Here is a 57,671-nt window from a genome sequence, read left to right as displayed (position 1 = left end):
CACATAGCTCGGGCGCATCAGCACCGGGTATCCGATCCGCCGGGCGACGGCGAGCGCCTCCTCCTTGGAGCGCGCAATGCCATTATCGGGCTGCTTGAGGCCGAGCTTCGAGACAAGCGCCGCGAAGCGCTCCCGATCCTCGGCCAGATCGATGGCGTCGGGCGATGTGCCGAGGATCGGGATGCCCGCATCCTCGAGCGCCTGCGCCAGCTTCAGCGGCGTCTGGCCGCCAAACTGGACGATCACACCGACAAGCTCGCCCTTCGATTGCTCGACGGCAAGAATCTCGAGCACATCCTCGGCGGTCAGCGGCTCGAAATAGAGGCGATCCGAGGTGTCGTAATCGGTCGACACCGTTTCCGGGTTGCAGTTGATCATGATAGTTTCGTAGCCCTGCTCTTCCAGCGCGAAACAGGCGTGGCAGCAGCAATAGTCGAACTCGATCCCCTGCCCGATCCGGTTCGGTCCGCCGCCCAGGATCACGACCTTTTTCCGGTCGCTCGGCATCGCCTCGCATTCGGGCTCACCGAAGACGGGTGCTTCATAGGTCGAATACATATAGGGTGTCTTCGCCTCGAACTCGGCCGCGCATGTGTCGATCCGCTTGAAGACCGGGCGCACGCCGAGCTTGTGGCGCAGTTCGCGGACCTGCGTCTCGGTCACCGCGCCGGCCATCGCCTGCATCGCCTCGCCGATCAGGCCGGGGCTGTAAGCGGCCTTTTCCATGCCGTCGGCAACATGGACGGAAGCCAGGGCAAGGCGCGCCAGCCGATTGTCCGAAAAGCCCATGGCCTTCAGCTTGCGCAGCCCCACGGCATCGTTGGGCAGGCCATTGTCGATCACCTCGCGCTCCGCAGCGACGATCTCGGCCAGCCTTTCCAGGAACCAGGGATCATATTTGGTGATCGCGTGAACATCCTCGACGCTGAAACCCTCGCGCAGGGCCTGGGCGATCACCAACAGCCTTTCGGGCGAAACCTCGGAAAGCGCTGCCTCGATCCGCGCGCGCGGCGCGTCATGAAGCTCATCGACCCAGTTGAGCCCGACAAGTCCCGTCTCGAGCCCGCGCAATGCCTTTTGCAAACTCTCGTGGAAGTTGCGGCCGATCGCCATGACCTCGCCGACCGATTTCATCGCCGTGCCCAGCACCGCTTCGGCGCCCTTGAACTTCTCGAAAGCGAAGCGCGGGATTTTCGTCACGACATAGTCGATGGTCGGCTCGAAGCTCGCCGGCGTGACGCCGGTGATATCGTTGTCGATCTCGTCGAGCGTGTAGCCGACCGCCAGTTTCGCAGCGACCTTGGCGATGGGAAAGCCCGTCGCCTTGGAGGCCAGCGCCGAGGAGCGCGAGACCCGCGGGTTCATCTCGATCACCACCAGCCGGCCGTCTTCCGGGTTCACCGCAAACTGGACGTTCGATCCGCCGGTCTCCACCCCGATCTCGCGCAGCACCGCGATACTCGCGTTGCGCATGATCTGGAATTCCTTGTCCGTCAGCGTCAGCGCGGGCGCGACGGTGATGCTGTCGCCGGTATGCACACCCATCGGGTCTATATTCTCGATGCTGCAGATGATGATGGCATTGTCGTTCTTGTCGCGAACGACCTCCATCTCATATTCTTTCCAGCCGAGCAGGCTTTCGTCGATCAGGATCTGCGCAACCGGCGAAGCATCGATGCCGGTGCGGGCATAATATTCAAATTCCTCACGGTTATAGGCAACGCCGCCGCCGGTGCCGCCCAGGGTAAAGGCCGGGCGGATGATCGCGGGCAGCCCGATATCGTCCATCAGCTGCACGGCATTGGCAAAGCCCTGGGCGCGATCATAGCCGGTGATCTTGCCGGCATCGTCCTTGATCGGCGGCGCGGCGGCGATGGCCGAGCGCGGGCTTTCCAGTCCGATCCGCTCCATCGCCGCGATAAAGCGCTCGCGATCCTCGGCCTTGTCGATGGCATCGGCATCCGCGCCGATCAACTCGACGCCGTATTTTTCCAGCGTGCCGTCGGCGTCCAGCGCCAGCGCCGTATTGAGCGCCGTCTGCCCGCCCATCGTCGGCAGCACGACAAGCTTGTCGTCGGGCCGTTCGGCGCGCTCCTTGGCGATGATCTTGGCGACGATCTCGGGCGTGATCGGCTCGACATAGGTCGCGTCGGCGAGGTCGGGATCGGTCATGATCGTCGCCGGGTTCGAATTGACGAGGACGATGCGATAGCCCTCCTCCTTCAACGCCTTCACGGCCTGCGTCCCCGAATAATCGAACTCGCACGCCTGGCCGATGATGATCGGGCCCGCGCCGATGATGAGGATGGAGGAGATGTCGGTACGTTTGGGCATTTATCGTTCTATTCCGTCAGCGGGCGGCGCCTCGTTCCCGACGAAACCCAAATTGTAAATTTGTGCGTCGCGCAATCCAGCCAACACACAGTCTACCTCTTCGTAAGTGCCATCTGGGGACGGCCTTACCTCAACAGCTCCCCCCTCCCGAACGATCAACCACTCGGTGGGCGTGCCGCAGTCAGCCGAAATGCGGTCCAATTTGGCATGCATGGAATTTCCGCCTTGTTCGGCTCGCGCGGAACCCGAACATCCGATGATCGACGAAAACCCGATAAGAAGGCCGAAAGAGATGCCCGTGCGCTTGAACATCATCTGAGCCGATCCACGAACTTCCCGAACAGATAGGTGCTGTCCTGCGGCCCCGGGCTCGCCTCGGGATGATATTGCACGCTGAACGCCGGATAGTCCTCCAGCTCCAGCCCGCAGAGCGAGCCGTCGAACAGGCTGACATGCGTCGCCTTCACGCCGTCGGGCAGGCTGTCGATATCGACCGCGAAGCCGTGGTTCATGCTGGTGATCTCGACGCGGCCGTCGGCGAGGCGTTTCACCGGATGGTTCGCGCCGCGATGGCCCTGGTGCATCTTGATCGTCTTCGCGCCCATGGCGAGGCCGAGCATCTGGTGGCCGAGACAGATGCCGAAGAGCGGCTTGCCGGTATCGAGCATCGCCCGGATCACGGGCACCGCATAATCGCCGGTCGCCGCGGGATCGCCAGGGCCGTTGGCGAGGAAATAGCCGTCGGCATCGTGGTGCATCACGTCTTCGGTTGAAGCGGTACCCGGCAGCACCGTCACCCGCGCACCGGCGGCGACGAGATTGCGCAGGATATTGCGCTTTGCGCCATAGTCGATTGCGACAACATGCGGGCGGGCAGCATCGTCGCCCTCGCCCAGCGCATAGCCCTGCCCGAGCTGCCAGAGGCCGTCGCGCCAATCATATAGCTGCGCGGTCGTGACGTCCTTGGCGAGGTCCATGCCCACCAGCCCCGGCCACTCCGACGCCTTCTTCGCCAGCGCCGCGATATCGAATTCGCCCGTCTTGCTGTGCGCGATCACGCCGTTGGGCGCGCCTTTCGCGCGGATCATCCGGGTCAGCGCGCGCGTATCGACACCGGCCAGCCCGATCCGGCCGTTCGCCGCAAGCCATTGATCGAAGCGCTGGGTGGAGCGGAAATTGGACGGGTCTGTCACATCCTCGCGCACGATACAGCCGAGCGCATGGGCGTTGGTCGCCTCGATATCCTCGGGGTTCGCGCCGACATTGCCGATATGGGGAAAGGTGAAGGTGATGATCTGTCCGGCATAGGAGGGATCGGTCATGATCTCCTGATAGCCGGTCATCGATGTGTTGAAGCAGACCTCGCCGGTCGCATCGCCTTCCGCGCCGAAGCCCCTGCCCCAGACGCATGTCCCGTCCGCCAGAACCAATACGCCCGTCGCTCCTTCGGGCGTGTGGGCGGGTTTGGCGTCAGCCATGGGATGTTACCTTGCTCTATAAAGTTTGCCGGGCGCGCAAACGGTTGTCAGCTAGGCAGCCCGCCCCGCCGGGTCAATGCCTGTTCTTTCGCTTTATCCCCAGCTAGGGTTTTCCGCCCAAATGCCCGCGCCGCTGGCAGCGCAACAGACAAGGAAAAAGCAGATGATCCGCGACGATATCAAGGCCGCCCAGGTCGCCGCGATGAAGGCCGGGGACAAGGACAAGCTCGCCGCCGTCCGCCTTATTCTTTCAAAGATCAAGGATCGCGATATCGAATTGCGCACCGAGAGCGGCGCCAAGGACGACGACGCGATGGTGAGCGAGGTGCTGCAGAAGATGGTCAAGCAGCGCCGCGAATCGATTGCGATGTACGAGACCGGCGGCCGCCAGGAGCTCGCCGACGCGGAAAAGGCCGAAGTTACGGTAATAGAGGAATTCCTTCCCGCGATGATGGACGAGGCGGAAATGGCCGCCGCCATCGACGCGATCATCGCCGATACGGGCGCGCAAGGTGTTCAGGACATGGGAAAAGTCATGGGCCAACTGAAAGCGAAGCATGCCGGGGAAATGGACATGGGGCTGGCGAGCGGCATGGTGAAGGCGAAGCTCGCGGGCTGACCCCGGGTTGACGCGAGGCGTTCGGGTACCGACATTTGTCGTCTGCTTCCCCACGATTCAGGAATGTTCATGCGCTTTGCCGCCTTTTTACCGCTTTCCCTTGCGCTGATCCTCCCCCTGGCCGCTTGCCAGTCGCCGGCCGATGCGCCGGCCGATCCGGTTGAAGACGCCACGCTCGCCGAATCCCGAGACATGATCGCGCCGACCGATTTCGCGGCGTTGGAACTGGGCGGCATTATCCAGGGCCCGCTCGGCCCGGAAGTCGAAGCGTCGCTGGTCGCCGCCGGGGTCGCGCTGGGCGATATCGCCAGCCGCGTCCAGTGCCCGGGAGACTTGGACCCATGCGATCCGGGCACCGCTCCCGAAGGCACGATCTACACTTATATCTACGAAGTGCGGCCCGGCTTCGACGGCCCCAACGATCCGCCGTTCGAAATGCCGGAAGAGCTGCGTCCGGTGGAACGCGCGACGAGTTTCGCGCTCACCTTCCCCGCTTATGGCTTTACCGGTGTCGCCGGCTATTCGGTATATGACGCGGAATCGGTGCTTGCCGACGGCTTTACCGCCACGATCAGCTGCGTCGATAATCGAATCGTCTGGACGATCCCGGAGGAATCGGAATGGGGAACGGGTGAAACGATCACCTTTTTCTGGCAATCGACCCAGCCACCGAGCGGCCCGACCGGCGAATATCGATTCACTGCCGACGGCGCGGAAGCGACGGGTATGGGCCCGATGCCGAGCGAGGGCGGGGCTATCGCGGCGGTGTGCGAATAGGCTTTGCCCGCCCCCGGACCGGGTCCGGCGATACAAATGTCACTTATCCCCGCAGATGGATTGAAAATCGCCGCTTTTGGCGCTATTCGGCGTTATAATAGGGTTATGTCCCTTTCCCCTGCTTTCCTTGACGAGCTGCGCATGCGGACGACGCTGTCCGGTGTCATCGGGCGGCATACCAAGCTCCAGAAAGCCGGCCGCGAATGGAAGGCCTGCTGCCCCTTCCACAAGGAAAAGACGCCCTCCTTCACGGTCAACGACGAAAAGGGCTTCTATCACTGCTTCGGCTGCGGCGCGCATGGCGATGCCATAAGCTACGTCACGGAGACGCGCGGCCTTCCCTTCATGGATGCGGTGAAAGAGCTGGCGGAAGCCGCCGGCATGCAAATGCCCGCGCCCGATCCGCAAGCCCGCGAACGCCAGGAACGGTCTTCAACCCTTCGTGACGTCATGACCGCTGCGGCGGACTGGTATGTGGAGCAACTCCATGGACCGGCCGGCGCGGAAGCGCGCGCCTATCTGGAGCAGCGCGGCCTCGATGCGGCCACGCAAAAGGCATTCGGCCTCGGCTTTGCGCCGGATGCGCGCGGCAAGCTGGAAGAGGCGCTGAAGGAATTCGGGCGCGACAAGCTGATCGAGGCGGGCCTGATCGCCATTCCAGAGGATCGGGGCCGCTCCCCCTATGACCGGTTCCGGTCCCGCCTGATGTTCCCGATCCGCGACCAGCGCGGCCGGGTGATCGCGTTCAGCGGGCGGATCATCGGCGATGGGAAACCCAAATATCTGAATTCGCCCGATACGCCGCTCTTTGACAAGGGACGGACGATCTACAATTTCGACCTAGCCTCGCCGGCGTCGCGCGACGCCAAACGGATTATCGTCGTCGAGGGCCAGATGGACGTGATCGCGCTCCACCAGGCCGGCTTCCCCGAGGCCGTCGCCCCGCTCGGCACCGCGCTCACCGAAGAACAGCTGACCATGCTCTGGCGCGTCGACGAAGCGCCGATCCTCTGCTTCGACGGCGATGCCGCCGGCCAGAAAGCCGCGATGCGCGCCGTCGAGCGCGCGCTGCCGGCAATCAAGCCCGAACGCACGCTCGCCTTCGTCTCGCTGCCGCCGGGGCAGGATCCGGACGATGTGATCAAGGCCGGGGGCACCGCCGATCTCAAACGGCAATTCGCAAACCCGCTCAGCCTTGACGCATTTCTGTGGAATTACGAATCCACGCAAATCGACGCGCGCAGCCCGACAGCGCGCGCCAAGCTCAAGAAACGGCTGGCCGACATCGCCCAGGGGATCGGCGATCCGGCGATGCGCGACGAGTTCGGTCGCGAATTTCGCGATCGTTTCTGGCAGGCCTATGGCTGGAAAAAGAAGGAAGTCGAATTCGTCCGCGGCGCGATTGCGGCGACATCCGGTCGCGATCGACTGCAGGGCCTCGATCTTTATATTCGGGCGATCCTGCTCGGTCTGTCGCGCTATCCGGTGGTCGTGAAGACCCGCGCCGACCAAATCCAGTCGCTCAGCGTCGACGAGAGCCTGCTCGCCAAATGGCGTGACCTGCTCGTTGCCGCGGCTTTCGAGCGGCCGGACCTTGATGCTGACATGATCGAAACCATATTGGCAGATGCGGACATAGAAGTGGCGGAGAACCGCCATTTGTGGCGCGATCTTGGCTTTTCTTTCTTTTATCGCCGGTCGGACCCGGAGGTCGCGATCAGGGATCTGGAGGCCGCGATCGACACGATCGCCCGCAGCCAGGAGCTCGAGGCCAATCTCGAAAGCGTCCGTGCCGCGCTCGAACACGCGGCGGATTCGGACGATTTCGAAGGCGTCTGGAACAGGGAATCGGAACGGCGGCGTCAGCTGATGGCGGAAAAGCAACGCTTGCACGATGAATTGGAATTGCTAGGGGAAGCCGCAGCTTAGCGGCGTCAAACGCAGGATAACATATGTCAAAAGCAAACACCGCGCCCAAGGACGAGGGCGACGCACCGGTCATCGACCTGAACCAGGCGTCGATCAAGAAGCTCATCGCCAAGGCGAAGAAGCGCGGTTACCTCACCTATGACGAGCTGAACGAGGCACTGCCGCAGGATCAGATGGCCTCCGAACAGATCGAGGACATCATGTCGGCGCTGTCCGAGATGGGCGTCAACATCGTCGAGAATGAGGACGCCGGCGAGGAAGAGGCCGCCGAAGCCAAGGACGTTCCGAGCGCGGTGGATGGCTCGGAAGACGAACCGGAAGAGAAAAAACTGGTCGAAGCGCCCAAGGCCAAGACCACGGGCGACCGCACCGACGATCCGGTGCGCATGTATCTGCGCGAAATGGGCGCGGTCGAACTGCTGAGCCGCGAAGGCGAAATCGCCATCGCCAAGCGTATCGAAGCGGGCCGCGACATGATGATCATGGGGCTGTGCGAAAGCCCGATCACCTTCCACGCGATCATCGAATGGTCGGACGCGCTGAACGATGAGGAAATGCAGCTGCGCGAAATTCTCGATCTCGAGGCGATGCTGACCAAGGGGCCGACCGCGGAAGACGTCGAGAATGACGACGACAGCGGCGAAATCTCTGAAAAAACCGCCGGCGTCTCGATCAAGGAAGACGAGGACGATTTCGACGAGGAGGAAAGCGCCGACAAGGACGAGGAAGACGACGACAGCACGGACGACGAAGACGCTGCGGCGGCGCGTCGCCGCGAGGCCGAGGAAGACGAAGACGACAACCAGCTCTCGCTCGCCCAGATGGAAGAGGCCCTCAAGCCCGACGCGCTGGAGCGGTTCGCCAAGATCACGAAGCTCTACAAGACCTTCTCCAAGGTCCAGGAGCGGCGGCTGGAAGCGCTCGGCAGCGGGGAGGAATTCCCCAAGGCGCAGGAAACGCGCTACCACAATCTGCGCGAAGAGCTGACCGCCGAGGTCGAAAGCGTCCAGTTCCATGCGACCAAGATCGAATATCTGGTCGACCAGCTCTATTCCTATAATCGCCGCCTCACCGCGCTGGGCGGCCAGATGCTGCGGCTTGCCGAGCGCCACAAGGTGCCGCGCCGTTCGTTCCTCGAAGAATATATGGGTAACGAACTCGAAGACGGCTGGCTGAAGAAAGTCTCCAAGATCGACGCGAAATGGGAGAAGTTCGCCGACAAGGAAGCCGAAGCCGTCGAACGCATCCGCACCGAAATCGGCGAGATCAGTCAGGCGACCGGCACGTCGCTCAACGAGTTCCGCCGCATCGTCAACATGGTTCAGAAGGCCGAGCGCGAAGCGCGGATCGCCAAGAAGGAAATGGTGGAAGCCAATCTCCGTCTCGTGATTTCGATTGCCAAGAAATACACCAATCGCGGCCTTCAGTTCCTGGACCTGATCCAGGAAGGCAATATCGGGCTGATGAAGGCGGTCGATAAGTTTGAGTATCGCCGCGGCTACAAGTTCAGCACCTACGCGACCTGGTGGATTCGTCAGGCGATCACCCGCTCCATCGCCGATCAGGCGCGCACCATCCGTATCCCGGTGCACATGATCGAGACGATCAATAAGCTGGTTCGCACCTCGCGCCAGTTCCTGCACGAGCAGGGCCGCGAGGCGACGCCGGAAGAAATGGCCGAGCGGCTGTCGATGCCGCTCGAAAAGGTCCGCAAGGTGATGAAGATCGCCAAGGAACCGATTTCCCTCGAAACGCCGATCGGCGACGAGGAGGATTCGCATCTCGGCGACTTCATCGAGGACAAGAATGCGATCATCCCGGTGGACGCCGCGATCCAGTCCAACCTCAAGGAAACGGTGACCCGCGTGCTCGCCAGCCTCACCCCGCGCGAAGAACGTGTGCTGCGCATGCGCTTCGGCATCGGCATGAACACCGATCACACGCTCGAAGAGGTCGGCCAGCAATTCTCGGTGACCCGCGAACGCATTCGGCAGATCGAAGCCAAGGCGCTGCGGAAACTCAAGCATCCGAGCCGCAGCCGGAAAATGCGGAGCTTCCTCGACCAGTAGCCGGCCGGAAAGATTCAGCCTTTCAGCGGTTCCAGCCCTTTAAAAAAGGCGTCCGAGACGTTTACCGGATCGTGCGCCTCGCGGAATGCTGCGAAGTCGATCGTGCTGGATCGGTGCTCGAAACCCGCCAGTGCCCGGGCGAGCGCATGCTCGCCGGTGTCCGCATATAGCGTAACATTGAACCGCTCCAGCGCGGCAAAGGCTTGGGCCCGCGGCGCGATAATTGGGCAATCGAACGACAGCGCCAGCATCGCCGCGCCGGAATTGAGCTGCTCGCCGCTATAGGGAAGGACGGCGGCATCCGCGGCGCGGAAATAACGCTGGATCTCGTCGTCCGGCACCTTGTACGGGAGGAAGCGCACCGCGTTGACGCCCGCCACCGCATCGCCGACTTCTGCCACATAATCCGCGTCGCTCGGAATACCGGTGATCACGAGGCGCAGATCGGGCCGAGTCTTCGATGCCTCCGCAAAGGCGGCGATCAGCCGGTTGAGGCCCTTGTAGCGCTGGATCGATCCGAAAAAGAGCAGCAACGTCGCTCCCGGATCGATGCCCAGCGTCTCGCGCGCTTCGGATCGTTCGAGATGATCGGCATGGGCGGGATCGTAGTGCGGGTGACGCGCCACAAACGCGTGCCTGGGGCCAAGGCCGAAGGCTTCTTCCAGCAACGCGGCATGGCTTTCGTCCATGAAATGGACAGCATCGAAGTCCGCGATGATGCGGCGGCGCAATTCGGTATCGACCTCGGGATAGCGCGATCCATGGGGAATCGTGTTGTGCGCGGTCCAGACGAACTTCGCGCCGGTCCGGCGGCGCAGCGCATCGAAGGATTGCAGCGCATTCTCGACGACCTGGCGGTATTCCGACTCGGTCTCGACCTTGTTGGCGAGCGGCCCGAACCAGTGCGCGTGAAAGATGACGGGCCCCGGCCAATATATCTCATCCAGCTCCTCCAGCTTCACGATCCGCTCGACGGCGAAGCCATGCGTTTCGGCCCGCCGATAGAGCAGCGACTGGAACTTGTTGGCGCGCGCCGTCGGCCAGCAGATCAGCAGTCCCGGCAGCTGCCCGGTTCCCAGCGCGGCGAGCTCGCTATATTTGCGGGCCAGCGCTTCCGATCGGCCGCAAGGCACGATAGCCGGGGCCTCGCCCGGTTTCATCGTTCGCTTCCCTTGCGTTTCGCGTGGTGCGTGCGCGCTGCCGCATAAACCTGTTCATAGCGTGCGACGCTCTGCGGCCAGAGCCTCGTATCTTCCACCCATTTGCGCGCCGCTTCGGCGCGGCTGGCGCGCCGGGCGGGATCGGCGAGCGCCTGCTGGATCGCGCGCGCGAGGTCCGCGGGATTGCCGGTTTCGAAATACAGGCCGCGCTCCTCCTCGCCGATCAGTTCGCGCGATACGGGGCGGTCGGACATGATCAAGGGCCGCCGCAGCGCCATCGCCTCGACAGGTTTCATCGGCGTTACATAATCCGACGCATAATCGGGAAGGCGCGGTACGACGAAAATATCGATCGCCGCATAGGCCGCCGCTATCTCGGCATGATCGATTTGCCCCGTGAAGATCGTCGAATCCGCTATGCCGAGCACGGCGGCGCGCTGCTCTATCTCTTCGCGATAATTGCCATCGCCGACGATAAGCAGCTGGAGGCCGGGATTGCTGGCGGCCAGGCGGGCGAACCCCTCGCATAATATCTCATGTCCTTCGCGCCGCGAGATATTGGACACATAGCCGATGACCGCCTTGCCCATCAGCCCCCATTTGGCGCGAAAGGCTTCGCAGGTATCGCGATCCGGCTCTTCCAGAAAATGCTCTTCCACCGAGTTGGGAACGATGAAGAGCCGCGTTTTCACGGCCCCGCGCCTGTGAAGCTGTTCGGCCATCGCTTCGGATATCGTCACCACCGCATCGGCAGCCGCCATGCAGCGGTCCTCCTGGGCCATGCGCAAGCGCGTGTGTTCGGTATCCTCGATCCCGTTGAAACGCGGGCCCCAGGTATGTTCGTGGAAGGAGCGGACTTCGTAGACGAACGGCAGATTGCGCGCCTGCGCCAGCGCCAGGCCCTTGAGCGCATTGTCATACCCGCGAAAGCCCGACGCCGCGTGGATGATCGAGGGCCAGACGGTGCCGCAAATCTCGTCGAGAAGATGCGCCTCGAACCCGAGCACCACATCCTTCGGCATCTCCGTCTGATCCTGCGCCGTGAAATGGCAATAGTGGATCGGCACCCCTTCGCTCTCCACGACGAAGGGCCCGTCGCGCCCGCCGTTGGCCTCGACGAGAGTCTCAGGCAGGTTTCCGGGCGCCACCGCAGCAACCGGATTCCAGCCACGGGCCTTTTGCTGCTTCACGATCGACCAGTTGCGCACCGCGCCGCCGGTCGATTCCACCGGGTAGATCGTCTTGAAGAGGTGCAGCACGGTCTTATCGCCGCCATCGGCGATCGGCCGCTTCGGCAGCAGCGGCAGCCAGCCGGTATCGAGTTCCGCGCACAATCCGCGCTTGCGCCGCAGCACGAGCGCCGCCGCGATATTGCGCTCCCTGAGCCAGATCGCTTCGGCGGTGCGAACCTGTAGCGCCAGCTCTCCGCGGTTCGTGGCTTCCCGGAGGAGCCCGCGCAGTTTCTTCGTTTCAAGCCCGCTCAACGCATCTACCGACATCTGCCGGGCGATCTCCCGGGTAATCGGGCTGTCCTCAAGCGGTTCAGCCTCGACTCCGTCGAGAGCGTCCCCCGCTACCGTCGTCGCCTCATCCGCCTTGGATGCGCGGAAGGCGCGCCATTGGCGAAAGATCGAAAACGGCAGCAGCGGCAAGCGCAATGGATTGCGGATCGCTCGCAGCACTGCCTCGCCAAAACGATAGGAAAGCTGCGAGCGGACGCTTTCCCGCGCGGCGTCCAGCTCGGGCGCGAGCGCCTTCGACCGGTTCTGCTCGTATCGGCGAATGGTCCGCCGGGCCTCGGTCAGTTCGCTTTCGAGCGATTCGGCACGTTCGACGAGCGCGCGGCCAATATCGGCAGGCCCGGCACGCCGATGATCGTCGATGTCGTGGAAAGCTTTTCCGCTCATGCCGGCCCCGGCGCTCGGGGATGGCCGGGCTTTTGTCAAGAACCCGCGCGTTCCTGATGGTTAACTTCCGTCAATTCTAGACTAATGGGCTGTAAACCGGGTCTTTACACGCACCCACTATCAGGAGCGCGTGGGTGGGGAGTAAAGGCGGCATCGACCGCCATTGTGGAGACCGGAAATGACGCACGGCGCGGCGCAGGCAATCGACGAATCCGGAATCGGTGCGACATTGAGCGCCATGGCCGATACCGATGGTTCGGCCTCCCATCGTTACGTTTCGAGCACCGAACTCAACAGCGACAAGGAAGCGGCGCGCAATCTTGCCGACGCCGCGCATTTCCTTGGCATTCTTCATGGCCAGCAGCCCGGCGTCGTCGAACTCGCCGCCGTCAAAACCGCCATTCCCGAAGCCCGCAGCTGGTTGGAGCAAGCCGAACTGGGTTTTGCCCGCGAACGCGCCTTCCTCACCAACCTTACCGTGGCCGCCGGCCCTCTCCCTTCGACGCCCGGCCACGCAGAAAGCGAGTCGGCGGTCCTCTCGCAGCGCCATGCGATCGAGACGCTCGCCCGGTCCGAGCGCGCCGGTTGCGCGCTTGGCGCAGCCATAGCGCTCGTCATGGACTGGAAGGCCATCCGCCGCGTACTGATCGCGGCCGCCGAGAAATTGGAAGTCGAAGCGCCCCTCTCCGCCCTTCCCGATGGCGCCGATGCCGTTGCGGTCGCCGATGTCGCCGGAGAATCGCCTGCCGTACGCCGCGCGCTAGCCTTTGGGGGCGAACAGATCCTTGCCCAGCATCGCGGCCTGTGGAACCTGCTCGAGGCCCGTGAGGCCGCCCGCGACATGTGGTAGGGTGATCGCCCTTCACGCCACCTCCCCGCTGCACTCTCTTCCGCTACGCCATGGTTGCAACGCGCACCCCTTCCGCCTATTCGTCGGCAGTTGACGTTAACGGAAGCCAAGGGAGAATAGCCGCGTGCGTTTCGACGGAACCAAGGATTATGTCGCCACCGACGATTTGAAAGTCGCCGTGAACGCTGCGGTGACGCTGCGCCGGCCGCTGCTCGTCAAGGGCGAGCCCGGCACCGGCAAGACCGTTCTCGCGCACGAAATCTCCAAGGCCATCGGCGCGCCCCTGATCGAATGGCACGTCAAATCGACCACCAAAGCGCAGCAGGGCCTGTATGAATATGATGCCGTCGCCCGGTTGCGCGACGGCCAACTTGGCGATGAGCGCGTCCACGACATCACCAACTATATCCGGCGCGGCAAGCTGTGGGAGGCTTTCACCTCAGAAGACCTGCCCGTCCTGCTGATCGACGAGATCGACAAGGCGGACATCGAATTTCCGAACGATCTCCTCCAGGAACTCGATCGCATGTCGTTCGATGTCTACGAGACGAAAGAGACGATCACCGCGAAAGAACGCCCGATCGTCGTCATCACCTCGAACAACGAAAAGGAGCTGCCCGACGCCTTCCTGCGCCGCTGCTTCTTCCACTATATCAAATTCCCCGATCGCGAAACGATGCAGGAAATCATCGACGTCCATTTCCCGGACATCCAGAAGATGCTCGTTTCGAAAGCCATGGATATTTTCTACGAGGTTCGCGACGTGCCGGGGCTGAAGAAAAAGCCGAGCACCAGCGAGCTGCTCGACTGGCTAAAACTGCTTCTCCACGAAGACATGCCGCTCGAGGTTCTCCAGAATCGCGATCCCAACAGCGCGATTCCTCCGCTCCACGGCGCGCTGCTCAAGAACGAGCAGGACGTGATGCTGTTCGAACGGCTGGCCTTTATGAGCCGGCGCCAGGGGAACTAACCGCAAATGGGCGTCGCCGAAAACAAGGCGGTTCTCCAACAGGCTTTCGCCGAGACTGCCAGGGGCAATGGCCGCCCGTTCGTCGATATGATGGCGGACGATGTTCGCTGGTCGATCATCGGCAGCACGGCCTGGTCGCGAGTCTACGAAGGCAAGGCGGACGTGTTAGCCAATCTGCTCGGCCCGCTCGCCACGAATTTCAACGGACCGAACACGGTCACCGCCGAACGTTTCATCGGCGAAGGCGATCTCGTCGCGGTCGAAGGCCGCAACCACAGCGTTACCCATGACGGAATGGCCTATGCGAACCGCTATTGCTGGGTATTCACCTTCCGCGGCGGAAAGGTCGCCGAGATCGTCGAATATTGCGACACGGACCTCATCAACCGCGCGCTGACACCCCCGGCGTAAACCCGGCCCTCGCCGCTAGACCTAGTCCTCCGGCGGCCGCCGCATTTCATGCGGCACCTCTGCATACATTTTCTTGCACGCCGGGCGCTCGTTGATCTGCGCGATCCAGCGCAGCAAATGCGGCGTATCGCTTTCGTTCACGAGTTCGGAAAAGCCGTGCTGCATGCCGTTCGCGATTGCGAAATTGCAGATATCGGCGAGCGAATACATGTCCGCGGCCAGCCATTCGTGATCGGCAAGGTGATCGTCGAGACGCCGCACGGAAATGCCGATCTTGCGCATTTCATCGTCCAGCATGTCCTGCGGAAAGCCTTCGCGCGCGCGGCGCCACTTCACCTGCTGTTCGGGGATCGGGATACGCTCGACCTTGGCCTCGAATTCCTCGTCGGTCAGGTCCTTGACCATCTGGCTGACCATCCGGCTCCAGCCGATCGTAGAGACGCACCAGCAGAAATATTCGTCGACCCATTTGGTCCACACCCGCATTTCCGCTTTTCCATAGCTGTCGTCGGGACGCAGCTTCACCGCGGTCGGATGTTCGTCTTCCAGATATTCGCAGATCACCGTGGATTCGGTGATGATATGGCCGCCATCGGCCAGCGCAGGCACCTGGCCGCGCGGATTGATCTTCTTGAACCAGTCCTCGTGATGCTCGAACTTGGCCGGGTTGAGCTGCTTGATCTCGAACTCGAGCCCCTTCTCGTAAAGCGTGAGCATGGGCTTGAGCGAATTCGCGCCGGGACCGAAACTATATAATGTTATCATTGCTAACTATCCTCTCCCCTGTGTCTTTAGCCTCGCCCCGCGACCGGCTACAAGACCCTCGGGACGGAAAATCCATGGGGTGAAACGGCATGCCAAGTGCGGGGCTGACGAAGGATCGCAAGCGCTGGCTCATTGGCCTGGCGACGCTGGGCGCGCTGGCAATCTGTGCCGCGGCGTCGGCCGTGCCGGGCAGCTTCGAAGATCGGCTGAGCCTCGCCACCCGGCTGACGGCGCGTTGGTCCTTCCTCTGGTTCCTCGCCGCCTTCGCCGCGCGGCCGCTGCACCAAATGTTCGGCGGCATCTGGACGGCGCTGCTGCGCCAACGCCGTTATGTCGGGCTCGGTTTCGCTTCCGCGCACACCATCCACGCAATGTGCTTCATCTGGCTGATCGCCGCGACGCCGGTCAGCCGACCGCCTTATGTCTATTTTATCGGCGGCACCGGCTATGTCCTGATGTGGCTGATGGCCGCGACCTCCAGCGACGCAGCGATGCGCGCGCTGGGTCGCAACTGGAAGCGGCTGCATATCACCGGCATCTGGCTGCTCTGGTTCATCTTCTTCGCGAGCTATGGCGGGCGCATTTTCCGGGCGGAAACACTCCTGCTTGGAAGCGTGACGACAGCGCTGCTGGTGGCCGCGGCTCTGATCCGCATCCCGCTCGTCCGGACAGCGTTCGGCCCCCGCCGGCCTCGCTCGATTGACCTTGGCGCTGCCGACCGTCGATAGTGCGCGCAACCGGGAGGGGAGAAACGCCGATGATTCGATCCGCCATATTGGCTCTGGCGCTGGTTGCGACGCCCGCCATCGCGCAGGAAATGGCGGCATCTCCGACCGCCAACGCTGAAACCTGGCGCGGCGCCTTCGATACCATCATCCTGCCCCGCACGATCGCTGGCTATGATCTCGTCGAGGAACGCCCGCTGACCGACGACGGAACCGACACCATCCTGCAATATCGCCACGAAGAGTCAGGCGATGCCGTAACCTTCTACGTTTACCGCGCCAGCGAACCCAACGCGATGCTGTGGTTTCGCCAGGCCATGATGGCAATCGCCCAAAGGCCCAATATCTCGGGTCTGGTTCCGGCGGACGAGATGCAAATGCTCCGAGCCGGAGGTTCCGCTTCTCCCAACGCCGTAAGCCAGTCGATGCGTCTCAACTTCGATGCATTCCGGACGGCGGGGCTCACCATCGTCCAGCTTGGCGAATGGATCGTGAAAATCCGAGTCAGCCGCCCGAGCGAAGATGTGGCGGCCATGACGGCGCTTCTCGCCGAACTCGCGGCCGCTATTTCCTATGAAGGCGAGCCTTTTACGGCCCACCCTCTGGTCTATCCCGGCGCGTGCAACGACCGGACGGATTTCGATGGAAATCCACTGTCGATCGTCCCGGCGCAGCGCGGCATTATCGTCACGGAAGGGCTGATCGAATATTCCGATGCTCGCGGCGGCGGCGGGATCTCCGTCGATCCTTCGGCCTATTGTGACATGACGCCGGACGATATGCGGACCTACACCAGCCTGTTCCGTGAACGCGAAGCCGATCACGGCGGCTGGACCATGCTGATCGCCGATGCCGGCTGGAGCCTCGTCACCCGTCCTCTCGCCTCCACCGAAAACGGCGAATTCGGCCTCTTTGCCAACCGCCCCAACGGGACCTATGCGATCGGCCTGTTCGACAGGGCGCCGGCACCCGGCATGGCAATCGGCATGGCTGTGCCGGTCTTCAGGCTCCAGAATGAGGGGCTCGGCAGAATTTCGAGCTATCCCAACGACGAACCGGCCGAATAAGCGGGAGCGACCGGGCGTGCTCGCCCCACTGGAAGGCGCGACCCGCTTCGCCCGCATCCGCGAGAAGCTGGAAAGGCTCGATTTTCCGAAGCGCTGGCAGCGCTGGCTCTACGAATTCCTGCTCTTTGGCTTCAAACAGGGCTGGGCCTGCCTGTTCGGCGGTGCGATGTTGGCGTTGCTGCTCGCCACCCATCTTTTCTATCCCGACAATGCACCGCTCGCCCGCTACGATTTTCTGACGCTCGCCGCCGTTGCGATCCAGGCTGCGATGTTGGCACTTCGACTGGAAAGCTGGGCCGAAGCCAAGGTGATCCTGATCTTCCATATCGTCGGCACGATCATGGAACTGTTCAAGACCGCAAACGGGTCTTGGATTTATCCCGAGGCAAGCCTGCTCAGGATAGGCGATGTCCCGCTTTTCTCCGGCTTCATGTACGCGGCGGTCGGTAGCTATATCGCGCGCGTCTGGCGGATATTCGACTTCCGCTATTCGCACTATCCCCCGCGCTGGGCGACCCTGGCGCTCGCGGCCGCCATCTACATCAACTTCTTCGCGCATCACTGGCTGCCGGATATCCGCTGGCTGCTGTTCGGGGCGACCGCCCTGCTCTTCTGGCGAACATGGGTGTATTACACGCCCTGGCGCGTGCCGCGCCGGATGCCGCTTCTGATCGGCTTCTTCCTCGTCGCACTGTTCATCTGGTTCGCCGAAAATATCGGCACCTTCGCGCGCGCCTGGACCTATCCGGGGCAGGAAGCGGTCTGGGAGCCGGTATCGCTCGCCAAGCTCGGCAGCTGGTACCTCTTGATGATCATCAGTTTCGTCCTCGTTTCGCTTATCCATCGTCCGTGCGCAGCTTCCCAACCGCGCGGCGATCTGGCATGACGTTAACGGAAACCACGAACCATATGGGCTGATCGATGTTCTTTTCCTTTGTCGACGAACTGCGTGTTGCGGGCATCCAGGCCAGCCTGAAAGAACATCTCACCTTGCTCGACGCGCTCGACAAGGATGTGATCGAGCGCTCCCCGGAAGAATTTTATTACCTCGCCCGCGCCACCTTCGTGAAGGACGAGGGGCTGCTTGACCGGTTCGACCAGGTGTTCGCCAAGGTCTTCAAAGGCATCGAAACCGATTATGGGCAGGAAGCGATGGCGCTGCCCGAAGACTGGCTGCGCTCGGTCGCCGAGAAATATCTGACCGAAGAGGAAATGGCGGAGATCGAGAAGCTGGGTTCCTGGGAAGAGATCATGGAGACGCTGAAAGAACGGCTTGAGGAACAGCAGGAGCGCCATGAGGGCGGCAACAAGTGGATCGGCACCGGCGGCACCTCGCCGTACGGGAATTCGGGCTATAATCCCGAAGGCGTGCGGATCGGCGGCGAAAGCAAGCACAAGAAAGCGGTGAAAGTCTGGAACAAGCGGGAGTTTCGCAATCTCGACAGCACCAAGGAACTTGGCACCCGCAACATCAAGGTCGCGCTGCGCCGCCTGCGCCGTTTCGCACGCGAAGGCGCGGCTGAGGAACTGGACCTCAAAAGCACGATCGACGGCACCGCGAAGCAGGGCTGGCTCGATATCCATATGCGCGCCGAAAAGCGCAACGCGATCAAGGTGCTGCTGATGCTCGATATCGGCGGTTCGATGGATCCGCATATCAAGCTGTGCGAGGAGCTGTTTTCCGCGGCGACATCCGAGTTCAAGAATCTGGAATTCTTCTATTTCCATAACTGCCCTTATGAGGGCCTGTGGAAGGACAACCGCCGCCGCTTCGCGGAGCGCACGCCGACCTGGGACGTGCTTCACAAATTCGGCCACGACTATAAATTGATCTTCGTCGGCGATGCGTCGATGAGCCCCTATGAAATTACCCATCCGGGCGGTTCGGTCGAGCATTTCAACGAGGAGGCCGGCGCGGTGTGGATGCACCGGCTGACCAACACCTATCCCGCCGCCGCCTGGCTGAACCCGGTACCAGAACAGCATTGGGGCTATTCGCAAAGTGTGAAGGTGATCCGTGAGTTGATGAATGATCGCATGTACGGCCTGACCCTGGATGGTCTCGACGATGCGATGCGGGAACTGACGCGGAAAAATTGAGCATGAGCCGCCTGCATGTCGAAAAGCATCAAGTCGGGCGTATCGGTCAGCTGCGCGCCGCCGTGCTCGGCGCCAATGACGGAATCGTTTCGACCGCCAGCCTGATCGTCGGAGTTGCCTCGGCTTCGGCAGGCCGGCCCGAGATATTGGTCGCGGGGCTTGCCGGGCTCGTCGCCGGGGCGATGTCGATGGCGGCGGGTGAATATGTCTCGGTCAGCTCGCAGTCCGACACTGAAAAGGCGGATCTCGCGAAGGAGCGCTGGGAGCTCGAAACCGCTCCCCATGCCGAGCATGCCGAGTTGGCCAGCATTTACCGGCACCGCGGTCTCGACAAGGCAACCGCAGAGCAGGTCGCGACCCAATTGATGGACAAGGATGCTCTCGGCGCGCACGCCCGGGACGAACTCGGCATATCTGAAATCAGCACCGCGCGGCCGGTTCAGGCGGCGATAACTTCTGCAGTCACGTTTACGCTGGGCGCCGCGATACCGCTGGTCGTCGCGCTACTTGTACCGGAAACCTCCAGTGTTCCAGCCGTTGCCGGTGCTTCGCTCGTCGCGTTGGGCGCGCTTGGAGCCATCGGTGCCCGCGTCGGCGGCGCCCATCCGTTGCGGCCAACGGCCCGCGTCCTTTTCTGGGGCGCATTGGCGATGGCGGTGACGGCGGGAATCGGCAGACTGGTAGGAACCGCAGTCTAGCAGGCGGTCAATAATGAACGCCGGGATCGAGGATATAGCCGAGCGGAACATTATCGAACTCGGTGCGCTGGAGCGACAAGGCGAGCATGCCGCCAGACCCCAGCGGAATCAGCGTAGAGGCGCGCACATCGAAATAACCATGCGTGCCTATCCCGATGCTGAGTTCGGACTGCATCCGACGCGCGGGTTCTTCGTCCCCGTGCCGCTCGAGCAATGCGACCTGATCGGGCGACAGGGACGGTCTTGCTTCGATTTCCGCGATTTCCTCGTCGCTTAACCGATGGACATTCTGTGCCGCAGCGGCTGATGCGAGAGTCAGGAGCGGCAACAGCGCAAAAACGGAAAACAGTTTGATCATCGGTACCTTTTGCCGATCGCTTGATTACGCCGGCCTGAATGGAAAGACTTTGCTGGATGCGGCTCTCAGCCGCCCCCGGTCGCAAAGGAGAAAGGTCGCACCGGCAAAGTGAGATTGGCGCCGGTAACCGTCAGAAAATCCCCGTCAACCATGTTCTCGACACAGGCTGCGCCTGCATAGCTCAGCAGCGCCTTTTCGAAGGGGCGTTCGGCAGAGAGCACGATGCGCCCCTCTGCGTGCGTGGACAGTTCCGCGATGGCAATCTCCCCGATCTCGTCAACAAGCCGCCAGCCCGTCGTTCGATCGTTCGCATCCAGCCGCTGGCCCGGCACCATATCCAATCCGATTTCGATTCTGCCCTGAGCATCGCTCGAGCCGGACACAGGCAAGGGCGAGCGTTCGCCGGTCGCGATCGCAACCGCCATGCGGTCTGCAGCGATGCAATAGCCTTCCGTTGTAAGGTGAATTCCGTCGCGAGTCGGCAAATCGAAGCTGGCGCTGGCAATCTCGATTGCCGGACAGGCCGCCGCCACTTCACGCTGCGCGCGCCGAACCCGTTCAATCCCGCATTTGCCCCGCGTACCGGTGCAGGTCCAATGGCCGAGTTCCTGCACCAGCACACGCTCGCAATTCGCCTTTTCGCGGAGAGCCAGCAGAACGTCTGACAGCGCCGCACAGTAGCGATCAAAATCTGCTTCCCGCAGATTTATCGCGTCGGACTCGCCTTGCGCCCAGATGATTTCATCGAAACGGGTCGATTGCGCTCGCCACGCACCGATTTTGCGTTGCGCCAACGCAAAGGCCGGACCGAAACTCTTGCTCTCCCCTTCACACCAGTAGTTTTGCCGGATTCGCGCCTTGATCGCATCGTCGCCGGGGTCACTCTCTGCGTTGGCCCTCGCGAAATCGTGCAGAAGCGCAGTGCCGCCCCGCGCAACGCTGAAAAACTGCACCGAGCTTGACGCAGGACTAAGCGCGAGAAATTTGCGCCGGAAACTTTCGAGAGCGGCCCCGCCATCGGCCGTCACCCATTCGGCGATGTTGGATTGCCCGGCCAGGAGAAAATTCGCGCCGCCGCGCGGTGGCTTCCTTTCGAGAAAAGGCACGAGGCTGTGCACGAGGTGACGGAATCTTCCAGGTATTCCGCGGCTTGTGCGGTCAGCCTTCATAGATCAGCGAAGCGCCGCGGCGATCGCGCCAAGCCTCTTCGTCGCTTCGGGTCATCGCCACCAAATCACCTGGTTCGGCGCCGCTATCGTCAACCCATTCCCGCAGCAGCGGGCTGCCGTTGATGACGTCGATGGCGAAAACGTCGTCAGTATATTCATATTTGAAATCCTTGCCGCGCCATAGCTCGTAATCCGGACAGAGCCGCCGGATCGCCTTGAACGCCAGAGCTTGCAGCCGCCAGGGCTTGAACGCGCCGTGATCATAAGCCGGCCCTTCGGGGTGAATCTGGATACCGCTGCACAGCTGGCCGACATGTTTGTGAAAGGTCGGTTCGAACCAGATTTCGCGGAGCAGGCAGCCTGCCAGCCAATTGGGCGCAAGCCGTTCCATCTCTGCCAACACCCTGCCCGCCTCGATATCGGGTGCCCCGAACAGCTCCAGCGGGCGGGTCGTTCCCCTGCCCTCGCTCAGCGTTGTGCCTTCCAGCATGACCGTTCCGGCATAGGCGCGCGCCATCCAGAGATTGGCGGCGTTGGGGCTGGGATTGACCCAGATGCGCTCGCCGAGCGGCCAGCCATGGCCCGGCGCTTCGTCGGGCGCCCAACCTTCCATGGCGATCACGCGATACTCGACATCGAGGCCCAGCGTTTCGATGAACCAATGGCCGAGTTCGCCCATGGTGAGCCCGTGCCGCATCGGCATCGGCCCGGCACCGACAAAGCTCTCCCAGCCTTCGCGCAGGGTCAGCCCCTCGATGGGCCGTCCGGCGGGATTGGGACGGTCGAGCACCCAGACGGCCTTGCCGTGCTCGGCTGCCGCTTCGAGAATGTACCGCAAGGTGGTGATGAAGGTGTAGATCCGGCAGCCCAGATCCTGCAGGTCGATCAGGATCGTATCGAAGGTTTCCATCGACGCAGCGGTGGGGCGACGGACTTCGCCATAGAGGCTGAAGACCGGGATGCCGTGGACCGGATCACTCTCGTCGGCCGTCTCGACCATGTTATCCTGCTTGTCGCCCTTGATCCCGTGCTGCGGGCCGAAGGCCGCGGTGACGTTGACGCCGGCGGCGATCAGCGCGTCGAGCGAATGGGTCAGGTCAGCCGTTACGGAAGCAGGATGAGCGAGCAGCGCGACACGCTGCCCCTCGAGCGGGGCGCGCGATGCAGCGTCTTCTATCAGGCGATCGATACCGAATTTCATGACGCGCTTGCTGCCGGGAGTTCGAGCGCAAAGCAATCCTTGTGGTGGAAATCGGGCTTACCGAGCGGATGCGCGAGCGCCCAATAGGAATGCGTACCGTCCACCTGCTCTATCACCGCGGAAAGACCGAACAGGTCGTGCGCCTCGGTTAGACCGGCGAGAGCGACCGCCAACTGAAGGTCGCACGCCGAGGCATCGACATCGATCTCAGGCGGCACCAGTGGGGGGATCGCCGCCATGCCGCTGCGATAATCGTCGAACCGATAGGCGGCCCATTGGCTCGAAGGCGAAAAGTTGAACTCATGATAGGCCGTAGCCTCGCTGCTGCCCGCAAAGGCCTCGAAGCAACTATGTTTCCAGAGCCCGTCGGCAAAGCCCGGATCGGCCGCAGCCGGCACCGCGATAGAAGCGATATCGCCCTTAACGACGAAACGCAGCGCCAACTCGCCCGCACCCGGTCGCGCGATCTGAACCTCTATCGTCTCGACCGCATCGCAGCGGCAATCGGGATGCAGCACCAAAGCCCGGCGAACGCTACCCAAGCACCAATCTCCATGCTAAGCGCCCGCGCGCCATGACAGAATATTCGTCCGATCTTCTACGCCTGCTCGATGCGCGCGGCTATGTCCACCAGATCACCGATGCGGCGGGCCTGGACGCGCTCGCCGGCACCCAGATCGTGCCGGGCTATATCGGTTTCGACGCAACCGCGCCCTCGCTCCATGTCGGCAATCTCGTGTCGATCATGCTGCTGCGCCGCCTCCAGCAATCGGGTCACAAGCCGATCGTCGTGATGGGCGGAGGCACGACCAAGGTCGGTGACCCTTCCGGCAAGGACGAAGTGCGCAAGCTGCTCGACGAGGACGGTATCGCCAGCAACATCGCCGCGATCCGCCGTATCTTCGACCGGCTCCTGACGCTCGCACCCGAGGGCGAGGAAGGCGGGCCGACCGACGCGATCATGGTCAACAATGCCGACTGGCTCGACACGCTCGAATATATTCCCTTTCTGCGCGAGGTGGGTCGGCATTTCACCATCAACCGGATGCTGACCTTTGACTCCGTCAAGCTGCGCCTCGATCGCGAACAGCCGCTGACCTTCCTCGAATTCAACTATATGATCCTCCAGGCCTACGACTTTCTCGAGCTGTCGCGCCGGCACACCTGCCGTCTCCAGATGGGCGGTTCGGACCAGTGGGGCAATATCGTCAACGGCATCGAGCTTGCCCGCCGGATCGACGGCGCCGAGCTTTACGGCGTGACGACCCCGCTCATCACGAAGGCCGACGGCACCAAGATGGGCAAGTCGGTCACCGGCGCGATCTGGCTCCATGAGGACCAGCTCGGCCACTACGATTATTGGCAGTTCTGGCGGAACACCGATGACCGCGACGTCGGCAGGTTCCTGCGCCTCTTCACCGATATTCCGCTCGACGAGATCGCCCGCCTCGAAGCGCTTGAAGGCGCGGAACTCAACGAGGCCAAAAAGGTCCTCGCCAACGCCGCAACGGCGATGGCGCGCGGCGAACAGGCGGCCCGCGATGCCTCTGAAACTGCCCAGAAGACGTTCGAGCAGGGTGCGGTCGGGGAAGACCTGCCCTCGCTTTCGGTCGAAGCCGGCGAAATCGCCTTGCTCGATGCGATGGTCGATCTCGGCCTGGTCGCCTCCAAGGGCGAAGCCAGACGGCTGGTCCGGGGTGGCGGCGCGCGAATCGACGGAGAAAAGGTCGAGGATGAAGGCGCGAGCGTTACCATCGGCGACGAACCGGTACGTATCTCCGCCGGGAAGAAGAAACACGGCGTGCTCGTCCGCGCCTGAGCGACGCTTTCTCTTCCATGTGCGGGCGTTAACCGGCCCTTGACCACGCCGCCATGGCGCGCGACGCCCCTTTCATCCCGAAATCTGCCGATTTCGCCGCACCAACCGGTGGTTAACGCGATGTTAGGCATGCCCGTTGGCGCACGTTTAATCACTCTGTGCCAGTTATGTCCTGCTTTTGAGCACATTGGGAGAAACGGAAATGAGCGCGCAACCTATCGCTCAGCAGATTTTCGACGTTGAGAAGCGCCGCGCCGCGCGTGACGCTGTGTCGATCCGTGCTTCGCTTCACGAACCGAGCGAGGAAGGCCACGAGATTCTCGTCGGCAACCTCTCGCCATTCGGTTTTATGGCGATATCGCCCAAGGCCTATCGCGAGGGCACGCTGGTGCGTCTCAACCTGCCGCTGATCGGCGAAGTCAACGCCCGCATCGTCTGGTCGCTTTCGGACCGGATCGGCGCGGAGTTCATTCGTCCGTTCGATGCGCGCGGCTATCGCGCCCTGCTCGATTCCACGCCGAACAAGGCGCAGAACGACTAGGCCGGGGGCCAAGCCCCGAATTCAGCCGGACCGCAAAAGCGGCACCGCCATATCGCGCTTGAAGAGATAAAGCGCGATGCGGGCCGCTTCGCCGCGTTTGGAGGCGAGCCCTCCCTCATTTTCCAGCAGCAACCGCGCATCGTCGTTCGCCATCGGTGCAAGCGCCGCGACCTGTTCGGGCGTGGCAAGCCGGAAGCCGACATCGCCCGATTGCCGCGTGCCGAGCAGTTCGCCCGCGCCGCGCAGCCGCAGATCCTCCTCGGCGATCCGGAAGCCGTCATTGGTCTCGCGCAGCAGGGCCAGGCGGGATCGCGCCGTTTCCGACAGCGCATCGGCGCGCAATAGCAGGCACACCGATTGCTGGTCGCCGCGCCCGACCCGCCCCCTGAGCTGGTGGAGTTGGGCGAGACCGAACCGGTCCGCGCCTTCGACGATCATTAGGGTCGCGTTGGGTACATCGACGCCGACCTCGATCACCGTCGTCGCGACCAGCACCGCGATTTCGCCGCGCTGGAGCCTCTCCATCACCGCGTCCTTTTCCGGCCCCTTCATTCGGCCATGGACGAGGCCGACGCGATCCGCGCCGAACCGCGCTTGCAAGGTTTTGGCACGGTCCTCCGCGGCCGCCTGGTCCATCACCTCGCTTTCCTCGACCAGCGGGCAAACCCAATAGGCCTGGCCGTTGCGCGCAAGATGCCGTCCCAGTCCTTCGACGACCTCCTCGAGCCGCGACGCCGATAGCACGCGGGTCTCGATAGGCTGGCGGCCGGGCGGCATCTCGTCGAGCTGCGAAACGTCCATCTCACCATAATGGGTCAGGGTCAGCGTGCGCGGGATCGGTGTCGCCGTCATGACCAGCAGATGCGGTGGCCGCTCGGCCTTTTGCGCCAGCGCCATGCGCTGGGCGACTCCGAACCGGTGCTGCTCGTCGACGACGGCGAGCGCGAGGTTCTTGTAGGCCACGGCCTCCTGGAAAATGGCGTGGGTGCCGATCAGTATATCGATCGACCCGTCGGCAAGGCCCATCAAGGTGGATTCCCTAATTTTGCCCTTGTCGCGCCCGGTGAGGATCGCAACCGTGACGGGCAGTCCGGAAAGCATCTGCGAGACGGTGTCATAATGCTGGCGCGCGAGTATCTCGGTCGGCGCGAGGAACGCCCCCTGCATCCCCGCTTCCACGGCCATCAGCAGCGCCTCTACCGCCACCAGCGTCTTGCCCGAACCGACATCGCCCTGCAGTAGACGCAGCATCGGCACATCCTGCCTAACGTCTCCTTCGATCTCGCCGATCGTGCGCTTTTGCGCGCCGGTCGGCTCATAGGGCAGTTTGAGCATGTCGCGCAGCCGTCCATCGGCCTTGAGCGCCCTGCCCTTGCGGCTGCGCGAAGATTCGCGGACCAGCGATAGGGCGAGCTGGTTGGCGAAAATCTCGTCATAGGCGAGCCGCGTCCGTGCCTTGTCGTCCGCCGGGTTCGCATGAATTCGTCCGATGGCATCGCGCCAGTCTGGCCAGTCCTCGCGCGCCTTCAGTCCCGGCTCCACCCATTCCGGCAGTTGCGGTGCGCGTTCGAGCGCCTGTTCGGCCAGCTGGTTCAGCCGCTTGTTGGTGAGGCCTTCCGACAGCGGATAGACGGGCTCGCGCTCGGGAATTTCACCGATTTCTTCGGGCGGCACGACGATGTCCGGATGCACGATCTGGAGCTCCTGTCCGTACAGCTCCATCCGCCCGGATATCGCGCGCGCTTCGCCGAGCGGCAGCAGCTTTTTCGCCCAGCCCGGATTGTTGAAATAGACGAGACTCAGCACATTGCCCTCCCCGTCCTGCGCCTGCACCTTCATGGGACTGCGCGGCCCCGCTTGGCGATAGTCGATCGGCGTGACCACCGCCGTCACCACGCCCCCCGCATCGGCCATGTCGAGCCTCTCGACGCGCTTGCGGTCGATCCACCCGCTCGGAAGGTGGAAGAGCAGATCGACGATCATTTCGAGCCTTAGCCGCCCCAACGGCTTGGCTAGGCCCTTCCCCACCCCCTTCAGGGCTTCGACCTCGGCAAAGAGCGGATTGAGTATCTCGGGGCGCATCTCTAGATACCCCTATACCGTAGCCGACAGGCCTTGCCAGAGCCTGCCGGCCTTTTGCCATTGGAGAAACCGTGACTTTGCCCGACCGCCTCAAACGCATGAAGTTTCGCGCCTGGCATCGCGGGACCAAGGAGGCGGACCTGTTGATCGGCGGCTTTTTCGACAAATTTTCGGCGGGCTGGAGCGAGGAAGAGGCGGACTGGTTCGAGGCGCTGCTCGATATCGACGATGTGCTGATTATGGCCTGGGCGACGGGCACGGAGGCCCCGCCGGAGCCTATCGACGGACCGATGATGAAGCGGATGCAGCAGCTCGATTATGTGCCCATAGCCCGATGAAACGCGAATAGTGATTTTGACGACATGACCGATATCCAGCGCATTCTCGATGCCGGCGCGCCGCTGACCCTTGCCGGCACGCCGCCGGGCTTCCTTCCCGCGCTGATGGTGGACCTTGCGCGCGCCGCCGCGTTCAAGGATCGCGCCGCCGTCTATGTCGCACCCGACGACACAACGATGATGGGCGTTGCCGAGGCCGCACGCTATTTTGCGCCGGAGATTGAACTGGTCGCTTTCCCCGCCTGGGATTGCCTGCCCTATGACCGGGCGAGCCCCAGTCTGCGGATCTCGGCCGAACGGCTTTCCGCGCTCCATGTCCTGCAGGCGAAGGCGGAAAAGCCGCGCCTGATCGTCACCACAATCAACGCCATCAGCCAGCGCACGCTGACGCCCTTCCGCATCCGCCAGCTGGTCGCGAAACTCGCGCCGGGCGAACGAATCGAAATCGAGGCGCTGACCCGCCTGTTACAGGGCAATGGCTATATCCGGGTGGAGACCGTCGCCGATGCCGGGGAGTTCGCCGTGCGCGGCGGCATCGTCGATCTCTGGGCTTCGGGCGAAACGGAAGGCCTACGCCTCGATTTCTTCGGCGACGAGATCGACACCATCCGCCGCTTCGATCCCGCCGACCAGCGCACCACCGGCCGCGCCGAACAGTTTACGCTGTTGCCGGCGTCCGAAGCGTTGCTCGACGAAGACAGCATCGCCCGTTTCCGGGGCGGCTATCGCGAACGGTTCGGCGCGACCGCAACCGGCGATCCGCTCTACCAGGCGATCAGCGAAGGGCGCCGGCTCGCGGGCATGGAGCATTGGCTGCCGCTGTTCGAGGAAAAGCTCGCCAGCCTGTTCGATCATATTGGCGCGGACGCCGTCATCGTCCGCGATGCCGGCGTGCCCGGTGCGGCCGAGGCGCGGTTCGAGGCGATTGCCGACTATTACAAAAACCGCCAAGCGACGCTCTCCGTCGATCCGGGTGCCTATCGCCCGCTCGCCCCCGATACGCTCTATTTCGACGCCGAAGACTGGAAGGCGCGGATCGCCGAAACCCCGATCCACCTGTCGAGCCCATTCCATGAGCCCCCGAGCGAAACCGTCATCGATTTCGACGTCGCCGCAGCGCGCGATTTCGCGCCGGAGCGTCAGGCGAACGCCAATATCTACGACGCCGTGGTCACCCATGTGAAGGCGTTGCGCGAAGCCGGAAAGAAGGTCGTCCTGGCGAGCTACAGCCATGGCGCACGCGAACGGCTTTCGGGCCTGCTCGATGAGCACGGGCTCACGGACGCCGTCCCGGCGGACAATTGGCAGGCCGCACAAGGTGCGGGCACGGCGCTCGCCGTCCTGCCGCTCGATCACGGCTTCACCGCGCCCGATGTCGCTTTGCTCACCGAACAGGACATGCTCGGCGACCGGCTGCGCCGCCGCAGCCGCCGCAAGAAGGATGCCGACGCTTTCCTGAACGAACTGGCGACCTTGACCCCGGGCGATCTCGTCGTCCATGCCGAACATGGCATCGGCCGTTATGAAGGGCTGACCTCGATCCCGGTCGGCAACGCGCCGCACGATTGCGTCGCTCTCGAATATGCGGGCGGCGACAAGCTCTACGTTCCGGTCGAAAATCTCGACATACTCTCGCGCTATGGCAGCGAAAACGAAGGCGTAACGCTCGACAAGCTTGGCGGCGAAGGCTGGCAGCGGCGCAAGGCGCGGATGAAGGAGCGGATCCGCGCCATTGCCGGCGAACTGATCGCCACGGCGGCTAAACGCGCCTTGCGATCTGCGGACGTTGCCGAGCCCGATTCCAGCTTCGCCGCCTTCGTCGACCGCTTTCCCTACGCCGAAACCGAGGACCAGGAACGCGCGATCGAGCAGGTGATCGACGATCTGGGCAAGGGCACGCCGATGGACCGGCTGGTCTGCGGCGATGTCGGCTTCGGCAAGACCGAGGTCGCGTTGCGGGCCGCCTATGTCGCCGCGATGGCCGGCCTGCAGGTCGCACTCGTCTGCCCGACGACCTTGCTGACCCGCCAGCATTACAAGAATTTCGTCGAGCGATTCGCGGGCCTGCCGATCAATATCGGCCGCCTTTCGCGCCTCGTGCCCGCCGCGGAAGCGAAAAAGACGCGCGAAGGCCTTGCCGACGGCTCGATCGATATCGTCGTCGGCACCCATGCCCTGCTCGCCAAATCGGTGGAATTCAAACGGCTCGGCCTCGTCGTCGTCGACGAGGAGCAGCATTTCGGCGTCACCCACAAGGAACGGCTAAAGGCGTTGAAGGCCGACGTCCATGTCCTGACGCTCACCGCCACCCCGATCCCGCGCACCCTGCAGATGGCGATGTCCGGCTTGCGCGAACTTTCTGTGATCCAGACGCCGCCGATCGACCGGCTGGCGGTGCGCACCTATGTCATGCCCTGGGACCCGGTGGTGCTGCGCGAGGCGTTGCTGCGCGAACATTATCGCGGCGGGCAAAGCTTTTTCGTCGCCCCGCGGATCGCCGACCTGCCGGAGCTCGAGGAATTCCTGCGCAAGGAGATTCCCGAAATCACCTTCGTCACCGCGCACGGCCAGATGACTCCCACCGTCGTCGAGGAGCGAATGAGCGCCTTTTACGACAAGAAGTACGACGTCCTGCTTTCCACCACGATCATCGAGAGCGGGCTCGACATACCCACGGCCAACACGCTGATCGTCCACCGCGCGGACATGTTCGGCCTTGCCCAGCTTTACCAGTTGCGCGGCCGGGTCGGGCGCTCGAAAACGCGCGCTTATGCCTATCTCACAACGCCGCGCGACCGGATCGTCACCGAAACCGCCGAAAAGCGGCTCACGGTCCTTCAGAATCTCGAAAACCTCGGTGCCGGCTTTCAGCTCGCCAGCCACGATCTCGATATTCGCGGCGCGGGCAACCTGCTTGGCGACGAACAATCGGGACATATCCGCGAAGTGGGCTTCGAACTCTACCAGTCCATGCTCGAAGACGCGATCGTCGCGGCCAAGGCCGGCGATGTCGGGCTCGAAGCCGATACGCGCGATTTCTCGCCGACGATTACGGTCGACGCGCCGATCCTGATCCCGGAGAAATATGTTCCCGATCTCGATCTGCGCATGGGCCTTTATCGCAGGATGAACGCGCTGGAAGACCGGCAGGAAGTGGAGGCGTTCGCCGCGGAACTGATCGACCGGTTCGGCGAAATCCCGGCGCCTACGGACAATCTGCTGAAGCTGATCGAGACCAAGCTCAACGCCAAAAAGGCCCATGTCGCGAAGATCGATGTCGGCCCGCGCGGCGCGCTCGTCAGCTTCTTCAACGACAGTTTCCCGAATCCGGAAGGCCTGATCGCTTATGTCGGGAAACTCGAAGGCATTGCCCGGCTGCGGCCCGACCATCGGCTCGTCATCAGCCGCAACTGGGGCGACCCGCAGGCGCGGCTCAACGGCGCACTCCAGCTTTCCAAGGGGCTCGCCAAGGCCGCAGGCTGATATGGCACGTTTCGCGTTCGCCGCCCGTTCGTGTAGAATTCAGGCCAAAAGGAGAGCATGCCATGAGGCTGGCCTGGATCGGCCTTCCTTGCGCCGTCTTGGCGACGGTGGCGTCGGCGTCGGCAACCGTTCCGCCCGTTCCCGCCGAGCCGCAATCCGAGACCATCGATTACGACCATGCGGCGGACCGGCGGATGACGGTGCCCGTGATCATCGGCGGCCGGGGGCCATTTCCCTTCATCGTCGATACTGGTTCCGAACGGACGGTGATCGCGCGCGAGCTTGCCGAGACGCTCGGGCTCGATCCGAGCCATGATATCATGCTGACCTCGATCATTGACGTGCGGCGGGTTCCGACCGTGATCATTCCGCGCCTCGATCTCGGTCGCCGGACGGTGGACGTGATCCAAGCCCCGGCGCTCGCCCGCGCGGATCTCGGCGCCGAAGGGGTGCTCGGGATCGACGCGCTGGAGGATCAACAGATCATCCTCGATTTTGCGCGCCGGCAAATAACCCTCAGCCGCGCCGAGCCCGAGCAAGAGAATTGGCCACGCAACACGACCATCGTCGTGCGCGCGCGCAACCGTTTTGGCCGGTTGGTGCTGGCCGACGCCGAGCTGGATGGGACGCGCGTCTATGCCATCGTCGATACCGGTTCCTCGATATCGATTGGCAATGACGCGCTGCGCCGACGCCTTATACGGCGCCGCCGAATGGATCCCGACCAGAGCTTTGAGCTGACAGCAGTCACCGGGGCGACGATGCAGATCAACTACACGATTGCGGAACGGCTGGAGATTGGCGGCATCGTCTTCAATGCGCTACCCGTGGCCTTTGCGGAGACCGAGCTGTTCCGCCAGCTCGATCTCGTGAACAGACCGGCGATGCTGCTGGGGATGGATGTCCTGCGCCTGTTCGACCGTGTTTCGATCGATTTCGCCAACCGGCGGATAAGGATGCAGATGCCCAATGCGGACATGTCGCGCCGGCAGGATCGCGCTTTACCCGCAAACCGGCTTGCGGAAACGCCCGCGCCGGATCGCGATATCCCCTAAGCGTCCACCAAACCGGCCAGATCTTCGAAGGCAACCGGCGGCGAGCAGAGAAAACCCTGATATAGCTCGCATCCCTGTTCGGCGAGACGCGCCAGCTGCTCCTCCGTCTCGACGCCTTCGGCAATGACCGAAAGGCCGAGCGAACGCGCCATATCGATCACGCCGCTGACAACGACCCGGTCGCGCTTGCTGCCGGCAATATCCTGGCTCAGCCGGCGATCGAGTTTGAGATAGTCGAGCGGAAGGAATTTGAGATAGGCGAGGCTCGAATAGCCGGTGCCGAAATCGTCGATGGCGACGCGGAAGCCTTGGGCGCGCAGGTCCGCCAGGCGTTCGGCCGCACTGCCGAGATCGGCGATCAATCCGCTTTCCGTTACCTCCAGCGTCAGCCGGGCGCCGTCGAACCCCGTCTCGCCGACCATCGCCACGAAGCGCTCGACGAAATCGGAAGCGGCCATGTCGGCGGCGGTCACGTTGACCGACAACCGAAGCCCGGTAAGCGCGCCGCCCCACGATGTCGCCATGGTGAGCGCCTTGCGCTGCACATGGGCCGAAAGCTCGGTCAGATAGTCGGAGCGCTCCGCCGCGGCGAACAGCACCTCCGCGCCCAACTCGCCGAATAGAGGGTGCCGCCAGCGCGCCAGCGCCTCGACGCCGACGATCGTTCCCGTCGTCACCGAAACCTGAGGCTGGAAGACGATATCGATCTCGTCGCGATTAAGCGCGAGGCGAAGATCGATCTCGAGCCGCGAAGCCCGGGTCGCCTCGCCTTCCTCGGCGTCGCCGAAAACGCGGATTGCCTGGCCATCGAGTTCGCGCGCCTCGGCGAGCGCCGCGCTCGCGCGCCGCATTACGGCGGCGGCATCGCCGTCGTCCGCGCCGCCGGTGACAATCCCGCAGCGCATCTTGAGCTGGATAACCTCGCCGTTTGAAACAAAAGGCTGCTCGATCACCGCCGCCAATTGCTGCGCAAAAAACTCCGCCTCGTCGAGCGAGACGCCGGGCGCCAGGCCGATGGCAAACTCGGCCCCGGCAAGCCGCGCCGCCATCTTCTTGCGTTCGCGCATCGCGAAAACGAGCCGTTCGATACGACGCGCCATCCCCTGCAGCGCCGCATCGCCGGCCGCGGTGCCATAGGCCGCGTTGACCATGTCGAACCGATGGAGCGAGACGAGAAGCAATGCCAGTTTCGGTTCAGGCGTATCTTCGGTGCGCAGCTGCTCGTCGATCCAGTGATAGGCTCGATGAACATCGCCGAGCCCGGTTAAGAAGTCCCGGTTGCGGACCGGGCGTGTATCGGCATCTTCGTCCGGCAATTCGACCCAGGCCGTCACCTCGCCATCGGCGCCGGCCGAACTCAGATGATGGATCATCCGTTCGCCCTCCCGCCCGGGAAAATCATGAGCAAAGGCCGTCGGTTCGCCGCTCGCTGCGAGACGCTCCAGCGCGCGTTCCGCTTCGGGCCGCGCCGCATCGCCCAGCAACGCGACGAAATCCTGCCAGCGCGCGGAAAGCGCGTCCTGGCCGATAGACAATTGGCCGGCGAGAGCGGGCGTCAGGACCACCGCTTCCGACAGGCGGTCGAGCTGCCAGCCATAATCGGGCGTGTCAGGTTCGGAGATCGCATCATTCTGGAACCGCCCGCCGAGGCGGACCGTATAGCGATCCGCGAAGCGTAGCGCCTGGCCGAGCTCCTGCTCGCCAAAGGGGCTGGCCAGATAATGAGTTGCGCCGGCTGCCAGTATCTCGTCGACCCGGGTCACGTCCTTTTTGGAGATCAAGGCAAGGAGCGCGGCGGCATTAGCCTCTATCGATTCAGCGAGCGTGCGGATCGCCGTTATCCCGTCCTCGAATGCGCCGCGCGCATCGACGACGGCGATTTTCGCGCCGGAAAAGATGAACCGCCGCTCCGCCTTGTCGATCCGCCGTGCGGCGATCGGAGTCCAGCCGGCGCGCTCCACGGCCGACGCCAGCTCGTCGCGCTGTCGGAAGGACAGCAGGAAAAGCGGGTTGGCGGTCAACGGCGTGAAGTCCGAAATGGCCTCTGCTCCTGAAGGTCGCACCCCGTTCGGGCTCGCGAATTCCGTACCTTATACCCGATCTAAGCCTTCGCAATCTCCCGATCCACACTTGCTCCCGCCCCTGCCCCGTTTTAGGGCGGGCGCATGGATTTAACGGCTTCCCAGGCTGCGCGCCCGCTTACCGACGGTTTTGGCCGGCGGATTAGCTATCTGCGTATGTCCGTGACGGATCGGTGCGACCTGCGATGCCGCTATTGCATGGCCGAAAAGATGCAGTTCCTGCCCCGGCGCAGCATCCTCTCGCTTGAGGAAATCGGCGAGATTGCCGATGCCTTTATCGCGCGCGGCGTGCGCAAGATCCGGCTCACGGGCGGCGAACCCTTGGTGCGGCGGGGAGTTGTCGATCTGGTTCGCATGATCGGCCGCCATCTCGACAGCGGTGCGCTCGACGAACTCACGATGACGACCAATGCGACGCGGCTCGCCGACCATGCCGAAGCGCTCGTCGATGCGGGCATCCGCCGCGTCAATGTCAGCCTCGACAGCCGCAATCCCGAAACTTTCCGCTATGTCACCCGCTGGGGCGAGCTCGATCGGACGCTCGAGGGTATCGCAGCGGCAAAGGCGGCCGGTATCAGCGTCAAGATCAACATGGTCGGTCTGAAGGGGCTCAACGAGGACGAAATTGTACCGATGATGCGGTGGTGCGCCGATCAGGGACACGATCTGACAATGATCGAGACGATGCCGCTCGGCGAGATCGACGAGGACCGGCACGATCGCTATTTGCCGCTCGACGCCGTGCAGCAGCAGCTGGAAGAGCAGTTTCGCTTAACGCCGCTGATCGAACGCACCGGTGGGCCGGCGCGCTATTGGCAGGTCGAGGAACTGGGGCTGAAGCTCGGCCTTATCACACCGCTTACCAACAATTTCTGCGCCGGATGCAACCGCGTCCGCGTCACCGTGTCCGGGAAAATCTATATGTGCCTCGGGCATGACGACCATCTCGACCTCAAAACGGCGCTGCGCGAAGGCGGTCGCGAGGCGCTCGACGCAGTGCTCGACAAGGCGATGATCCTCAAGCCCGAACGCCACGACTTCGCAATCGAGAAGGGCCATGTCTCCTCCCGCGCAACCCGGCACATGAGCGTTACCGGCGGATGACGATCGACGGAAAGTTCGCGCTCGTCGCCTCGCCGACCGATTCCGCGCAGGATGCGGCCACCGTGCTGCGCCGTCGACACGATTTCGCGGAGCTGGACGAGGCGGAAGGCATCATCGCGCTCGGCGGAGACGGTTTCATGCTCCAGACCCTGCACCAGATGCTCACCGACCGGCGCATCGTGCCCGTTTTCGGCATGAATCTCGGCACCGTCGGCTTTCTGATGAACGAGTGGAAGCCCGATACGCTCGACCAGCGGGTGGAAAAGGCGAAAACTTTCACCGTCACCCCGTTGCGCATGGAGGCGGTTACCGTCGACGGCGAAACCATTTCCAGCGCCGCGATCAACGAGGTGTCGCTGCTGAGGGAAACCCGCCAGACGGCCAAGCTCGAAGTGACGGCCGACGGCCGCGTCGTGATCGAGGAACTTGTCTGCGACGGCGTCCTCGTCGCCACACCGGCGGGGTCCACCGCCTATAATCTTTCCGCCCAGGGCCCGATCCTGCCAATGGGGTCCAATATGCTCGCGCTGACCCCGATCAGCCCGTTCCGCCCGCGGCGCTGGCGCGGCGCGATATTGCCCGATACGACGCGCATCGGGTTCCGCGTTCTGGAACCGGTCAAACGGCCCGTCAGCGCGGTGGCCGATCAGCGCGAAGTTCGCGAGGTTTCGACCGTCGAAGTGCATCTCGACACCAGCCTCACGCTTTCGCTGATGTTCGACCCCGATTTCGCCCTGGACGAGCGAATAGCCCGCGAACAATTCATCGTCTGAGATGCTTGCAAAAGCGGCGAAAGCGTTGCTATAGGGCCGCCTCCACCGGGAATAGCCCGGTCGGATATACGGTGTTCCCCGGTAGCTCAGTGGTAGAGCAAGCGGCTGTTAACCGCTCGGTCGTCTGTTCGAATCAGACCCGGGGAGCCACCGTTTCCCTTCCGTTTCGTCACATATCGGCTTGCGGCGACGGCCACAGCGTCGATAAGGGAAGGATGAACAGCGTGGACCTAGCGAGCCCGCCCTCGCGGCCCTTACCGTCGCCGCGCGATGTTTAGCGATTCCGAGTCGCCCTATCCCCGATCGTCGGTAACCGAAGAAGACGTCGAAACATTCGCCGAATTCATACGCCGGAATCCGCAAATCTGGGACCCGGAGCAAGTAAGGCGCCGATACCGCCACTGTGGCCTGCCCTTTATAGACGATCCGTTCGGCGCTGCCCTGGCCACGCGGATCGTGGAGGCGCTGCGCGGGGGAAAACCCTTTTCGGCGATCCGGATCGGCGACGGCGAGGCCAATATCGCCGGTTACAAATATTATCGCAAAACCCCGAGCCTCAATCGTCACGCCCTAGCCGCCAGCATCGGCAACCGGAAGGATTCCTTCTCTCCAACCGAGGCGTGGCTGGACAAACTGAATGCGCTGATGAACGCCGCGATCGCATCGGCGGACGTGGTGGGCGTGCTGGGGATCTGGCGGCCCCGGCGGACCACGGAATTGAACCTCGAAACCGTCGTCGAAGATTTCAGGAAAAACTATCGAGGGGTCACCGGCCATATTCGCGGCGTCGATTTTCTGATCCGCCAGGCCGAGAGCGGCGCGCTGGATTCCAAGCTGTTGGCGCCGGCCCATTTCTATTTCGGCCTGGCACAGCGGCTCGACATGTTGTTTTCAGCCACCGAACACCTGATATGCATCACCAGCCGGGCAGATCTGGTGGCGAAGCTGCAAGCCCGGCACCCGGCGCTCAGGATAACCCATATCCCCGTCGGCACGGTCGGCCGACACGGCCGGGATGACCGTCCCCACCCGGTGTTTCTTGACGACGTGCGCGCCCAATTGCCGGAGCAGGCCCAGGGCTGTCTGCACCTGATAGGCGCGGGTGTATGGGCCGAATTCTATTGCCACTGGATCAAGGAAAATGGCGGTGTCGCCGTCGATCTGGGCAGCGGATATGATTTGCTCTCGGGAAACCTGACGCGGCCGATGCACCGGCGAATGCCGCGCGCATTGCTGGACGACATCTCACTATGATCGGCAGCGGAGCCGTATTCGTCCGCCCAATAGATAGCCGCCGGCCGCGTCTTCCTCAGCCCAGCGGAAGCCGGCTCAGCTTGTACATCGCCAGCTGCCCGTAATTCTTTGCGAGCTGGACCTTACCGACATAGTGCGTGCCGAACCGCTGCTCCTGCTCCAGCGCCAGGATCGCCGCGAAGGCTTCGGTCGCATAGACTTCCCCGGTCGGAGTTACCGGCTCGATCCGCGCGGTGCGCGTCACTTCGGTCCCGAAAAAGGAGGGCTTGCGGATGACCGCATCGAAACCGCGATAGATCGGCCCGTGATGAACGCCGATCCGCATCCCGCAATTGGCCGCACAATCGAGCAGCTGTTCGGGCATTTTCGATAGCCGGGCCTGGAGTTGCAGGACGATCTCCGCGGCATCGGTCGGTGAAGCGATGACCGCATAAAGCGCGTCGCCCCAGCTGTTGCGATACAGCACTTCGTCTTCGAACTCGTCCAACAGCGTGCCGGTACGACCGAGTATCTCGTTCACGAACACCGGCAGCACAGCCTCCGACAGGCGCGAAAAGCCAGCAAAATCGGCGAAGATCATCGAATGGGCGACGCGGGTGACACCTTCGGGCATCTCGATCTTGGGCGGCCAATCCAGATCGCGGTTGATGTCGCCCGGGTCGATGACATGGCTTTCATGACCAAGATTTTGCCAAAAGGCGACGTCGCTGCTGGTACCGGCAGCCTTGGCGGCATCGCCGGGCTTGACGATCGCCAGCTGGATCGCATCGGTGCGCAGATGATTGGCGCGCATCCGGGCGAGCCCCATCGCGACCGCCGATCCATAGCTGAACATATTGGGATCGCCGATGAACTTCATGTCGGTCGCCAGGCTGACGCGCGCCGCTCGGTCGAGACAATGCTGGAAGCGTGGCATCCAGCTTTCACCGCCGGGCAGCACCGACTGTTCCAGGAAATCGTCGATTTCGAACGGGAAGACGAGGTGCAGTTCCAGCCCGCGTTTCAGAATCGCCTCGGCGACCATGATGTCCGATCCGCAAGCGAGCGCGCCATAGGCCGTATCGGGCTTGAGCGCCTTGATCGCCTCGTCGATCTGGACCGAAAGCGCAGCCTCGGCCGCAGAATTCTCGACGAACATATGCCCGGTATAGACCAGCACCGGCGAGGGCCGGAGCATGTCGAGAAGCGGCGCGATGATGGCTTCCTTGTCGGGAACGATCCGCGCGATCAGCATCATCTGGCGGAAGGTCGAGGCTTTCGAGCCGACCCCGGCATCCGACCAGCGGATCGCGTCGGCAATCGATTGCCGTGCCTCTATATCGTTGTCGAGCAGGACATTGGCTTCGGCCGCCGTCGCCGTCGCGTAAAAGCCCTTGGGCTTGGCGACTTCCGGATCCTCGAGAATGTCCTTGGCGAGCGCCGAAGCGTTTTCGGTATCGCCGGCAAGCAGCGCCGTCGTCGCCGCATTGATCCCGGTATAATAGCTCTTCTTGGTCTTGTAGAGTTCGAGATAGGCCGCGCTGGCCTCGGCAAAGAGTACCGCCTGCTCGTCGCCCGACGCGTTTTCAGCGAGATCCTTTTTCAGCCGCCCCCAAAGGGCGAGAATATCGTCGTCGTCAATCTCTCCAAGTCCGGTGCGCTCATAATAGTCGAGCGCCATCTCGGTATCGTCCATGCGCGCGAGCGCTAGCGCCGCCACATAGTCCAGCCTCGGGGCTTCGATGCCCTCTTCGCGGGCCGAGACGGCAATATCATAGGCTTCGAGATTGTCGCCGCGCGCCAGCGCGTCCTCGGCAAGGACGAGCGGATCGCCGGGCGACGTCATTGGCGGGGCCGCCCTATTGCGGCGCCCCGTGGCAATGTTTGAACTTGCGGCCCGAACCGCACGGGCATGGCGAGTTGCGGCTCACCTGACCCTGCCATTCGTCGGGATTGTCCGAGAGCATCTCGTCAAGGCGCGGCATCCCGGACTGGCGCGGCGGCAATTTGGTCGTGACCAACCCCAGGTCGCCGGCATCGATATCGGCGCTGTCATCCTCGCCCGTGAACGGATCGATATGAGTCGTGATGAAGTCCGGCAGGTCCGGCAGCGGCGGCGGCGGCGCTTGCTGGAAGCGGGCAAAGGCCAGCGTCCGTGTCACTTCCTCGCGGATATTGACCAGCATCTGCTGGAACATCGAGAAGGCTTCGCGCTTATATTCGTCGATCGGCTTTTTCTGCGCATAGGAGCGCAGGTTGATGACCGCGCGCAGCGCGTCGAGCGTCGCGAGATGCTCCTTCCATTGAATGTCGAGATTCTGGAGAAGCACGCTCTTCTCGATCGATTTCCAGTCCTCGGGCGGAATATCCTTGGATTTTTGCGCGAGCTGCTCGTCGGCGAGCGCCTGGATGCGCTCTTCGAGGATGACCGGATCGACCTCTTCCTCCTTCAACCAGTCGTCGAGCGGCGGATTGAGGCCGAGTACTTCGTCGACACGGGCTTTCAGGGCCTCGACGTCCCATTGCTCGGGATAGGTACCATGCGGACAATGGTCGGCGACGATGCCGTTCACCGTCTCGGCGCGCATATCTTCGATGACGTCGCTGATCTCGTCGGCATCCATCACGTCGCCGCGCTGCTCGTAGATTACCTTGCGCTGATCGTTCATCACGTCGTCATATTCGACGACCTGCTTGCGGATATCGTAGTTGCGCGCTTCGACCTTCTTCTGAGCGGTCTCGATCGCCTTGGCGACCCAGGGGCTGACAATCGCCTCGCCTTCTTCGAGGTTCGAGCGGACCATCTTCGCGAACATCGTCTGCGGGCCAAATATGCGCAGCAGATCGTCGTCAAGCGACAGGTAGAAACGCGAAAGGCCGGGATCGCCCTGGCGTCCCGAACGGCCGCGTAACTGATTGTCGATCCGTCGGCTTTCATGGCGTTCGGTCGCGAGCACGAACAGCCCGCCCGCGGCCTTCACCTTTTCCTTTTCCTCGGCGACTTCCTTCGTGATCCGCGCAATCGCGGCCTCCCGCTCGGGCCCCTCGGGCATATCCGCCAGTTCATCGCCGATACGGAATTCCACATTGCCGCCAAGCTGAATGTCGGTGCCGCGACCGGCCATGTTGGTCGCAATCGTCACGGCGCCGGTGCGGCCGGCCTGGGCGACGATATGCGCCTCCCTTTCATGCTGCCGGGCGTTGAGGATCGCGTGCTCGACCTTTTCCTTGGTCAGGAAGCTCGAAAGCAGCTCGGATTTTTCGATCGAGACCGTACCGACGAGAACCGGCTGGCCCTTCTCGCTCGCTTCGCGGATCGCCTTGGTGATCGCCGCGAACTTGTCCTGCTCGTCCTTGTAGAACTCGTCGACCTCGTCGATCCGCTGAATCGGCTTGTTGGTCGGGATCACGGTCACGTTCATCTTGTAGATGTCGAAAAATTCGGGCGCTTCGGTAAGCGCGGTACCGGTCATGCCCGAAAGCTTCGGATACATGCGGAAATAATTCTGGAAGGTAATCGAGGCGAGCGTCTGGTTCTCCGGCTTGATCTCGACGCCTTCCTTGGCCTCGACGGCCTGGTGAAGGCCGTCGGACCAGCGGCGCCCTTCCATCATGCGGCCGGTGAATTCATCGATGATGATGACCTCGCCGTCCTTGACCAGATAATCCTTGTCGCGCTTCTGCAGCACATTGGCGCGCAATGCCTGGTTCAAATGATGGACGACAAGCGTGTTTTCATAGTCATATAGATTGGCGCCTTCGAGCAGGCCCGAATCCTCGAGCATCCGCTCGGCCTTCTCGGTGCCGTCTTCTGTCAACGTGACCGAGCGCTGCTTTTCGTCCAGTTCATAATCGTCGTCGACGAGCTGCTTTACGACCGCATCGACGCCCATATACAGCGTGGACTTGTCCTCGGTCGGGCCGGAAATGATCAGCGGCGTGCGCGCTTCGTCGATCAGGATCGAGTCCACCTCATCGACGATCGCGAAGTTGAACGGCCGATGGACCATCTGCGCGCGCGAATATTTCATATTGTCGCGCAGATAATCGAAGCCGAATTCATTATTGGTGCCGTAGGTGATGTCCGCACCATAAGCTGCGCGGCGCTCTTCCTCGGTCAGGTTCGGCACGATCACACCGTAATTCATGCCGAGGAACGTATAAATCTGGCCCATCCAGTCGGCATCGCGGCGGGCGAGATAGTCGTTGACGGTAACGACATGGACGCCCTTTTCCTCGAGCGCGTTGAGATAGACCGGCAGGGTCGCGACGAGAGTCTTGCCCTCGCCGGTCATCATTTCCGCAATCTCGCCGCGATGCAGAACGATACCACCCAGCATCTGCACATCATAGTGCCGCTGGCCGAGAGTTCGCTGAGCCGCTTCGCGCACCGTTGCAAAAGCTTCGGGCAGGATGTCGTCGAGCGTTTCACCGCTCGCGAGCCGTTGCTTCAGTTTCGGGGTCTGGGCCTTGAGCTGCTCGTCGCTCAGGGCGTGAATTTCGTCTTCGAATGCGTTGATCTGCGCAACGATCTTGTCGAGCTTCTTGATATACCGATCGTTGCTCGATCCGAAGACTGCTTTGGCGATACCGCCGAACATGGGCGTTCCTGACGTTAAAGTGCGGGAGAGGCCCCGAAAACGGGCCGAAAACCCCCTGAAAACCTAGGCGCGCGATGTAGGGATGGAGCGAAGGATAGTCAATTGGAGGGCAAGCGGTTAAGGCAGGCCGAAATTCCATCAGGCAGCTGAAAATGTCTCTCGAAAAATCCCCCCTCGCGCCCGCGACATTCCCCACCTTACCCGAAATCACCGGGGCCGTCCCGCATGTCTCGCGCGCCCGCTACAAGGAATGGGACCGCTGCGATCTGACCTTTGTGGCGATGGACGAAGGCACGGCGGTCGCCGGGGTGACGACGCGCTCGCTCTGTCCGTCGCCCGAAGTTGAGTGGTGCCGGGAGGCGCTGAAGGGCGGCACGGCGCGGGCGCTGGTCGTCAATGCGGGAAACGCCAACGCCTTTACGGGTAATCGCGGGCGCGCGGCGGTGGAAGCCATCGCCGAAAAGGCCGCGGCCCATTGCGGCTGCGCGCCGACCGAAGTGTTTATCGCGTCAACCGGCGTAATCGGCGTCCCGCTCCCCATCGACAAGGCCGAAGCGGGGCTTGAAGCGGCGTTCACCGCGCCCGAGGCAAGTTGGGAGGACGCGGCCAACGCCATCGGCACGACCGACACCTTCGCCAAGGGCGCGACCGCCAGCGCAGTCGTGGACGGAAAGACCGTGCAGATCAGCGGGATCGTCAAGGGATCGGGGATGATCGCCCCCGACATGGCGACGATGCTCGGCTTTATCTTCACCGATGCCGCGGCCCAACCCACTTTCCTGCAGGAGATGCTCGTCGCCGCTGTAGCGCGCACCTTCAACTGTATCACCGTCGACAGCGACACTTCGACTTCGGACACCGTACTGGTCTTTGCGACCGGCAAAGCCGGCAACACGCCCCTCGGCTCGTTTGACGATCCCGGCGCCGATGCCTTTGCCGCCGCGCTCGATAATGTCTGCGGCGAACTCGCGCATCTCGTCGTGCGTGACGGCGAAGGGGCCAGCAAGTTCATAGAGATCAGCGTCGGGGGCGCACAAAGCGACGAAAGCGCGCGCAAAATCGCGCTCTCTATCGCCAATTCGCCGCTCGTCAAAACCGCGATCGCCGGCGAGGACGCCAATTGGGGCCGGGTCGTCATGGCGGTCGGCAAGGCCGGCGAGCCCGCCGACCGCGACAGGCTCTCGATCCGCTTCGGCGCGACGCAGGTGGCGAAAGACGGTCTCGCCGTCGAAGGCTATGACGAAGCCCCTGTCGCCGTGCATCTGAAGGGCCAGGAGATCGAGATCGGCGTCGATCTGGGCCTTGGGGACGGCCGCGCCACGGTTTGGACCTGCGACCTCACCCATGGCTATATCTCGATTAATGCCGATTACCGGACCTGAGACCCTCCACCCGCTCTACGCGGCCGTCCTCTCGCTGCTCCAGGACACCGCCCAAGCGGTCGTGATGCCGCGCTTCCAGAGCCTCGCCGCGCATGAGATCGCCGAAAAATCGCCGGGCGAAATTGTCACCGTGGCGGATCGCGAGGCCGAGGAGATGCTAAGTGAAGGACTGCTTGCGATCCTCCCCGAAGCACGCATCGTCGGCGAGGAATCGGCCGAGGAAAATCCGGGCCTGCTCGAAGGGCTCGACAAGGGCATGGTCTGGATCGTTGATCCGATCGACGGCACGTCCAACTTTTCCGAAGGCAAGGCGCCCTTCGCGCTGATGATCGCCCTGCTCGCCGACGGCGAGACCGAGGCCGGTTGGATGTTCGATCCGGTCACCGGCCGTATCTGCCACGCCCATCGCCGCCATGGCGCCTTTGTCGAAGGCGACCGCATCGTTTCACAAGCAACCCGTTCAGAACGACCGAAAACCGCGCTCGGCATGCAATTCATGGACGAAGCGCGCCGAACAGAATTCGCGGGGCGTGCTGAGGGAAAGCTGGATCTCGTCGCGATTCCCCGCTGCGCCGGCGAACAATATCCTCGGCTCGTGCTCGGCCAGCACGATATCGCGCTGTTCGAGCGCATCCTGCCCTGGGATCATGCGCCAGGCGCATTGTTCGTAGAGGAAGCGGGGGGAAAGACGGCGCGGCCGGATGGCAGCGCGTACCGCCCCGCGGAAAGGCGGCCGGGATTGCTCTCGGCCGCCACACCGCAGCTATGGGATCAGGCGGCGGAAATTCTGTTCGATTAGACCGAGAGCGCGCTCTCGATCCACTGTTTGAGCTGCATCTTGGGCGCAGCGCCGATCTTTTCGGCATGCTTTTCGCCGCCCTTGAAGATCAGCATCGTCGGAATGCTACGCACGCCATAACGGGCCGCCGCTTCCGGATTTTCATCGATATTGAGCTTGGCGATGGTCACCTGCCCGTCCATCTCTTCCGACAGCTCTTCGAGCGACGGGCCGATCATCTTGCAGGGTCCACACCACTCCGCCCAGAAATCGACGAGTACGGGGCCGTCGGCATTCAGGACGTCCGCTTCGAAGCTGGTATCGGTAATCGGCTTGGTCGCCATGATCGATTCTCCTTGATGGGTTGATAGCCATTTAGGGTGAGAGTGCGCCGCGCTCAACCGACCGGCGACAAACTTTGCTCCTCATGGGCCAAGCCGGGCTTGTGAGCCTCCAAAAGAGCCTCGCCCAGTGTCAGCAAGAGCGGACCCGATGTGTACAGCAGGCTCGCCTCTATGCGGCGATCCGGAAAGATCACGCCAAGCGCCGCCGCATAGGCAGCCATCTGCTTCACATGCGCCTCCGGTGCTTCCTCGATACTGGGCGGCACGCGCCGGCCGGTCTTGAAATCGATCACCCGCACGCGATCCTCTTCGACGAGCAGACGATCGACCGTGCCCGACACGACGATCTCTCCGACCACAGCGGCTATCGGGGCCTCGGCCAGCGCATCCGGTGCGAACAGGTCGGCAAAGGCCGGATCGTCGATCACCGCCAGCGCCGCATCAGCGATTTCCTCGCGCTCCGCAGCTCCTTCGATACCTGCGACGCGCACAAGCCAGGTCCGCGCTGCTTCCCGCCGCTGGCCCGGCTCAACGTCCGGCAACCGCTCGAACAGGCTGTGCAGCAGCAGCCCGCGCTGCGCCGCCATTCGCATCGCTGCATCGGGCGGAGGATCGGCGACCCTGTCGTCGCCGAGCGAGGATGGTGCCAGAGGCCGCGGCGGGCGCTGCTCGTCTGGCGCCCGGCCGTGAAGCCATTCGGGTGCCGGCAATTCGGGCGCTGCGAACCGCTGCCTCGCCGCCGTCCCGCCCTTCGCCTTTGGCGGCGCCTTCCCTTCGAAGTCCCACCGACCCGACCAGAGATCGTCCTCGATCCAATCGCCGCCCAGCCCGACGAGCGCGCGCTCTACTGCCGCATACCAGCTCTTTTCAGGCGCAACGCCCTTGGCCCGACTGCCCAGTGCGCCGCCGATCACGAGATGCTCTTCGGCGCGGGTCAGCGCGACGTAGAGCAGCCGCCAATGCTCCTCGAAATCGGCCTGTTTCTTCGCTTCGACAATTTCCGCGAGCGAGCCAACCTGTTCGATCTTGCGCGGCCGGGGGATCGGCACGCCGCGAGACCCCCCGCCAAGCGGGAAATCGACTTCGCTCAACGGCCTGTCTTCGGGATTGGCGGCGGCATCGGCCAGTATCACCAGCGGCGCCTGCAATCCCTTTGCGCCATGCACGGTCATCACTCTTACGGCATCGAGCGGGGCGGCAGGATCGCGCTTGATCTCGGCATCGCCGGTATCGAACCATTGCAGGAAATGTTGGAGCGAGGGCGAATTTTCCTGCTCGAAGACGAGCGCGCGGTTGAGTAGTTCCTCTATCGGGTCGCGCGCTTCTTCGCCGAGCCGGGAAAGCAGCTTTTCCCGGCCCCTGAGCGGACCCGAGAGGATCGATTCCAGCAATTGGTAGGGCGTCACCAGATCGGCAGCGTTGAGAATGGATTCCAGCGCAGCCCGGGTCTCGTCTTCATCGTTCAACGTATCGCGTAAAGCGCTCCAAAGGCTGCCGCGCCGATCCTTCGCGACATCGTAGAGCCGGTCCTGGGTCCATCCGCCCAAAGGCGAAACGAGGAGGCTCGCAAGGTTGAGATCGTCTTCAGGCTGGAGCGCGAAGCGCAAGGCCGCCAGCAGATCCTGCACCGCCAGCGGATCGGTCAGCATCAGGCGATCGACACCGGCCACCGGCACGCCTTCCTTGTGCAGCCGCGCGACGAGCAGCGCGGCCAGCTCGCCGCGGCTGCGGACCAAGATCAGCACATCCTCGGGCCGCAGCGCCCTACCCTGCCCGCCCAGCCATAGTTTCTCGTCGAGCCAGCGCTTGACCTGCTTTGCGAGGTTCGACGCCATCTTCAGCTTGGCGTCGGCCGCCCAACCTTCTTCGGCATCCTCCGGTTCCTCGCCCGTCACCGGCCGCAGCAGCGTCACCCGGCCGGGCTTGTCGCCGCGGCCGCTGACATGGGGTCGAATGCCGCTATCGAGCCCGATGGCCGGAGCGCCGATATCGGCCATGACGGCGTCGACAAGTTCCAGGATCGGCGGGGTCGAACGATAGCTTTTATCGAGACTGAGATCGCGGAGCTCACGCAAGCGTTCGGCGATATGGTCGGCGAAGCGCTGCTGCGCATCGCGAAAGGCGCGCGGATTGGTGCCCTGGAAACCGAAGATTGCCTGTTTGAAATCGCCGACGGCGAAGATCGTGCGGTGCGGCGCTTCCCCGCTCTCGGGATCGGTTTCGAAAAATTCCTCGGTCAGATGCCAGACGATATCCCATTGTTCGGCGTTGGTGTCCTGCGCCTCGTCGACAAGGATATGGTCGATCGACTGGTCGAGCTTGTAGCGGATCCAGTCGCCGATTCCGGGCTGCTCCAGCAAACCCCGCGCACGGCCGATCATGTCGCCGAAATCGAGAACGCCCCGGCGACCTTTGGCGAGCGCATAGGCTTCGGCAAAGCGCCGTCCGGCCCGGAGCCCCGCCGCCGCGAAATCGGCGAAATCGCCTTTGATACGAAGGGAAAGGAGGTTGCCTACAATTTCGTTGAGACGGATCAGCGTAGCTTCGTAGTCCGCGTCCAGTTCGCAGAGCTTCGCCCAGCCCGTCTGGTTGAACGTGCCGGCCCCAGTGATCCAAGCTTTCCTGAGATAGCCGAGAATTTCGGCGCGGCCTGCGGGATCGCGGCTCAGCCAATCGGCTGCGGTATCGGCGCGCTTTAGCCCGGTCTTCGTTCCCCATTCTCTGTTGGCGGCGGCGAACGCCCTGAGCGAGGCCGTGTCGAAATGCGCGTCCGAACAGCCTTCGGCAATCGCCGCATCGATATCGCCAAGCGGCACCTCGAGCGCGCGCCGCATTTCGTCACCGATAAGTTCCGGCGCGCCGAGGGCGCGGAGTTCCTGAAAGGCTCCGGCACAGCGTTCGAGAAACTTCTCGGCCCCGTCCTCACCCATTCGCCGGCTCAATTGCTGCACGTCAGCAGTCAGCCCCGCATCGGCCCGCTCTTCCGCCGCGACGAGCATTTCGGCCATCGTTTCGCGCAGCAGCAGCGCCTGTTCGCGGCCTTCGATCGGCTGGAAACCGGGCACGATACCCGCCTCGGCGGGGAAGGCCGCGAGCAGGCTCTGGCAGAAGGCGTGGATCGTCTGGATGCGCAGGCCACCGCCCGTCGCATCGAGCACTTCGGCGAAAAGCCGGCGCGCGGCCTCGACATTCTCCTCGCCGACCGGCTCGCCGAGCGCGCGCAATTCCTGCGCCAGCTTCGGGCCCTTGAGCCGCACCCAATAGGCCAAGCGTTCGTGTATCCGGTCCGCCATCTCGGCAGCGCCGGCCTTGGTGAAGGTCAGGCAGAGGATCGAAGCTGGATCGACCCCGGCCAGCAGCAACCGCATCACGCGCGCGGTCAGCACCTGCGTCTTGCCGGTCCCCGCCGACGCGGACAGCCAGGCGAGTTCCTTCGGTGCCGAAGCGTCGCGCTGCTCGGAGGTGAGCGCGTAGAGGGGCTTCATCCGTCTAGCCATCACCGCGCCCATACCATTCGTCGCGCCGCATCAGCTGGTCATAGTCGCCATAGGGCGCATATTCGGGATGGAGCTTCGCGGTGAATGGCTCGCTGCCCGTCAGCCATCGCTCTGCCGCTTTTTCGAAGACGTCGGCGGCATGGGCGACGAAATTGTCCGGCAAGATCGTACCGCCGCGCTTGAAGGGTGTCTTGATCGCCCCGAACCGATCGTTTTCCTTCATCAGCGACCAATATTCGAACGCCGCCGCTTCGCCATCTATCCCGGTAAAAGCCCCGCGTTCGGCCAGCAATCCCAGCAACCCCAATTGCATCGCGAAACCGGCCTCGACCTGCGACACGCTAGGCGGCTTGCCCGTCTTATAGTCGACAATCGCCAGAGAACCGTCCGCAAGGCTGTCGATCCGGTCCGCCGTGCCGCTCAGCGTCACGCCCGCAACCTCCGCCTCGCCCTTGATCTCGGCGGCGATCGGCTTCCGGCCTTCGGCCGCGAATTCTGCAACCTTTTCCGCCATCCACTCAACCGGTTCCAGCAAGCGAGGCTGCCACAGCGCCCGCATCAGCGGATGAGCCTCGCTTCCCGCCAGCAGGGCTTCGGCGCGCGAGAGGAGTTTGGCGGGATCGCAGCCATCCTCCTTGAACCAGGCTTCAAAAATCGCGTGCACCGCCATCCCGCGCCAGGCCGGGCTGGGCTCGGCGTCGACGGGATCGATCCGCGACAGGCCCAGCATCGTGCGCGCGTAAAAGGCGTAGGGATCCGCCTTCAGCCGGTCGACGGCGGTAACCGAAATCCGCTTCGGGCGAACCGCGATCGGTGGCGACGGTGCGGGCTGGGAAACAGGGTGCACGCCCGCCTGCGGTCGGTCGATCGCCTGCGCCCAAGCCGCAAAACGGGGCGCGCGCGTCAATCCGCCGGTCATCGCTTCGAGCCTTAGCCAGAAGCGGCTGGCGATGGCGGGTGCGCTCGCATCGCGCCGCGCGCGGGTGACGAGAACCTGCCGCCCGCCCAGCGCGCTCGCGAAATCATGCGCGGCAAGACCGATGCGATGATCGAGCCCGGGAAGTTTGAGTTCCCGGCGCAGGCGCGGCGCCAGCCAGGGATCGGGTGTCGGCAGGTTCGGCCAGACGCCTTCGTTGAGGCCGCCGAGGATCATCACGTCCGCCTGCTGCAGCCGCGCCTCAAGCAGGCCCCAAATAAACAGCCTCGGGTGCCCGCCATAGGGCGGACGCACGGCTCGGTCCGCCATCAGATGCGTCAGCAGCGCGGCGAGCGAGGCCATATCGGCCCGTGCGGGCCCCTGCGCGCCATGCATCTCGCAATCGGCGATAAAGTCAGCCGCCTCGCGTCCGCCGGGTCCCGACCATGCCGCGTCGCCGGCCAGCTGCGTCGCGGCAGCGCGCACCGCGGCAATCTGCTCCGGCAGCGAACGCGGTTTCGCTGCGGCTTGCTCCAGCGGCTCGAGCAACGGCAGCACATCCCGCCACCATGCAATCACCGCATCGATTTCATGTTGCCGCCTTTCCGACGCGCCTTCGCGCTGGCCGGCCAGATGCGGCACGATGCCGCCAAGCCCGGGGCGCGGCCGTGGCCCGCGCATCAAGAGGTCGAAACGCCGTACCATGGTGAGCCAAGGCCCGCGACTATCCTCGCCGAAGCGCACCAGTGGATGCTTCAAAAGCGCCATCAGCGGCACCGGCGCGAAACGCTCGGCCGCCGCCTCGGCAAGCGCGACGAGCAATGTCCCCGAAGCCATTTCGGAGAGCGGCCGACCGGCGGAATCGTCGGCAGCGATCCCCCAGCGCTTGAGATGCGCCGACACCCGCCGGGCCAGGGCGCGATCGGGGGTCACCAGCGCGGCCGTACGCGCGGGTTGCTCGATCGCCTCGCGCATCGCCAGCGCGATCACCTGCGCCTCTTCGGCGGGCGTCGCCAATTCGACGGCGCGCACCCCGGACAAACGCCGTTCCGCAGGCGCCAGATCGTTCCATTTGCCGGTGAAGGAGGCTGGCGCCATGCCGTTGCCGATCGCCCGCGTTCGGACCGCCGGGCTGTCATGCCCGCCGCCCCAGCGCCATCGTGCAACCTCGCCGCGCGCCACGCCCATTCGGTCGAGCAGCATCTTCAGCGCGAACTGCGGATGGGTTTCGATTGATGGCTTGCGAAAACCGGTTTCGGGATCGGACTCGTGCGGGCCGAGCGCATCCCATTCCGGCGCCGGCATGTCGATATCGAGCGCGGGCAGGACGACCATGCCGCCTTCCATGCGCGAAATCGCGCGCAGCACATCGGCAACCGCCGGGGCCGTGGAGGTGATGCCCGCTGCGGCAACAAAGCCCGCGGGCGGCGCGTCCCGCCACCGCCGCGCAACCCGGCCGAGCAATATGTTGCGGCGCTCGGCCATGTCGATCAGCCCGAGCCGCTTCAGCTCTTCGGGCCATTTGCGGATAATCAGCTGGAGCTGGTCGAGCGAGGCCTGCCAATGCTCGGGCAGTTCGGCCTCGGCCAGCGCATCGATCCGGCGGGGATCGGCCTTTTCGATCAGCAACTGGTCCAGCGTCGCGCCCAGATCGCGGGCGAGGCGGATCGCTTCGCCTGCGTCGATATCCTCGCCGAACCCGCCGCGCACTTGCTGCACAAGCATCGCGAGCCGCATCGTCCGCTCCATCGGCGCGATCGCGGGGGGCGCTTCCTCACCCTCCCCCATCGGATCGAGCGCGCCGCCCAGCGTTTCGGCAATTTCGGGATCGCCTATCGGAATCAGCCGGGGCAGCAGAAGCCCGGTTTCGGCGCGGCGCACGAACGCGTGCTGGATCGCCCGCGCGGCGCGGTTGGTGGGGACAAGGACGATGCCGCGCGCCAGTTCGAGCCGGTCCTTGCCGTGCATGGCGAGCAAGCCCGCCGCCAGCGCATCGGCAAAGGCCCGGTGGGGCGGGACTGTATAGACGTGCGGGTGGGCGGCCTCAGCCATCCACGAGCAGCATTTCGGCCTTCTTGATCGCCGGCGGCGTGCCGATATCGAACCACATGCCCTGATGCGCGAGCCCGAAGGCACGGCCCGCTTCGATCGCCCGGTCCCACAGGATATTGGTCGAAAAGGCGCCTTCCGGCGCATCCTCGAACAGGCGCTTCGAGACAAGCTGGATACCCGAATAGACGAAAGGCGCGATCTTGCCGCGCCCGCGTCGCCGGATCCGTCCGACGCTGTCCATGTGGAAATCGCCGCGCCCGCCGTGGCAATGTGCGCGCGCCTGCGGCACCAGCAGCAGCAGCGCATCCATTGTGTCGGGGTCCCAGCGCGCGGCAAGCAACCGCAAGGTATCGCTCGGCCCGTCGACCCACAGAACATCGGTGTTGAGTATGTAGAAAGGATCGGAATCAATGAGCGGCAATGCCTTGGTAACCCCGCCACCGGTTTCGAGAAGCTGCGCGCGTTCGTCGGATATCGTTATGGCGATATCGGCGCCACGCCGCGCGACATGCGCCTCAAGCGCATCGGCGAGATAGTGGACGTTGACGACCGCCTTGGTGACGCCGGCATCGCGTAGCCGATCGAGTACGTGATCGAGCAGCGCCCGGCCCGATACCTGGATCAACGGCTTGGGGGTAGTGGCCGTCAGCGGCCGCATCCGCTTGCCAAGGCCGGCCGCCATGACCATCGCCGCTTCGACCACCGGCCCTTCCGCAGCCGGACGGATGGCAAGCGGAGCGGTATATTTGGTCATCGCGTCGAAACCCCTTCCCACGCCGCGGCGCGCTTCGAACTCGGGACATTGGCCGAGAACCATGCCGCGACCGGCGCGAGCGCGGGATGGCGGAGGTCGCGTTCCAGATATTTCCAGACGCGCGCCTGATAGGAGAGATAGCGCGACTTGCCGTCCCGCTTCCAGAGCCGTGTGAAGATGCCGAGGATCTTGGCGTTTCGCTGGGCGCCGAGAACGGCATAGGCGGCTTCGAAACCCTGCCCCGCTGCATCGGGATTGGTCACCCGGTAGTGGGTCAGCATATTCTCTTCGAGCTCGCGGTTGACGTCGCGGCGTGCGTCCTGAAGCAGCGAAACGAGATCATAGGCCGGATGCCCGGCCAGTGCGTCCTGGAAATCGAGCAAGCCGAGAGCGCCGATCCCGTGGCGCCCTTCGAGCAGCATCAGGTTTTCGGCATGATAATCGCGCAGCACGGTAACCGGTTCGCCCAGTTCCAGCACCGGACCCAGGGCCTGCGTAAACGCCTTTTCATATCCTTCTTCGTCGACAGTGATGTCGACCGCCGGCGCATACCATTCGGTGAACAATAGCGCCTCGCGCAGATATTCGGCGAGCGTATAGGGCGGCAGATCGCCGGCCGGCGAGCGGTGGAGCACGCCGAGCAAGGTTACCGCATCGCGATAGATGCGCGCTTCGCTTTCCGGCGCGGCGTCGACAACCTCGCGCATCCGCGCATCGCCAAAATCCTCCAGCAGGATCAGCCCCTTTTCGAGATTGCTGGCCATGATCCGCGGAGCGGCAAAGCCGAGCCGGTTCAAATGCGTCGCAACGTCCAGGAAGGGCTGGCTGTTCTCGGTCTCGGGCGGCGCATGCATCAGCACCGCCGTCCGCCCCGGGGCCACGACCCGGAAATAGCGCCGGAAGGATGCGTCGCCCGCCAGCGGTAGGAGAGCGCCGTCGCCCCAGCCATTTTCCTCCAGAAAATCCGGAGCGGAATCGGGATATTTCATGCTTGTCGCCATCGTGCTTCCCAAGCGGGCGGAAGGGTCGCTGTCAAGCGCCGAGCGGCGGGCCGCCCTTCCCCCGGCACCCCGGCACATATTTCCAGCCGCAAGACATCGTCCCAGAGCGCGCCGCCAAGGCGTTCGGGCCATTCGATGATCAGCACGCAATCGCGGCGCGCATCATCAAGGCCGAGCTCCAGCGTCTCCCCGGGGTCTTCGATCCGGTAGAGGTCGACATGCCAGACCGGCAACCGCGTTTCCGGGGGCTCATAGGGCTGGACGATCGCGAAAGTGGGGCTCGGCGCTTCCTCGGCAAGGCCAAGCGCGGCGAGTATACCGCGCGTCAGCGTCGTTTTTCCGGTTCCCAGATCGCCGAACAGTGCAATCGCATCGCCCGGCTCCAGAAGATCGGCGATGCGGGCGCCGAGCACGAGCGTCGCGGCCTCGTCGGGCAGAAAGAGCTCGGCATCCAAACCCGGTTACTCCGCCCCGCCACGCGGCAGGGTGATTGTCACGAATGTCCCTTCCCCCGGCGTGCTTTGCAGGTCGATAGATCCGCCATGCGCCTCCACGAACTGCTTGGTGAGCGGCAGGCCAAGGCCCAGGGCGCGCGATTGCTCCTCGGCATCGGCGCGATGGAACCTATCGAATACCCGCGTCTGTTCTCCAGGCGCGATCCCCGCGCCGTTGTCGGAAATGGTGATACGGGCTGCCGCCGCATCGCCCTCGGCATGCAAAAGAACCCGCCCGCCTTCCGGCGTATAGCGCACGGCATTGCGCAACAGATGATCGACCGACTGGCGCAGCCGGTGGGCATCGCCGGTCACGCTCCCCACGGACCAGTCGATTTCGGTGACGAGTTCGTGCCGGCTCTCCTCCGCCAGCAGACGGACGGCGGCGACGGCATCTTCGCACATCTGCCGCAAGTCGACTTCCTCGCGCGCCAGCGGCAGACCGCCGACTTCGCTTTGCGTCAGATCGAGAACCTCGTCGATCTGGGTGCGGAGTTTGCCGACGGATTCGAGGATCGCACTGACATATTCTGTCGCCCGGCCGGACAGTTCCCCGGCGTAGCCGCCGTCCAGCATTTCGGCGAAACCCGCGATGGATGTGAGCGGTGTCCTGAGTTCGTAGCTCATGTTCGAAACGAAGGCCGTCTTCACCTGATCGGCCGCTTCCAGGGCCTGGGCGCGTTCGCGCAGCGCCGCTTCGATCCGCGTGCTATCCGAAATGTCGAGCATCGTGAAGAGCGCGTTGCCGTCGGGCAGCGGCACCGCCGCGTAGGCGAAATTGCGCAAATCCTTGAGGACGAACCGCCCCCCCTTTTGCTGGCGGTCGAACGTCGCCATCCGTACCGCTTGCTGGATCGCTTCGGCCTCATCGGGATCGACGAACTGATCGGCGACCGCAGCCATCATCGCATCCACGCGCGGATGGCCCGCAAGGACATCTTCGTCGATATCCCAGACCTCCTCTATCCGCCGGTTCCAAAGATGCAATCGGCCGTCGGCGGCAAATACACCGATCGCTTCGGAAAGATTGTCGAAGGTGGCGGTGCGGACGCGCAGCAGCGTATCGCGCGCGCTTGCGAGCTGGGCCTGTTCAGTGGTGTCTTCGAAGATCAGCAACAGGCCCCCGTCGGGCAAGGGTTGGGCAACGACGCGAATATGGGTGCCATCGGTCAGCAACCAATTTTCCTCCGAAGCCTCGTTGCCGCCGTGGAACCATTGGCGCCTCTGGGCCTTCCATTCCGGAAAATCGGCGACTTCCGGCGCACGCTCGGCTTCGCGCATGCGTTCCAGGATACGATCGAATTCGGGACGATCGGTAAGCCATTCGCTCTTCATCGCGAAGATGCGCTGGAAAGGTTGATTGGAGAAGACGAGCGAGCGTTCCGCGTTGAACTGCGCCACGCCGGCCGAGAGCAGGTCCAGCATGGCGCGCTGGGCCCGCGCAAACCGGCCGAGCTCGGCGCGCGCCTGCTCCAGCTGTTCGACATCCACAGCATAGCCGGCCACCCCGGCATCGCCGAGCGGCACATCCGCAATCCGGAGCATCCTGCGGTCACCACGCAGGGTAGCCGGAACCGTCCGGACATGCGCCTCGCCCTCCTCGCGCACCCGCGAAGCCACAGCCTGCGGGCTATCCTTGCCGGAAAGCTCGATCAATTCGGTGCCACGCGCGATGACTTCCGCAGCGTTTTCGGCCTCAACCGCGTCGACATAAGCCTGGTTAACGAGTGTAAGCCGAAGATCGGGCCCGCGATGCCACATCGGAAAGGGCGCCGCTTCAATCAGCGCCGACAGCGCGGTCAGCGCCTCCAGCGCGCGGTCCGCCCGGCTCGTAAGTTCGACCATCTCGCTGCGCGTATCGCTGGCGTCAAAAATCCAGAGAATCGCTGCCTGGGGACCGCCGAGATCGTCGGGCGCCGGGCCGCCCTGCACATAAAGGATACGGCTGGATCCCGCGAGCCTCAGTTCTTGGCCAAAGGGCTTTGCGGTTCGGCGCGTGGCCCGCACGGCCTCCGTCAAGGAATCGAACGGTTCTTCACCGACCACATCCTTGAAGTCGGACAGCCGCCGGGGCGGACGGGAAAAGCCGAACCATTCCGCAAGGCGCGGCCCCGCATCGACACGATCCTTGGAATCGACGATCATGAAGACCATTGGCGCGCTTTCGAGAAGCCGTCCGCCGCGCCGGGCCGCCGCGGCCGCCCGTTCGCCGCCGGCCCGGGCGCGCAGGGCCGTAACCGTCGCCCAGGTCGCAACTGCCAGCCAGGCGGCCAGCACCATGCCGATTATCACGGCCGCGCTGGTCGAAACGGTGATCATAGCGGTCGGATGCCCCGTAACATGAGGCGCTTCTAGACCGGATGAGAGGCGTGCGGAAGGTGGCGGCGCCCCACCGCGGTGGGAGAATCGGCTGCTAGAAGCGCGTCCTGACGCCCACCCGGAAATCGATACCCGTCAAGGGTACGAAATCCTTGGTGAAGGAGGCATGTCGCCGCGCATTGACGTCGAACAGGTTGTTGACCGATGCGAAGACCGCGCTGCCATTGGCGCTGCCCCAGGGCCGCCAGGCGGCCGAGACGTTCACGAGCGTGAAATCGTCGGTCGGCGTCTCGAAAGCCGCGATGCGATCCTGTCCGGAAACCCATTCCGCCTCGACCCGCGCGTCGAAATGGTCGGACTGCGCTTCAAGACCCGTCAACACCCGCAGCGGCGGGATACGCGGCACCGGGCCGCCGCTGTCGATCGTCGCATGCACATAGTCGGTGACGAGATCGGCATTGAAACGGAACGACCCGGCCTCGGCGAGCAGTACAGTCGCTTCCGCTTCGAAGCCGTAATAGGTCGCATCGTTCTGGAAATATTGAAAGACGGGAAGCTCGTCTTCTTCCAAGCCCGTAGCGGTGTCGTAGATGAAATCGTCGAACCAGCTGACAAAGCCGGTCAGCGCAAAACTGAAGCGGCCGGTATCGCCGCGCAGATAGGCTTCGAGACCGATGCTCTTTTCGGTATCGAAGTTCGGATTGCCGATTTCATAGGCCTGGGTTGCGATATGCGGGCCATCGGAAAATAGCTCTTCGGCGGTCGGTGCGCGCTCGGTGCGGGAGAGATTGGCGCCGACGCGAACCTCGGGAGCAACTTCAAAGCCGAGGCCGACGGCTCCCGAAAATGTATTGAAACTGCGATCTATCGCAAGCGGCGCCGCGTCCACGCTGGTATGTTCATAGCGGCCCGCGACTTCGATGCCGAGCGCGCCCATCTCGAATTCCTGGACGGTGAACAAGCCATATTGTTCGGTATTGTTACGCGGCACGAAGGCTTCGGCCCCAATCGCGTTGAAATCGCGAACATAGAGCTGTCCGCCGATGACGCCGCGCCAGCCATCGCGGTCGGCCTGGACGAGTTCGAGCCGGCCTTCCAGACCCGAAACGAGAAAACGCGTGCCGATCTCGTCCCCTTCGAATTCGATATGTTCGTAGTCGGCATAGCCGAGACGCAACTTGACGCTTTCCAGGAAGCCGCCGCCCGTAATCAGTTCGCCGCGCAGGTCGGCGCGCACCTGATGAAGGTCGATCGTAACCGGGCCTTCCTCTTCATGCCCTTCTTCGTCCGCATCGTCATCGCCTTCTTCATGATGATGTTCGGCGCCGGGCCGGGCGGGAATGCCGTAATTGGTGTCGTAAAAACTGACCGAGGCGCCGAGGCTGCCCCAGCTGTCGATCAACGCGAGGCCGACGCCCGCAGTCCAGGTTTCGGTCGCGCTGTTGGGAACGGTCCCCCTGAGATTCGCCAGTTCTAATGCCTCTTCGGCTTCGTCGAAATGGCCTTCCTCGGTTTCCTCCGCCGCAATAGCGAGCTGTTCGGCGCGCAGCTCCGGCGCGAGTGTAAAGCCGGAAATTTCGACATCGTCGCTATTGCGATAGCTGCCATCGACATGGGCGACGAGGCGGCTCGTCAGCGGAACATCGAGCGCACCGGCAATACTGCGATCCTCGGCGGCCGACGAATAAGTGGCGAGACCGTCAAAATGGACGGGCTCGTCAGGGACTTCGCGGGGTATGCGCCGGTCGAAGACGTTGACTGCGCCGCCGATCGCCTGGCTGCCGAACAGCAGCGCCGCAGGGCCGCGCAGCACTTCGATCCGGTAGGATGTCAGCGGATCGATGGTGACGGCATGGTCGGCCGAGGTGTTCGACGCATCGATCGAACCGATCCCGTCGGTCAGCACCGCTATTCGTCCGCCCTGGAAACCACGGAGCACGGGGCGCGACGCGCCGGGGCTGAACGAGGTCGCCGAAACGCCGGGCAATTGGGTCAGGGAATCGCCGATCTGCGGACGAATACTTTGGTCGAGCTCAGCGCCCGACAAAGTCGAGGTTCCCGCGAGGATGTCCAGCCGGTCAACGAATTGCGCCGTGACGACGATCTGCGCCGAAGTCTCATCATGAAGATCGCCTCCTCGGGCAGTCTCCTGGGCAAAAGCCGGCTGAGCGGTGATCGTGACGCTCGCAAGGAGCAAAGCGCGCAGGGCAGCGGTGCGGGTGTTTTTCATGAACCGCGACCTATTCGGTATGTGACAACATATCAATTGATAGAGGATCGGTTCGTCGAAGCTATCATTCCATTCGTCGTTGCAGCGCACAAGAAAGGGCGCCGGCCGTTGTTGGCGGGCGCCCTTTGGTTGGGTTTGGGGTGTAGCTAGTAGCGATAGGCGTCGGTCTTGAAGGGACCTTGCTGTTCGACCCCGATATAGGCGGCC

The 57,671-nt window shown here is 63.4% G+C and carries 43 protein-coding genes and 1 tRNA gene (1 of these 44 running past the window's edge); 23 read left to right on the top strand and 21 right to left on the bottom strand.

The annotated features are described in order from the left end of the window. Window positions 1-2,334: the 5' portion of a carbamoyl-phosphate synthase large subunit gene (gene carB, locus H6P80_RS09000; protein ID WP_185801073.1), read on the bottom strand. The gene continues 1,071 nt to the left of window position 1, outside the view; 2,334 of the gene's 3,405 nt are visible here — the first part of the coding sequence; it begins with the start codon at window positions 2,332-2,334; its stop codon lies off the left edge, out of view. A 311-nt stretch (window positions 2,335-2,645) separates the two neighbouring features. Further along, entirely contained in the window at window positions 2,646-3,812 is a 1,167-nt protein-coding gene (gene carA / locus H6P80_RS08995; RefSeq protein WP_185801072.1) for a glutamine-hydrolyzing carbamoyl-phosphate synthase small subunit, read from the bottom strand. A gap of 163 nt (window positions 3,813-3,975) precedes the next feature. Here carA and H6P80_RS08990 point away from each other — a divergent pair, with 163 nt between their 5' ends. The 4 genes from H6P80_RS08990 to rpoD all read left to right on the top strand — a co-directional run bounded on the left by H6P80_RS08990 (window position 3,976) and on the right by rpoD (window position 9,206). After that, window positions 3,976-4,431 carry a GatB/YqeY domain-containing protein gene (locus H6P80_RS08990; protein WP_185801071.1) on the top strand — a complete coding sequence of 152 codons (456 nt, stop codon included), beginning with the start codon at window positions 3,976-3,978 and terminating at the stop codon, window positions 4,429-4,431. Window positions 4,432-4,500: 69 nt separating this feature from the next. Further along, window positions 4,501-5,208, top strand: a complete 708-nt coding sequence (locus H6P80_RS08985; protein ID WP_185801070.1) for a hypothetical protein — start codon at window positions 4,501-4,503, stop codon at window positions 5,206-5,208. Window positions 5,209-5,313: 105 nt separating this feature from the next. Then, the gene (dnaG, locus tag H6P80_RS08980) at window positions 5,314-7,137 is read left to right on the top strand and encodes a DNA primase (protein WP_185801069.1); all 1,824 of its coding nucleotides are present in this window, start codon (window positions 5,314-5,316) and stop codon (window positions 7,135-7,137) included. A 23-nt stretch (window positions 7,138-7,160) separates the two neighbouring features. Further along, a complete protein-coding gene (rpoD, locus tag H6P80_RS08975) occupies window positions 7,161-9,206 on the top strand; it encodes an RNA polymerase sigma factor RpoD (protein WP_185801068.1) in 2,046 nt (681 codons plus the stop codon). Window positions 9,207-9,220: 14 nt separating this feature from the next. Here the strand turns inward: rpoD and H6P80_RS08970 are convergent, their stop codons facing one another. Beyond that, on the bottom strand, window positions 9,221-10,366 hold the full coding sequence (locus tag H6P80_RS08970) for a glycosyltransferase (protein WP_185801067.1): 1,146 nt from the start codon (window positions 10,364-10,366) through the stop codon (window positions 9,221-9,223). Beyond that, window positions 10,363-12,273, bottom strand: coding sequence for a glycosyltransferase family 4 protein (locus H6P80_RS08965; protein WP_185801066.1), 1,911 nt, complete (start codon window positions 12,271-12,273; stop codon window positions 10,363-10,365). Before H6P80_RS08965 ends, H6P80_RS08970 begins: the two co-directional genes overlap by 4 nt. Window positions 12,274-12,451: 178 nt before the next feature. Here H6P80_RS08965 and H6P80_RS08960 point away from each other — a divergent pair, with 178 nt between their 5' ends. The 3 genes from H6P80_RS08960 to H6P80_RS08950 all read left to right on the top strand — a co-directional run bounded on the left by H6P80_RS08960 (window position 12,452) and on the right by H6P80_RS08950 (window position 14,504). Then, window positions 12,452-13,123: a DUF6975 family protein gene (locus H6P80_RS08960; protein ID WP_235973848.1), complete on the top strand. Its 672-nt coding sequence runs from the start codon at window positions 12,452-12,454 to the stop codon at window positions 13,121-13,123. 124 nt (window positions 13,124-13,247) lie between these two features. Then, window positions 13,248-14,093 (top strand): AAA family ATPase, encoded by an 846-nt coding sequence (locus H6P80_RS08955; protein ID WP_185801065.1) that lies wholly within the window; start codon window positions 13,248-13,250, stop codon window positions 14,091-14,093. Between the two features lie 6 nt (window positions 14,094-14,099). Beyond that, a complete protein-coding gene (locus H6P80_RS08950) occupies window positions 14,100-14,504 on the top strand; it encodes a nuclear transport factor 2 family protein (protein ID WP_185801064.1) in 405 nt (134 codons plus the stop codon). A 21-nt stretch (window positions 14,505-14,525) separates the two neighbouring features. On the opposite strand, the gene H6P80_RS08945 is transcribed toward H6P80_RS08950, so the two are convergent. Then, window positions 14,526-15,269, bottom strand: a complete 744-nt coding sequence (locus H6P80_RS08945) for a glutathione S-transferase family protein (RefSeq protein WP_185801063.1) — start codon at window positions 15,267-15,269, stop codon at window positions 14,526-14,528. Between the two features lie 89 nt (window positions 15,270-15,358). On the opposite strand from H6P80_RS08945, the gene H6P80_RS08940 reads away from it, so the two are divergent. The 5 genes from H6P80_RS08940 to H6P80_RS08920 are packed head-to-tail and all read left to right on the top strand — an operon-like array spanning window position 15,359 to window position 19,859. After that, window positions 15,359-15,997 carry a cytochrome b family protein gene (locus H6P80_RS08940; protein WP_185801062.1) on the top strand — a complete coding sequence of 213 codons (639 nt, stop codon included), beginning with the start codon at window positions 15,359-15,361 and terminating at the stop codon, window positions 15,995-15,997. Window positions 15,998-16,026: 29 nt separating this feature from the next. Beyond that, window positions 16,027-17,061, top strand: a complete 1,035-nt coding sequence (locus H6P80_RS08935; protein WP_185801061.1) for a hypothetical protein — start codon at window positions 16,027-16,029, stop codon at window positions 17,059-17,061. A 16-nt stretch (window positions 17,062-17,077) separates the two neighbouring features. After that, window positions 17,078-17,947, top strand: a complete 870-nt coding sequence (locus tag H6P80_RS08930; RefSeq protein ID WP_328804971.1) for a DUF817 domain-containing protein — start codon at window positions 17,078-17,080, stop codon at window positions 17,945-17,947. Between the two features lie 35 nt (window positions 17,948-17,982). Then, on the top strand, window positions 17,983-19,161 hold the full coding sequence (locus tag H6P80_RS08925; protein WP_185801059.1) for a vWA domain-containing protein: 1,179 nt from the start codon (window positions 17,983-17,985) through the stop codon (window positions 19,159-19,161). 2 nt (window positions 19,162-19,163) lie between these two features. Beyond that, window positions 19,164-19,859 (top strand): VIT1/CCC1 transporter family protein, encoded by a 696-nt coding sequence (locus H6P80_RS08920; protein WP_185801058.1) that lies wholly within the window; start codon window positions 19,164-19,166, stop codon window positions 19,857-19,859. A 7-nt stretch (window positions 19,860-19,866) separates the two neighbouring features. On the opposite strand, the gene H6P80_RS08915 is transcribed toward H6P80_RS08920, so the two are convergent. The 4 genes from H6P80_RS08915 to H6P80_RS08900 form a co-directional block, all read right to left on the bottom strand. Next, a complete protein-coding gene (locus H6P80_RS08915; protein WP_185801057.1) occupies window positions 19,867-20,217 on the bottom strand; it encodes a hypothetical protein in 351 nt (116 codons plus the stop codon). Window positions 20,218-20,282: 65 nt separating this feature from the next. Then, window positions 20,283-21,386 (bottom strand): sialate O-acetylesterase, encoded by a 1,104-nt coding sequence (locus tag H6P80_RS08910; RefSeq protein ID WP_185801056.1) that lies wholly within the window; start codon window positions 21,384-21,386, stop codon window positions 20,283-20,285. Beyond that, window positions 21,376-22,587, bottom strand: a complete 1,212-nt coding sequence (locus H6P80_RS08905) for an exo-beta-N-acetylmuramidase NamZ family protein (RefSeq protein ID WP_185801055.1) — start codon at window positions 22,585-22,587, stop codon at window positions 21,376-21,378. Before H6P80_RS08905 ends, H6P80_RS08910 begins: the two co-directional genes overlap by 11 nt. After that, window positions 22,584-23,129, bottom strand: coding sequence for a DOMON-like domain-containing protein (locus H6P80_RS08900; RefSeq protein ID WP_185801054.1), 546 nt, complete (start codon window positions 23,127-23,129; stop codon window positions 22,584-22,586). Before H6P80_RS08900 ends, H6P80_RS08905 begins: the two co-directional genes overlap by 4 nt. A 32-nt stretch (window positions 23,130-23,161) precedes the next feature. Between H6P80_RS08900 and tyrS the strand changes: the two genes are divergently transcribed. Further along, complete coding sequence (gene tyrS, locus H6P80_RS08895) at window positions 23,162-24,406, top strand: tyrosine--tRNA ligase (RefSeq protein WP_185801053.1); 1,245 nt, start codon at window positions 23,162-23,164, stop codon at window positions 24,404-24,406. 202 nt (window positions 24,407-24,608) lie between these two features. Further along, window positions 24,609-24,947: a PilZ domain-containing protein gene (locus H6P80_RS08890; protein WP_185801052.1), complete on the top strand. Its 339-nt coding sequence runs from the start codon at window positions 24,609-24,611 to the stop codon at window positions 24,945-24,947. Window positions 24,948-24,968: 21 nt separating this feature from the next. On the opposite strand, the gene recG is transcribed toward H6P80_RS08890, so the two are convergent. Continuing rightward, window positions 24,969-27,029 carry an ATP-dependent DNA helicase RecG gene (recG, locus tag H6P80_RS08885; RefSeq protein WP_185801051.1) on the bottom strand — a complete coding sequence of 687 codons (2,061 nt, stop codon included), beginning with the start codon at window positions 27,027-27,029 and terminating at the stop codon, window positions 24,969-24,971. Between the two features lie 98 nt (window positions 27,030-27,127). Between recG and H6P80_RS08880 the strand changes: the two genes are divergently transcribed. The 3 genes from H6P80_RS08880 (at window position 27,128) to H6P80_RS08870 (ending at window position 31,905) form a co-directional block, all read left to right on the top strand. Beyond that, window positions 27,128-27,367, top strand: coding sequence for an FAD assembly factor SdhE (locus tag H6P80_RS08880; protein WP_185802074.1), 240 nt, complete (start codon window positions 27,128-27,130; stop codon window positions 27,365-27,367). 24 nt (window positions 27,368-27,391) lie between these two features. Continuing rightward, entirely contained in the window at window positions 27,392-30,850 is a 3,459-nt protein-coding gene (mfd, locus tag H6P80_RS08875; protein ID WP_185801050.1) for a transcription-repair coupling factor, read from the top strand. Window positions 30,851-30,912: 62 nt separating this feature from the next. Further along, complete coding sequence (locus H6P80_RS08870) at window positions 30,913-31,905, top strand: aspartyl protease family protein (RefSeq protein WP_185801049.1); 993 nt, start codon at window positions 30,913-30,915, stop codon at window positions 31,903-31,905. On the opposite strand, the gene H6P80_RS08865 is transcribed toward H6P80_RS08870, so the two are convergent. Further along, complete coding sequence (locus tag H6P80_RS08865) at window positions 31,902-33,926, bottom strand: putative bifunctional diguanylate cyclase/phosphodiesterase (protein WP_235973847.1); 2,025 nt, start codon at window positions 33,924-33,926, stop codon at window positions 31,902-31,904. The two genes, H6P80_RS08870 and H6P80_RS08865, sit on opposite strands and share 4 nt — an antisense overlap. Window positions 33,927-34,070: 144 nt before the next feature. Here H6P80_RS08865 and moaA point away from each other — a divergent pair, with 144 nt between their 5' ends. The 4 genes from moaA to H6P80_RS08845 all read left to right on the top strand — a co-directional run bounded on the left by moaA (window position 34,071) and on the right by H6P80_RS08845 (window position 37,117). Continuing rightward, complete coding sequence (gene moaA / locus H6P80_RS08860) at window positions 34,071-35,090, top strand: GTP 3',8-cyclase MoaA (protein ID WP_185801048.1); 1,020 nt, start codon at window positions 34,071-34,073, stop codon at window positions 35,088-35,090. Next, window positions 35,087-35,863 (top strand): NAD kinase, encoded by a 777-nt coding sequence (locus tag H6P80_RS08855; RefSeq protein WP_185801047.1) that lies wholly within the window; start codon window positions 35,087-35,089, stop codon window positions 35,861-35,863. Before moaA ends, H6P80_RS08855 begins: the two co-directional genes overlap by 4 nt. A gap of 75 nt (window positions 35,864-35,938) precedes the next feature. Further along, window positions 35,939-36,013, top strand: a tRNA-Asn gene (locus H6P80_RS08850). 306 nt (window positions 36,014-36,319) lie between these two features. Next, on the top strand, window positions 36,320-37,117 hold the full coding sequence (locus H6P80_RS08845) for a hypothetical protein (protein WP_185801046.1): 798 nt from the start codon (window positions 36,320-36,322) through the stop codon (window positions 37,115-37,117). Window positions 37,118-37,172: 55 nt separating this feature from the next. Here the strand turns inward: H6P80_RS08845 and H6P80_RS08840 are convergent, their stop codons facing one another. Together H6P80_RS08840 and secA are read right to left on the bottom strand one after the other, a co-directional pair. Then, window positions 37,173-38,942 carry an adenylate/guanylate cyclase domain-containing protein gene (locus H6P80_RS08840; protein WP_185801045.1) on the bottom strand — a complete coding sequence of 590 codons (1,770 nt, stop codon included), beginning with the start codon at window positions 38,940-38,942 and terminating at the stop codon, window positions 37,173-37,175. A gap of 13 nt (window positions 38,943-38,955) precedes the next feature. Beyond that, window positions 38,956-41,697: a preprotein translocase subunit SecA gene (gene secA / locus H6P80_RS08835; protein ID WP_185801044.1), complete on the bottom strand. Its 2,742-nt coding sequence runs from the start codon at window positions 41,695-41,697 to the stop codon at window positions 38,956-38,958. 152 nt (window positions 41,698-41,849) lie between these two features. Here secA and argJ point away from each other — a divergent pair, with 152 nt between their 5' ends. Next, window positions 41,850-43,079, top strand: coding sequence for a bifunctional glutamate N-acetyltransferase/amino-acid acetyltransferase ArgJ (argJ, locus tag H6P80_RS08830; protein ID WP_185801043.1), 1,230 nt, complete (start codon window positions 41,850-41,852; stop codon window positions 43,077-43,079). Next, window positions 43,060-43,878: an inositol monophosphatase family protein gene (locus tag H6P80_RS08825; RefSeq protein ID WP_185801042.1), complete on the top strand. Its 819-nt coding sequence runs from the start codon at window positions 43,060-43,062 to the stop codon at window positions 43,876-43,878. Before argJ ends, H6P80_RS08825 begins: the two co-directional genes overlap by 20 nt. Here H6P80_RS08825 and trxA read toward each other — a convergent pair. From trxA to H6P80_RS08785, 8 genes are all read right to left on the bottom strand, one after another. After that, the gene (gene trxA, locus H6P80_RS08820) at window positions 43,875-44,201 is read right to left on the bottom strand and encodes a thioredoxin TrxA (RefSeq protein ID WP_185801041.1); all 327 of its coding nucleotides are present in this window, start codon (window positions 44,199-44,201) and stop codon (window positions 43,875-43,877) included. The two genes, H6P80_RS08825 and trxA, sit on opposite strands and share 4 nt — an antisense overlap. A gap of 53 nt (window positions 44,202-44,254) precedes the next feature. Next, complete coding sequence (gene addA, locus H6P80_RS08815; RefSeq protein ID WP_235973846.1) at window positions 44,255-47,686, bottom strand: double-strand break repair helicase AddA; 3,432 nt, start codon at window positions 47,684-47,686, stop codon at window positions 44,255-44,257. 4 nt (window positions 47,687-47,690) lie between these two features. Next, window positions 47,691-50,666, bottom strand: coding sequence for a double-strand break repair protein AddB (addB, locus tag H6P80_RS08810; protein WP_185801039.1), 2,976 nt, complete (start codon window positions 50,664-50,666; stop codon window positions 47,691-47,693). Then, window positions 50,659-51,420, bottom strand: a complete 762-nt coding sequence (locus H6P80_RS08805) for a nucleotidyltransferase family protein (RefSeq protein ID WP_185801038.1) — start codon at window positions 51,418-51,420, stop codon at window positions 50,659-50,661. Before H6P80_RS08805 ends, addB begins: the two co-directional genes overlap by 8 nt. Beyond that, the gene (locus H6P80_RS08800; protein WP_185801037.1) at window positions 51,417-52,409 is read right to left on the bottom strand and encodes an aminoglycoside phosphotransferase family protein; all 993 of its coding nucleotides are present in this window, start codon (window positions 52,407-52,409) and stop codon (window positions 51,417-51,419) included. Before H6P80_RS08800 ends, H6P80_RS08805 begins: the two co-directional genes overlap by 4 nt. Next, window positions 52,406-52,876: a tRNA (adenosine(37)-N6)-threonylcarbamoyltransferase complex ATPase subunit type 1 TsaE gene (gene tsaE, locus H6P80_RS08795; protein ID WP_185801036.1), complete on the bottom strand. Its 471-nt coding sequence runs from the start codon at window positions 52,874-52,876 to the stop codon at window positions 52,406-52,408. The genes H6P80_RS08800 and tsaE overlap by 4 nt, the downstream gene beginning before the upstream one ends. A 6-nt stretch (window positions 52,877-52,882) precedes the next feature. Then, window positions 52,883-55,234 carry a sensor histidine kinase gene (locus H6P80_RS08790; protein WP_185801035.1) on the bottom strand — a complete coding sequence of 784 codons (2,352 nt, stop codon included), beginning with the start codon at window positions 55,232-55,234 and terminating at the stop codon, window positions 52,883-52,885. A 94-nt stretch (window positions 55,235-55,328) separates the two neighbouring features. Further along, the gene (locus tag H6P80_RS08785) at window positions 55,329-57,464 is read right to left on the bottom strand and encodes a TonB-dependent receptor (RefSeq protein WP_185801034.1); all 2,136 of its coding nucleotides are present in this window, start codon (window positions 57,462-57,464) and stop codon (window positions 55,329-55,331) included. Window positions 57,465-57,671 lie beyond the last annotated feature (207 nt).

Source organism: Parasphingopyxis marina (genome assembly GCF_014237875.1).
GTDB classification, from domain to species: Bacteria; Pseudomonadota; Alphaproteobacteria; order Sphingomonadales; family Sphingomonadaceae; genus Parasphingopyxis; species Parasphingopyxis marina.
This window is presented reverse-complemented; position numbering and strand designations above follow the sequence as displayed.

Coding starts and splice junctions, on each gene's coding strand:
- carA (WP_185801072.1), bottom strand. CDS start 3,812: ATGGCTGACGCCAAACCCGCCCACACGCCCGAAGGAGCGACGGGCGTA.
- H6P80_RS08990 (WP_185801071.1), top strand. CDS start 3,976: ATGATCCGCGACGATATCAAGGCCGCCCAGGTCGCCGCGATGAAGGCC.
- H6P80_RS08985 (WP_185801070.1), top strand. CDS start 4,501: ATGCGCTTTGCCGCCTTTTTACCGCTTTCCCTTGCGCTGATCCTCCCC.
- dnaG (WP_185801069.1), top strand. CDS start 5,314: ATGTCCCTTTCCCCTGCTTTCCTTGACGAGCTGCGCATGCGGACGACG.
- rpoD (WP_185801068.1), top strand. CDS start 7,161: ATGTCAAAAGCAAACACCGCGCCCAAGGACGAGGGCGACGCACCGGTC.
- H6P80_RS08970 (WP_185801067.1), bottom strand. CDS start 10,366: ATGAAACCGGGCGAGGCCCCGGCTATCGTGCCTTGCGGCCGATCGGAA.
- H6P80_RS08965 (WP_185801066.1), bottom strand. CDS start 12,273: ATGAGCGGAAAAGCTTTCCACGACATCGACGATCATCGGCGTGCCGGG.
- H6P80_RS08960 (WP_235973848.1), top strand. CDS start 12,452: ATGACGCACGGCGCGGCGCAGGCAATCGACGAATCCGGAATCGGTGCG.
- H6P80_RS08950 (WP_185801064.1), top strand. CDS start 14,100: ATGGGCGTCGCCGAAAACAAGGCGGTTCTCCAACAGGCTTTCGCCGAG.
- H6P80_RS08945 (WP_185801063.1), bottom strand. CDS start 15,269: ATGATAACATTATATAGTTTCGGTCCCGGCGCGAATTCGCTCAAGCCC.
- H6P80_RS08940 (WP_185801062.1), top strand. CDS start 15,359: ATGCCAAGTGCGGGGCTGACGAAGGATCGCAAGCGCTGGCTCATTGGC.
- H6P80_RS08935 (WP_185801061.1), top strand. CDS start 16,027: ATGATTCGATCCGCCATATTGGCTCTGGCGCTGGTTGCGACGCCCGCC.
- H6P80_RS08925 (WP_185801059.1), top strand. CDS start 17,983: ATGTTCTTTTCCTTTGTCGACGAACTGCGTGTTGCGGGCATCCAGGCC.
- H6P80_RS08920 (WP_185801058.1), top strand. CDS start 19,164: ATGAGCCGCCTGCATGTCGAAAAGCATCAAGTCGGGCGTATCGGTCAG.
- H6P80_RS08915 (WP_185801057.1), bottom strand. CDS start 20,217: ATGATCAAACTGTTTTCCGTTTTTGCGCTGTTGCCGCTCCTGACTCTC.
- H6P80_RS08910 (WP_185801056.1), bottom strand. CDS start 21,386: ATGAAGGCTGACCGCACAAGCCGCGGAATACCTGGAAGATTCCGTCAC.
- H6P80_RS08905 (WP_185801055.1), bottom strand. CDS start 22,587: ATGAAATTCGGTATCGATCGCCTGATAGAAGACGCTGCATCGCGCGCC.
- tyrS (WP_185801053.1), top strand. CDS start 23,162: ATGACAGAATATTCGTCCGATCTTCTACGCCTGCTCGATGCGCGCGGC.
- H6P80_RS08890 (WP_185801052.1), top strand. CDS start 24,609: ATGAGCGCGCAACCTATCGCTCAGCAGATTTTCGACGTTGAGAAGCGC.
- recG (WP_185801051.1), bottom strand. CDS start 27,029: ATGCGCCCCGAGATACTCAATCCGCTCTTTGCCGAGGTCGAAGCCCTG.
- H6P80_RS08880 (WP_185802074.1), top strand. CDS start 27,128: ATGAAGTTTCGCGCCTGGCATCGCGGGACCAAGGAGGCGGACCTGTTG.
- mfd (WP_185801050.1), top strand. CDS start 27,392: ATGACCGATATCCAGCGCATTCTCGATGCCGGCGCGCCGCTGACCCTT.
- H6P80_RS08870 (WP_185801049.1), top strand. CDS start 30,913: ATGAGGCTGGCCTGGATCGGCCTTCCTTGCGCCGTCTTGGCGACGGTG.
- moaA (WP_185801048.1), top strand. CDS start 34,071: ATGGATTTAACGGCTTCCCAGGCTGCGCGCCCGCTTACCGACGGTTTT.
- H6P80_RS08855 (WP_185801047.1), top strand. CDS start 35,087: ATGACGATCGACGGAAAGTTCGCGCTCGTCGCCTCGCCGACCGATTCC.
- H6P80_RS08840 (WP_185801045.1), bottom strand. CDS start 38,942: ATGACGTCGCCCGGCGATCCGCTCGTCCTTGCCGAGGACGCGCTGGCG.
- secA (WP_185801044.1), bottom strand. CDS start 41,697: ATGTTCGGCGGTATCGCCAAAGCAGTCTTCGGATCGAGCAACGATCGG.
- argJ (WP_185801043.1), top strand. CDS start 41,850: ATGTCTCTCGAAAAATCCCCCCTCGCGCCCGCGACATTCCCCACCTTA.
- H6P80_RS08825 (WP_185801042.1), top strand. CDS start 43,060: ATGCCGATTACCGGACCTGAGACCCTCCACCCGCTCTACGCGGCCGTC.
- trxA (WP_185801041.1), bottom strand. CDS start 44,201: ATGGCGACCAAGCCGATTACCGATACCAGCTTCGAAGCGGACGTCCTG.
- addA (WP_235973846.1), bottom strand. CDS start 47,686: ATGAAGCCCCTCTACGCGCTCACCTCCGAGCAGCGCGACGCTTCGGCA.
- addB (WP_185801039.1), bottom strand. CDS start 50,666: ATGGCTGAGGCCGCCCACCCGCACGTCTATACAGTCCCGCCCCACCGG.
- H6P80_RS08805 (WP_185801038.1), bottom strand. CDS start 51,420: ATGACCAAATATACCGCTCCGCTTGCCATCCGTCCGGCTGCGGAAGGG.
- H6P80_RS08800 (WP_185801037.1), bottom strand. CDS start 52,409: ATGAAATATCCCGATTCCGCTCCGGATTTTCTGGAGGAAAATGGCTGG.
- H6P80_RS08790 (WP_185801035.1), bottom strand. CDS start 55,234: ATGATCACCGTTTCGACCAGCGCGGCCGTGATAATCGGCATGGTGCTG.
- H6P80_RS08785 (WP_185801034.1), bottom strand. CDS start 57,464: ATGAAAAACACCCGCACCGCTGCCCTGCGCGCTTTGCTCCTTGCGAGC.